At 60.0% G+C, this 55,420-nt stretch carries 54 protein-coding genes, 1 rRNA gene and 1 other RNA gene (2 of these 56 running past the window's edge); 37 read left to right on the top strand and 19 right to left on the bottom strand.

Annotation, left to right across the window (positions count from 1 at the left end):
- Window positions 1-40, top strand: partial view of a YtoQ family protein gene (locus ACXYMO_RS15730; RefSeq protein WP_458879680.1) — the final stretch only. Its footprint begins 410 nt before the window's first position; only the last 40 of its 450 coding nucleotides appear in the window; its start codon lies off the left edge, out of view; it ends in the stop codon at window positions 38-40.
- Between the two features lie 24 nt (window positions 41-64).
- Here the strand turns inward: ACXYMO_RS15730 and ACXYMO_RS15725 are convergent, their stop codons facing one another.
- Window positions 65-763 carry a glutathione S-transferase family protein gene (locus ACXYMO_RS15725; protein ID WP_458879679.1) on the bottom strand — a complete coding sequence of 233 codons (699 nt, stop codon included), beginning with the start codon at window positions 761-763 and terminating at the stop codon, window positions 65-67.
- Between the two features lie 137 nt (window positions 764-900).
- Between ACXYMO_RS15725 and mscL the strand changes: the two genes are divergently transcribed.
- Window positions 901-1,329, top strand: coding sequence for a large conductance mechanosensitive channel protein MscL (mscL, locus tag ACXYMO_RS15720; protein ID WP_458879678.1), 429 nt, complete (start codon window positions 901-903; stop codon window positions 1,327-1,329).
- A 93-nt stretch (window positions 1,330-1,422) separates the two neighbouring features.
- Window positions 1,423-2,229 (top strand): mechanosensitive ion channel family protein, encoded by an 807-nt coding sequence (locus ACXYMO_RS15715; RefSeq protein ID WP_458879677.1) that lies wholly within the window; start codon window positions 1,423-1,425, stop codon window positions 2,227-2,229.
- Between the two features lie 15 nt (window positions 2,230-2,244).
- On the opposite strand, the gene ald is transcribed toward ACXYMO_RS15715, so the two are convergent.
- Window positions 2,245-3,363: an alanine dehydrogenase gene (ald, locus tag ACXYMO_RS15710; RefSeq protein WP_458879676.1), complete on the bottom strand. Its 1,119-nt coding sequence runs from the start codon at window positions 3,361-3,363 to the stop codon at window positions 2,245-2,247.
- 136 nt (window positions 3,364-3,499) lie between these two features.
- Here ald and ACXYMO_RS15705 point away from each other — a divergent pair, with 136 nt between their 5' ends.
- The 3 genes from ACXYMO_RS15705 (at window position 3,500) to ACXYMO_RS15695 (ending at window position 6,751) form a co-directional block, all read left to right on the top strand.
- Window positions 3,500-3,958: an Lrp/AsnC family transcriptional regulator gene (locus ACXYMO_RS15705; protein WP_458879675.1), complete on the top strand. Its 459-nt coding sequence runs from the start codon at window positions 3,500-3,502 to the stop codon at window positions 3,956-3,958.
- 88 nt (window positions 3,959-4,046) lie between these two features.
- Complete coding sequence (locus ACXYMO_RS15700; protein WP_458879674.1) at window positions 4,047-5,075, top strand: Hint domain-containing protein; 1,029 nt, start codon at window positions 4,047-4,049, stop codon at window positions 5,073-5,075.
- Window positions 5,076-5,161: 86 nt separating this feature from the next.
- The gene (locus ACXYMO_RS15695) at window positions 5,162-6,751 is read left to right on the top strand and encodes a GMC family oxidoreductase (RefSeq protein ID WP_458879673.1); all 1,590 of its coding nucleotides are present in this window, start codon (window positions 5,162-5,164) and stop codon (window positions 6,749-6,751) included.
- Between the two features lie 133 nt (window positions 6,752-6,884).
- Here ACXYMO_RS15695 and rpsU read toward each other — a convergent pair whose 3' ends face one another.
- Window positions 6,885-7,091: a 30S ribosomal protein S21 gene (gene rpsU, locus ACXYMO_RS15690; RefSeq protein WP_008207378.1), complete on the bottom strand. Its 207-nt coding sequence runs from the start codon at window positions 7,089-7,091 to the stop codon at window positions 6,885-6,887.
- A 111-nt stretch (window positions 7,092-7,202) separates the two neighbouring features.
- On the opposite strand from rpsU, the gene ACXYMO_RS15685 reads away from it, so the two are divergent.
- The 3 genes from ACXYMO_RS15685 (at window position 7,203) to ACXYMO_RS15675 (ending at window position 9,979) form a co-directional block, all read left to right on the top strand.
- Window positions 7,203-7,901, top strand: a complete 699-nt coding sequence (locus ACXYMO_RS15685) for a COQ9 family protein (protein WP_458879672.1) — start codon at window positions 7,203-7,205, stop codon at window positions 7,899-7,901.
- A 76-nt stretch (window positions 7,902-7,977) separates the two neighbouring features.
- Window positions 7,978-8,964 carry an NAD(P)H-quinone oxidoreductase gene (locus ACXYMO_RS15680; protein ID WP_458879671.1) on the top strand — a complete coding sequence of 329 codons (987 nt, stop codon included), beginning with the start codon at window positions 7,978-7,980 and terminating at the stop codon, window positions 8,962-8,964.
- Window positions 8,965-9,004: 40 nt separating this feature from the next.
- Window positions 9,005-9,979, top strand: coding sequence for a quinone oxidoreductase family protein (locus ACXYMO_RS15675; RefSeq protein ID WP_458879670.1), 975 nt, complete (start codon window positions 9,005-9,007; stop codon window positions 9,977-9,979).
- A gap of 25 nt (window positions 9,980-10,004) precedes the next feature.
- On the opposite strand, the gene ACXYMO_RS15670 is transcribed toward ACXYMO_RS15675, so the two are convergent.
- Window positions 10,005-10,634, bottom strand: coding sequence for a ribonuclease T2 family protein (locus ACXYMO_RS15670; protein WP_458879669.1), 630 nt, complete (start codon window positions 10,632-10,634; stop codon window positions 10,005-10,007).
- 131 nt (window positions 10,635-10,765) lie between these two features.
- Between ACXYMO_RS15670 and ACXYMO_RS15665 the strand changes: the two genes are divergently transcribed.
- Together ACXYMO_RS15665 and ACXYMO_RS15660 are read left to right on the top strand one after the other, a co-directional pair.
- Window positions 10,766-11,533 (top strand): DUF1013 domain-containing protein, encoded by a 768-nt coding sequence (locus ACXYMO_RS15665; protein WP_458879667.1) that lies wholly within the window; start codon window positions 10,766-10,768, stop codon window positions 11,531-11,533.
- A 268-nt stretch (window positions 11,534-11,801) separates the two neighbouring features.
- Window positions 11,802-12,980, top strand: coding sequence for a type III PLP-dependent enzyme (locus tag ACXYMO_RS15660; protein ID WP_458879666.1), 1,179 nt, complete (start codon window positions 11,802-11,804; stop codon window positions 12,978-12,980).
- 50 nt (window positions 12,981-13,030) lie between these two features.
- On the opposite strand, the gene recR is transcribed toward ACXYMO_RS15660, so the two are convergent.
- The 3 genes from recR to ACXYMO_RS15645 form a co-directional block, all read right to left on the bottom strand.
- Window positions 13,031-13,624, bottom strand: a complete 594-nt coding sequence (gene recR / locus ACXYMO_RS15655) for a recombination mediator RecR (RefSeq protein WP_458879665.1) — start codon at window positions 13,622-13,624, stop codon at window positions 13,031-13,033.
- A gap of 52 nt (window positions 13,625-13,676) precedes the next feature.
- Window positions 13,677-14,021 (bottom strand): YbaB/EbfC family nucleoid-associated protein, encoded by a 345-nt coding sequence (locus ACXYMO_RS15650; protein WP_458879664.1) that lies wholly within the window; start codon window positions 14,019-14,021, stop codon window positions 13,677-13,679.
- Window positions 14,022-14,199: 178 nt separating this feature from the next.
- Window positions 14,200-15,942 (bottom strand): DNA polymerase III subunit gamma/tau, encoded by a 1,743-nt coding sequence (locus tag ACXYMO_RS15645; protein WP_458879663.1) that lies wholly within the window; start codon window positions 15,940-15,942, stop codon window positions 14,200-14,202.
- Window positions 15,943-16,137: 195 nt separating this feature from the next.
- Here ACXYMO_RS15645 and ypfJ point away from each other — a divergent pair, with 195 nt between their 5' ends.
- The gene (ypfJ, locus tag ACXYMO_RS15640; RefSeq protein WP_458879662.1) at window positions 16,138-16,974 is read left to right on the top strand and encodes a KPN_02809 family neutral zinc metallopeptidase; all 837 of its coding nucleotides are present in this window, start codon (window positions 16,138-16,140) and stop codon (window positions 16,972-16,974) included.
- Between the two features lie 90 nt (window positions 16,975-17,064).
- On the opposite strand, the gene ACXYMO_RS15635 is transcribed toward ypfJ, so the two are convergent.
- Window positions 17,065-17,616, bottom strand: a complete 552-nt coding sequence (locus ACXYMO_RS15635) for a TetR/AcrR family transcriptional regulator (protein ID WP_458879661.1) — start codon at window positions 17,614-17,616, stop codon at window positions 17,065-17,067.
- 96 nt (window positions 17,617-17,712) lie between these two features.
- Here ACXYMO_RS15635 and ACXYMO_RS15630 point away from each other — a divergent pair, with 96 nt between their 5' ends.
- Window positions 17,713-18,576 carry an alpha/beta hydrolase family protein gene (locus ACXYMO_RS15630; RefSeq protein WP_458879660.1) on the top strand — a complete coding sequence of 288 codons (864 nt, stop codon included), beginning with the start codon at window positions 17,713-17,715 and terminating at the stop codon, window positions 18,574-18,576.
- Between the two features lie 436 nt (window positions 18,577-19,012).
- Here ACXYMO_RS15630 and ffs read toward each other — a convergent pair.
- Window positions 19,013-19,111, bottom strand: an RNA gene (gene ffs, locus ACXYMO_RS15625) — signal recognition particle sRNA small type.
- Between the two features lie 41 nt (window positions 19,112-19,152).
- Entirely contained in the window at window positions 19,153-21,048 is a 1,896-nt protein-coding gene (locus tag ACXYMO_RS15620) for a bifunctional 2',3'-cyclic-nucleotide 2'-phosphodiesterase/3'-nucleotidase (protein ID WP_458879659.1), read from the bottom strand.
- 251 nt (window positions 21,049-21,299) lie between these two features.
- On the opposite strand from ACXYMO_RS15620, the gene nudC reads away from it, so the two are divergent.
- Together nudC and ACXYMO_RS15610 are read left to right on the top strand one after the other, a co-directional pair.
- The gene (gene nudC / locus ACXYMO_RS15615; protein WP_458879658.1) at window positions 21,300-22,274 is read left to right on the top strand and encodes an NAD(+) diphosphatase; all 975 of its coding nucleotides are present in this window, start codon (window positions 21,300-21,302) and stop codon (window positions 22,272-22,274) included.
- Window positions 22,275-22,311: 37 nt separating this feature from the next.
- A complete protein-coding gene (locus ACXYMO_RS15610) occupies window positions 22,312-22,779 on the top strand; it encodes an SRPBCC family protein (RefSeq protein WP_458879657.1) in 468 nt (155 codons plus the stop codon).
- A 24-nt stretch (window positions 22,780-22,803) separates the two neighbouring features.
- Here the strand turns inward: ACXYMO_RS15610 and ACXYMO_RS15605 are convergent, their stop codons facing one another.
- Window positions 22,804-23,640 carry a prephenate dehydratase gene (locus ACXYMO_RS15605; protein ID WP_458879656.1) on the bottom strand — a complete coding sequence of 279 codons (837 nt, stop codon included), beginning with the start codon at window positions 23,638-23,640 and terminating at the stop codon, window positions 22,804-22,806.
- A gap of 119 nt (window positions 23,641-23,759) precedes the next feature.
- Between ACXYMO_RS15605 and ACXYMO_RS15600 the strand changes: the two genes are divergently transcribed.
- The 5 genes from ACXYMO_RS15600 (at window position 23,760) to ACXYMO_RS15580 (ending at window position 30,142) form a co-directional block, all read left to right on the top strand.
- Entirely contained in the window at window positions 23,760-24,263 is a 504-nt protein-coding gene (locus ACXYMO_RS15600) for a c-type cytochrome (protein ID WP_458879655.1), read from the top strand.
- Between the two features lie 186 nt (window positions 24,264-24,449).
- Window positions 24,450-26,360 (top strand): extracellular solute-binding protein, encoded by a 1,911-nt coding sequence (locus tag ACXYMO_RS15595; protein ID WP_458879654.1) that lies wholly within the window; start codon window positions 24,450-24,452, stop codon window positions 26,358-26,360.
- 7 nt (window positions 26,361-26,367) lie between these two features.
- Window positions 26,368-27,456 (top strand): microcin C ABC transporter permease YejB, encoded by a 1,089-nt coding sequence (locus ACXYMO_RS15590; protein ID WP_458879653.1) that lies wholly within the window; start codon window positions 26,368-26,370, stop codon window positions 27,454-27,456.
- Window positions 27,456-28,568, top strand: a complete 1,113-nt coding sequence (locus ACXYMO_RS15585) for an ABC transporter permease (protein ID WP_458879652.1) — start codon at window positions 27,456-27,458, stop codon at window positions 28,566-28,568. The genes ACXYMO_RS15590 and ACXYMO_RS15585 overlap by 1 nt, the downstream gene beginning before the upstream one ends.
- A complete protein-coding gene (locus tag ACXYMO_RS15580; RefSeq protein WP_458879651.1) occupies window positions 28,565-30,142 on the top strand; it encodes an ABC transporter ATP-binding protein in 1,578 nt (525 codons plus the stop codon). The genes ACXYMO_RS15585 and ACXYMO_RS15580 overlap by 4 nt, the downstream gene beginning before the upstream one ends.
- A 6-nt stretch (window positions 30,143-30,148) precedes the next feature.
- On the opposite strand, the gene ACXYMO_RS15575 is transcribed toward ACXYMO_RS15580, so the two are convergent.
- Together ACXYMO_RS15575 and hemN are read right to left on the bottom strand one after the other, a co-directional pair.
- Window positions 30,149-30,553: a GFA family protein gene (locus tag ACXYMO_RS15575; RefSeq protein WP_458879650.1), complete on the bottom strand. Its 405-nt coding sequence runs from the start codon at window positions 30,551-30,553 to the stop codon at window positions 30,149-30,151.
- Between the two features lie 89 nt (window positions 30,554-30,642).
- Window positions 30,643-31,998: an oxygen-independent coproporphyrinogen III oxidase gene (gene hemN, locus ACXYMO_RS15570; protein ID WP_458879649.1), complete on the bottom strand. Its 1,356-nt coding sequence runs from the start codon at window positions 31,996-31,998 to the stop codon at window positions 30,643-30,645.
- A gap of 61 nt (window positions 31,999-32,059) precedes the next feature.
- On the opposite strand from hemN, the gene fnrL reads away from it, so the two are divergent.
- Window positions 32,060-32,803 (top strand): transcriptional regulator FnrL, encoded by a 744-nt coding sequence (gene fnrL, locus ACXYMO_RS15565; RefSeq protein WP_458879648.1) that lies wholly within the window; start codon window positions 32,060-32,062, stop codon window positions 32,801-32,803.
- Window positions 32,804-32,865: 62 nt separating this feature from the next.
- Here the strand turns inward: fnrL and ACXYMO_RS15560 are convergent, their stop codons facing one another.
- On the bottom strand, window positions 32,866-33,705 hold the full coding sequence (locus tag ACXYMO_RS15560; protein WP_458879647.1) for a universal stress protein: 840 nt from the start codon (window positions 33,703-33,705) through the stop codon (window positions 32,866-32,868).
- A 196-nt stretch (window positions 33,706-33,901) separates the two neighbouring features.
- Between ACXYMO_RS15560 and ccoN the strand changes: the two genes are divergently transcribed.
- The 4 genes from ccoN to ccoP are packed head-to-tail and all read left to right on the top strand — an operon-like array spanning window position 33,902 to window position 37,304.
- Window positions 33,902-35,506, top strand: a complete 1,605-nt coding sequence (ccoN, locus tag ACXYMO_RS15555; RefSeq protein WP_458879646.1) for a cytochrome-c oxidase, cbb3-type subunit I — start codon at window positions 33,902-33,904, stop codon at window positions 35,504-35,506.
- Between the two features lie 12 nt (window positions 35,507-35,518).
- Window positions 35,519-36,244, top strand: a complete 726-nt coding sequence (gene ccoO, locus ACXYMO_RS15550; protein WP_458879645.1) for a cytochrome-c oxidase, cbb3-type subunit II — start codon at window positions 35,519-35,521, stop codon at window positions 36,242-36,244.
- 11 nt (window positions 36,245-36,255) lie between these two features.
- Window positions 36,256-36,441, top strand: coding sequence for a cbb3-type cytochrome c oxidase subunit 3 (locus tag ACXYMO_RS15545; RefSeq protein WP_458879644.1), 186 nt, complete (start codon window positions 36,256-36,258; stop codon window positions 36,439-36,441).
- Window positions 36,438-37,304: a cytochrome-c oxidase, cbb3-type subunit III gene (gene ccoP / locus ACXYMO_RS15540; protein WP_458879643.1), complete on the top strand. Its 867-nt coding sequence runs from the start codon at window positions 36,438-36,440 to the stop codon at window positions 37,302-37,304. The genes ACXYMO_RS15545 and ccoP overlap by 4 nt, the downstream gene beginning before the upstream one ends.
- 142 nt (window positions 37,305-37,446) lie before the next feature.
- Here the strand turns inward: ccoP and ACXYMO_RS15535 are convergent, their stop codons facing one another.
- Entirely contained in the window at window positions 37,447-37,590 is a 144-nt protein-coding gene (locus tag ACXYMO_RS15535; protein ID WP_458879642.1) for a hypothetical protein, read from the bottom strand.
- Window positions 37,591-37,687: 97 nt separating this feature from the next.
- Between ACXYMO_RS15535 and ACXYMO_RS15530 the strand changes: the two genes are divergently transcribed.
- Complete coding sequence (locus ACXYMO_RS15530; protein WP_458879641.1) at window positions 37,688-38,563, top strand: LysR family transcriptional regulator; 876 nt, start codon at window positions 37,688-37,690, stop codon at window positions 38,561-38,563.
- A 6-nt stretch (window positions 38,564-38,569) separates the two neighbouring features.
- Here ACXYMO_RS15530 and ACXYMO_RS15525 read toward each other — a convergent pair whose 3' ends face one another.
- A complete protein-coding gene (locus ACXYMO_RS15525; RefSeq protein ID WP_458879640.1) occupies window positions 38,570-40,654 on the bottom strand; it encodes a hypothetical protein in 2,085 nt (694 codons plus the stop codon).
- Window positions 40,655-40,914: 260 nt separating this feature from the next.
- Between ACXYMO_RS15525 and ccoG the strand changes: the two genes are divergently transcribed.
- From ccoG to ccoS, 4 genes are read left to right on the top strand one after another with little or no spacing between them, the layout of a single operon-like run.
- Window positions 40,915-42,345, top strand: a complete 1,431-nt coding sequence (gene ccoG / locus ACXYMO_RS15520; RefSeq protein WP_458879639.1) for a cytochrome c oxidase accessory protein CcoG — start codon at window positions 40,915-40,917, stop codon at window positions 42,343-42,345.
- Between the two features lie 3 nt (window positions 42,346-42,348).
- Complete coding sequence (locus tag ACXYMO_RS15515) at window positions 42,349-42,807, top strand: FixH family protein (RefSeq protein WP_458879638.1); 459 nt, start codon at window positions 42,349-42,351, stop codon at window positions 42,805-42,807.
- Window positions 42,808-42,811: 4 nt separating this feature from the next.
- Window positions 42,812-45,001: a heavy metal translocating P-type ATPase gene (locus ACXYMO_RS15510; RefSeq protein ID WP_458879637.1), complete on the top strand. Its 2,190-nt coding sequence runs from the start codon at window positions 42,812-42,814 to the stop codon at window positions 44,999-45,001.
- Window positions 44,998-45,156, top strand: coding sequence for a cbb3-type cytochrome oxidase assembly protein CcoS (ccoS, locus tag ACXYMO_RS15505; protein ID WP_458879636.1), 159 nt, complete (start codon window positions 44,998-45,000; stop codon window positions 45,154-45,156). The genes ACXYMO_RS15510 and ccoS overlap by 4 nt, the downstream gene beginning before the upstream one ends.
- A gap of 61 nt (window positions 45,157-45,217) precedes the next feature.
- On the opposite strand, the gene ACXYMO_RS15500 is transcribed toward ccoS, so the two are convergent.
- Both ACXYMO_RS15500 and ACXYMO_RS15495 read right to left on the bottom strand, forming a co-directional pair.
- The gene (locus tag ACXYMO_RS15500) at window positions 45,218-46,663 is read right to left on the bottom strand and encodes a D-alanyl-D-alanine carboxypeptidase family protein (RefSeq protein WP_458879840.1); all 1,446 of its coding nucleotides are present in this window, start codon (window positions 46,661-46,663) and stop codon (window positions 45,218-45,220) included.
- Window positions 46,664-46,909: 246 nt separating this feature from the next.
- A complete protein-coding gene (locus ACXYMO_RS15495; RefSeq protein WP_458879635.1) occupies window positions 46,910-47,611 on the bottom strand; it encodes an HAD family hydrolase in 702 nt (233 codons plus the stop codon).
- Between the two features lie 95 nt (window positions 47,612-47,706).
- Here ACXYMO_RS15495 and clpS point away from each other — a divergent pair, with 95 nt between their 5' ends.
- The 4 genes from clpS to hemF all read left to right on the top strand — a co-directional run bounded on the left by clpS (window position 47,707) and on the right by hemF (window position 50,864).
- Window positions 47,707-48,048, top strand: a complete 342-nt coding sequence (gene clpS, locus ACXYMO_RS15490; protein WP_458879634.1) for an ATP-dependent Clp protease adapter ClpS — start codon at window positions 47,707-47,709, stop codon at window positions 48,046-48,048.
- Between the two features lie 7 nt (window positions 48,049-48,055).
- Entirely contained in the window at window positions 48,056-49,051 is a 996-nt protein-coding gene (locus ACXYMO_RS15485) for a class I SAM-dependent methyltransferase (protein ID WP_458879633.1), read from the top strand.
- A gap of 44 nt (window positions 49,052-49,095) precedes the next feature.
- Window positions 49,096-49,902 (top strand): SDR family NAD(P)-dependent oxidoreductase, encoded by an 807-nt coding sequence (locus ACXYMO_RS15480; protein ID WP_458879632.1) that lies wholly within the window; start codon window positions 49,096-49,098, stop codon window positions 49,900-49,902.
- Between the two features lie 68 nt (window positions 49,903-49,970).
- A complete protein-coding gene (gene hemF / locus ACXYMO_RS15475; RefSeq protein ID WP_458879631.1) occupies window positions 49,971-50,864 on the top strand; it encodes an oxygen-dependent coproporphyrinogen oxidase in 894 nt (297 codons plus the stop codon).
- Window positions 50,865-50,909: 45 nt separating this feature from the next.
- On the opposite strand, the gene ACXYMO_RS15470 is transcribed toward hemF, so the two are convergent.
- Window positions 50,910-51,353, bottom strand: coding sequence for a DUF302 domain-containing protein (locus tag ACXYMO_RS15470; RefSeq protein WP_458879630.1), 444 nt, complete (start codon window positions 51,351-51,353; stop codon window positions 50,910-50,912).
- A 280-nt stretch (window positions 51,354-51,633) separates the two neighbouring features.
- On the opposite strand from ACXYMO_RS15470, the gene msrP reads away from it, so the two are divergent.
- The 3 genes from msrP to ACXYMO_RS15455 all read left to right on the top strand — a co-directional run.
- On the top strand, window positions 51,634-52,539 hold the full coding sequence (gene msrP, locus ACXYMO_RS15465; protein ID WP_458879629.1) for a protein-methionine-sulfoxide reductase catalytic subunit MsrP: 906 nt from the start codon (window positions 51,634-51,636) through the stop codon (window positions 52,537-52,539).
- A gap of 83 nt (window positions 52,540-52,622) precedes the next feature.
- Entirely contained in the window at window positions 52,623-53,234 is a 612-nt protein-coding gene (msrQ, locus tag ACXYMO_RS15460; RefSeq protein WP_458879628.1) for a protein-methionine-sulfoxide reductase heme-binding subunit MsrQ, read from the top strand.
- Between the two features lie 921 nt (window positions 53,235-54,155).
- Window positions 54,156-55,420: ribosomal RNA gene (locus ACXYMO_RS15455) — 16S ribosomal RNA — on the top strand; it runs 197 nt beyond the window's last position.

The following is a 55,420-nucleotide window of genomic DNA, read 5'->3' as shown; positions in this document are numbered from 1 at the left end:
GATCCTGCGCTATGTTCTGACCGGCGCCCTGCCCGGATAGACCGGGCGCCGTCCGCCCCTGCGATCAGTCGCGCGGGGGGGTGACCAGACCGATTTGAACGGCCGGCCGCGCCTCGAACCGTTTGACGTAGCTCACCAGGTTCGGATGGTCGGACCACCCGACCGTGTCACGCGCGCCGTAGAAATCCAGCGCCCGCAGCCAGGGCGCAATGGCGATATCCGCGATTGAATAGTCCCCGACGATCCACTCCTTGCCCTCAAGCGCCTGTTCCAGAACGTTCATCAGACGCTTTGATTCCGTTACGTAACGTTCCTGCGGACGCGGGTCGTCGATTTCGCTTCCGGCGAATTTGTAGAAATACCCCAGCTGGCCAAACATCGGCCCAACGCCCCCCATCTGGAACATCAGCCACTGGATGATTTTGAGTTTGTCCGTCGCGGTCTGGCCAATCAGCTTGCCGGTCTTTTCGGCTAGGTAAATCAGGATCGCGCCGCTTTCGAACAATCCGATGGGCTGACCATCAGGCCCGTTGGGGTCGATGATGGCGGGGATTTTATTGTTTGGATTCAAAGACAAAAACGCGGGACTTTTGACGTCACTGTCCGACAGGGTGACTTTGTGCACCTCGTAAGGCAGCCCAAGTTCCTCAAGCGCAATAGAAACTTTTACACCATTGGGTGTGGGAAATGAGTAGAGTTGAATAAGCTCGTCATTCTTGGCGGGCCATTTTTGGGTGATGGGGAACTGGGTGAGAGTGGTCATCTGGATCTCCGTTGTGGTGATGGGGGTAAACTACGTTTTTTTCCCCATGAAAACAGAAATGGTTGCGTGCATCTCTGCTGCATCAAATGTGTCGGAGCGAACAAACGCACGGGCCAGTAGAAACGAGGGACGACTAGATGATTCAAGAGTTCAAAGATTTCATTGCCAAGGGCAATGTCATGGACATGGCAGTCGGTATCATTATCGGCGCTGCCTTTACAGCAATTGTGACGTCGTTGGTGGGTGACCTGATCAACCCGATCATCGGCCTGTTCATGGGCGGTGTCGACTTTACCAACAACTACGCCGTTCTGTCCGGCGACGTACCGGAAGGCGCCAGCCTGGATGCGGCCCGCGAAACCGGCGCAGCAGTCTTTGCTTACGGTTCATTCATCATGGCGCTGATCAATTTCCTGATCATCGCATGGGTTGTGTTCATGCTGGTCAAGGCCGTGAACAAAGCCAAGGACGCCGCGGAAAAAGAAGAAGAAGCGGCCGAAGAGGCACCCGCAGGTCCGTCGGAAGTCGATCTTCTGATGGAAATCCGGGATGCACTGAAAAAATAAAAACTCCACTCACGAAGCGAACTAAGGGCTTGCCATTGGCAGGCCCTTTCTTTTTTCAGTGTTTGAAACAGCGCGAAAAAAGGAACGAAAAAGATGGAAGACATTTTGGCGGAACTGGGGGCTTATGCGCCCGTGGTCATCAATGGCGTCAAGGCGTTGATCGTCCTGATCGTGGGGTGGTTGGTGGCGGGGCTGGTATCCCGTTTTGTGCGACGGCGCGTGAACGCGCATCCCAACATCGACCAGACGCTGGGCAATTTTGCGGCCAGCATCGTGCGGTGGCTGATCCTGATCATCGTGCTTGTGGCGGTTCTGGGCCTGTTCGGGATCGAGGCAACCAGTCTGGTTGCCATGCTGGGCGCGGCAACGCTGGCCATTGGTCTGGCCCTGCAGGGAACGCTCAGCGACCTGGCGGCAGGCTTCATGCTGATCCTGTTTCGTCCTTTCAAGCTGGGCCAGTTTGTCGATATCGGCGGGACATCGGGCAAGGTGAAGGATCTGAACCTGTTTTTCACCGAACTTGCCACGCCGGACAACGTTCAGATCATTGTGCCCAACGGTCAGGCCTGGGGCGCGATCATCAAGAACTTTTCGCATCACGATACGCGCCGCGTCGATCTGGTGTTTGGCATCGACTATGGCGATGACGCCAACACGGCGATGCAGACCATTCTGGACCTCGCCCAAGCCGACAGCCGCGTGCTGGATGATCCGGAGCCCTGGGTGCGTGTGACCAACCTTGGCGACAGTTCGGTCGATCTGACCGCGCGGGTCTGGTGTGCGGCCGCCGATTACTGGGACGTCAAATTCGAATTGACCAAGATCATCAAGGAAACCTTCGACACCACCGGCATTTCCATTCCCTATCCGCACCAGGTGCAGATCCGCAAAGATGGCTGATTTCGCCTCGCGACGTCAGCCCCTGATGGCCACCGTGGGCGAGGTCACGTCGATTCCCAACGCCTTGCCCACGGCATAATACGTCAGCTTGCCCGCATGCACGTTCAACCCGTCCAGAAGATGGGGATTGTCGGTGCAGGCCTGACGCCAGCCTTTGTTGGCAAGTTCGATCATGAAGGGCATCGTCGCATTTCCAAGGGCGATGGTTGCGGTGCGCGCCACGGCGCCGGGCATGTTGGCCACGCAGTAGTGCATGATCCCGTCCACATCATAAATCGGGTTCTCGTGCGTGGTGGGGCGCGATGTTTCGAAACATCCGCCCTGATCAATCGCAACATCCACGATCGCCGCGCCGGGTTTCATGGTCGACAGTTGATCGCGCGTCACCAGCTTGGGCGCGGCGGCGCCGGGAACCAGAACCGCGCCGATGACCAAATCCGCAGCGGCAACCAGTTCGGCGGTGTTGCCCTTGCTTGCGTAGGAGGTCTTGAACAGGCCCGAGAACGCATCGTCCAGATAGCGCATCCGGTGCAGTGACCTGTCCAGAACAGTCACATCCGCGCCCATGCCAGCAGCAACCCGCGCGGCATGGGTGCCGACGTGCCCCCCGCCGATGATGGCAACCCGCGCTGGCCCGACTCCCGGCACGCCGCCCAGCAAAACACCGCGCCCGCCGTTTGCCTTTTGCAACGTCCATGCGCCCACTTGCGGGGCCAGTTTTCCGGCCACCTCGGACATCGGGGCCAGCAGGGGCAGGCCGCCATCGGCATCGGTGACGGTCTCATAGGCAATCGCGGTACAGCCCGAGTCCAACAGATCACGCGTTTGCTCGGGGTCCGGGGCAAGGTGCAGGTAGGTGAACAACACCTGCCCTTCGCGCAGCATTTTGCGTTCGCTTTTCTGCGGTTCCTTGACCTTCACGATCATGTCGGCGCTGGCAAAGATTTCCTCGGCGCTGTCGACGATCCGCGCGCCTGCGGTCACATAGGCGTCGTCATCGAACCCTGCGCCGACGCCGGCCTGGGTTTCGATCAGAACGTCGTGCCCGTGTACAACCGCCTCATGCGCGGCATTTGGTGTCACGCCGACGCGAAATTCCTGTGCTTTGATTTCCCTGGGGCATCCGATTTTCATTCTGTCCCTCCCTGACTGAACACGTTCAGTATGAGACGTGTTGACTGCAATTTCTGTGAAAATATAACTCGTGTTAGTGTCATTTGTTCGAATAGTCTTCGAATATTGTCATACCCACCGCGAAAGATGTGCGCCAATGTCCCTTGATACGATTGACCGCAAGATTCTGGCCGCCCTTCAGGCGCAGGGCCGCATGTCGAACGCCGAATTGTCGGAAAAGGTGAATTTGTCGCCGTCGGCCTGTCACCGCCGGGTGCAACGGCTTGAGTCCGATGGATACATTCGCGACTATGTCGCGCTGGTCGATGCGCGTAAACTGGGCGTGTCCACGACCGTCTTTGTGGAAATCACCCTGCGCGGCCAAACTGATGATGTTCTGGACGCCTTTGAAAAGGCCGTGGCCCTCATTCCCGACGTTCTGGAATGCCATCTTATGGCGGGAACGGCGGATTACATTCTAAAAGTGGTCGCCGAAAACACCGAGGATTTTGCCCGCATTCACAGGCAGCATCTGGCCCGCTTGCCGGGCGTGGCCCAGATGCAAAGCAGCTTTGCCTTGCGCACGGTATTCAAAACGACGGCCCTGCCTGTTTGATTTGAATAAATTGCGATGAATTTCGAAAGCGGAAATTCACTTTAGGTTATTTTGAATTTGCAACGATCGCGTGCCCAAGGAGCCCGCGATGTCATTGTCATTTTACGGAGTGGATGAAGAATTTGCCGCCTCGACCGGCGATAATGTCCGTGTCACGCCCACGGCGTCAAAATTCGATTATCCGCCAAATTCCTTTACACATCTAATCATTACATCAAACCCTGACGATCCCGATCCCCGATTGTTCGAGATTGGCGATGCCTATGATCTGCAATGGACAGGCAACGGGGGCGCCCGTTCCATCGAAGATGCGGTTGTCGTGCGCTCGGACATGGCGCCGGGCGATGGCGGGATCATCGTTTTTGAAGGGCTCGACCAGAACGGGGTAACGACCCAGATCATCTGGACCCCCGATTTCGATCTTCAGCAGTGGTATTGGGACAATTACAACCCGTCGGCCGAGCCGCAGTTTTACACCTCGGATCAGAACGCAAGCTATAACCATCAATTCATTTGTTTCGCCGGCCAGACACTGATCGAAGGGCCGCACGGACCCATCCGGTGCAATGATTTGAGCGTAGGTGACCTCGTGGATACGCTGGACAGGTCCGTTCAGACGGTGCGCTGGGTCGGGCGGATGACGGTGCCCGGATATGGGGCCGCCGCGCCGGTCCGGTTCGCGCAAGGCAGCGTCGGAAACACGAAGCCATTGTTGCTGTCGCAGAACCACAGGGTTCTGTTGCGGTCGGCCCGCGCAGAATTGCTTTTTGGTTCGGGCGAGGTTTTGGTACCGGCCAAGGCATTGGTCAACGGGCGCGAAATTCGTCTCGCGCCGCGCCCCAGAATTGAATACGTCCATCTGTTGCTGGATGATCATGGCGTTCTTACCGCCAATGGCGCCCTCTGTGAGAGCTTGTTCCTGGGGGATACGGCCTTTGACATCTTGCAGCGAAATGCCGAGGCCGATCCAGATTTCCAGGTGGTTCAGGCAATGAAAGAGTCCACCACATCGCATGCGCAGACCGCGCGCCAGGTTCTGACCCTGCATGAGACAGAGGTGCTGATGGGGCAACCGGCCCTGCATCGGCAGGAGCAGTTAAGCCTCGTCGCGGTCTGACCGCGCAATCAGGTCGCGGTCTAACCGCGCAATCAGATTGTCATTCCCCGCCCGATTGCTAGTTTGGCCTCATTGGGAGGTCGGTCATGAACTGGGATTATATCGTCGTCGGCGGCGGAAGCGCGGGCTGCGTCGTTGCCAGCAGGCTTTCGCGCGCGGGCCACAAGGTTCTGCTGCTTGAGGCGGGCAGGCGCGATAATTACCACTGGATCCACATCCCCATGGGCTATCTCTATTGCATCGGGAACCCGCGCACCGACTGGATGTTCCGAACCGCCAAGGATGACGGGCTGAACGGGCGCTCGCTGATGTATCCACGTGGCAAGGTTCTGGGCGGATGTTCGTCGATCAACGGAATGCTGTACCTGCGGGGGCAGGCGGCCGACTACGATGGCTGGCGGCAGATGGGCAATGTCGGATGGGGCTGGAACGATGTTCTGCCGCTGTTCAAACGGGTCGAAGACTACGCTGACGGCCCGTCCGACATGCACGGCACCGGCGGGCCATGGCGCGTCGACAATCAGCGGCTGCACTGGGATGTGCTGGACGACTGGATGGCCGCCGCGCAGGCCGAAGGGCTGCCGCATACGGACGATTTCAACACAGGCAACAACGAAGGTGTCGGGTATTTCAAGGTCAACCAGCGCAAAGGCTGGCGGCTGAACACGGCGCGCGCCTTTCTGGCCCCGGCCAGGGGCGATACTCTGAAGATTGAAACCCGCGCGCATACGACCCGCCTGCTGATCGAAGAGGGTCGCGTTGTGGGCGTCGAATACCGTCAGAACGGAGCGCTCAAGACAGCCCGCGCCAAGGGGGAGGTGGTCCTGTCCGCCGGGGCCATCGGGTCTCCGCAAATCCTGCAACTGTCCGGTATCGGCCCCGGTGCGTTGTTGCAGAAACATGGTATCGAGGTTCACCATGAGATGCCTGCAATTGGCCGCAACCTGCAGGATCATCTGCAACTGCGCTGTGCCTGGCGACTGACCGGGGCAAAGACGCTGAACACCATTGCCAATTCCCTGCTAGGCAAGGCGCGGATAGGGATGGAATATCTGCTGACCCGGTCGGGGCCCATGTCGATGTCGCCCAGTCAGTTGGGCGCGTTTTCCAAATCCCGGCCTGATCTTGAGACACCGGATCTTGAATATCATGTGCAACCGCTGTCGCTTGAGGCGTTTGGCCAGCCGCTCCACGATTTCCCGGCCATGACGGCCAGCGTCTGCAACCTGCGCCCGCAAAGCCGCGGCCATGTTCAGATCACATCCCCCAATCCCGAGGATGCGCCGGAGATTGCCCCAAACTACCTGTCGACCGAAGGGGACCGTGCCGTTGCCGTTGCCGCCCTGCGGCAGGCGCGCCGGATCATGGCGCAGGGCCCGATGCGCAAATATGACCCGCAAGAGATGAAACCGGGCCTGACCTTTGAGAGTGACGCAGACCTTGCCCGCGCCGCCGGCGATATCGGAACGACGATTTTCCATCCCGTGGGCACCGTTCGCATGGGGGCGGATGACGCGGCGCCGCTGGACCCGCAATTGCGCCTGCGCGGCCTGGGTGGGCTGCGGGTGGTCGATGCAAGTGTGATGCCGACGATCACCAGCGGGAACACAAACTCGCCCACCATCATGATCGCGGAAAAAGCCAGTGACATGATCCTGGCGGATGCGCGCGGCTGACGGATCAGAAGTATCCGGGACAGGTGCGGGCCACGCGGCGGCGTACAAATATACCCCATAAAAACGACAAACCCCCGAAGCGGAAGCCCGGGGGTCGTCAAATACCGTGTCAGCAAAAGCTGAGAAAAGGTGCTTAGAGCATCCCTTCGCGCTGAGCTTTCTTCCGTGCCAGTTTCCGGGCGCGGCGGATCGCTTCGGCTTTCTCGCGTGCTTTTTTCTCGGACGGCTTCTCGAAATGTTGCTTGAGCTTCATTTCGCGGAATACGCCTTCACGCTGCAGCTTTTTCTTCAGGGCACGAAGCGCCTGATCGACATTGTTGTCGCGAACACTAACCTGCATGTGGTTTTCACCACCTTTCTAAGTTACGAGTTGCAAGGATTTGCAGGAAGTGGCCGTATAGCAAGGGAATCCTATCTTGTCCAGTACTGCCCGCTGATCAAGGACACCGCCATGACACCGCCCAACACGGACATTATCGACACACTGCTGGACGCGGCTTTGCCGCATGTTCCCTTTGACGGATGGAGCGAGGCGACGTTCTCGGCCGCTGTTTCGGATGCGGGACTGGACCCTGCGCTGGCCCGCGCCGCCTGTCCGCGCGGTGCGGTCGATCTGGCGGTGGCCTATCACGCGCGCGGCGACGCGGCCATGCTCGCACGAATCGAAACCGAGGACCTGTCGAACCTGCGGTTCCGGGACAAGATCGCCGCCGCCGTGCGGTTCCGGATCGAGGCGGTCGAGGACAAGGAAATCGTGCGCCGGGGCACGACCCTGTTTGCGTTGCCGCAATATGCCCCCCTCGGGGCCAAGGCGATCTGGGGCACCTGCGATCTGATCTGGAATGCGCTGGGCGATACGTCGGACGATTTCAACTGGTACTCGAAACGGGCTACATTGTCGGCGGTCTATTCATCGACGGTCTTATTTTGGCTTGGGGATGACAGCGCCGGCAATACGGCGACCTGGGATTTCCTGGATCGGCGCATCGACAATGTGATGCAGATCGAAAAGCTGAAGGCCGAGGTCAACAAGAACCCGCTTCTCAAGCCATTTCTGGCCGGGCCGAACTGGCTGATGACCCAGATCAAGGCACCCTCGCAAAACACGCCCTCGGATTTGCCGGGCCGTTGGCGATCGTCCAAGGGCTGATGCGGGACTGGTTGTGTTCGACGCAAATCTCACGGAGAGTGCCGCCAACCGAGACTTAGGGAAAAGGGTGGAGACTATGTCTGAAACGATGCGCGCCGTGGAAATTTCCGAACCGGGCGGACCGGATGTGTTGAAGCTGACCGAACGGCCTGTGCCCGTTCCCGCCCATGGCCAAGTCGTTCTGAAAGTCGCCTATGCAGGTGTAAACCGGCCCGATGCGCTGCAACGGGCAGGGGCCTATGACCCGCCGCCGGATGCCAGCGATTTGCCCGGGCTTGAGGCGTCGGGCGAGGTTGTCGCTCTGGGCGATGGGGTCAGCGAGCTGTCGGTGGGGGACAAGGTTTGCGCCCTGCTGCCGGGCGGTGGATATGCGGAATATGTGGCCACCCCTGCGGCCCATTGCCTGCCGATCCCGGATGGCATGGGCATGAAAGAGGCCGCCTGCCTGCCGGAAACCTATTTCACCGTGTGGACCAACGTGTTCATGCGCGGCGGGCTTCAGGCAGGAGAGCGGTTCCTCGTTCACGGCGGATCCTCTGGGATCGGGACCACGGCCATTCAATTGGCCAACGCCTTTGGCGCGCGTGTTTTTGCGACCGCCGGATCGGATGACAAATGCAGGGCCTGTACCGATCTGGGGGCCGAGCGCGCGATAAACTACAAGACCGAGGATTTCGTCGAAGTAATGAAGGCCGAGGGCGGCGCCGATCTGATCCTCGACATGGTGGGGGGCGATTACATTCCCCGCAACGTCAAGACGCTGGCCAATGATGGGCGGCTTGTTCAGATCGCGTTCCTGCAAGGGCCCGTGGCCGAACTGAACTTTGCCCAGCTGATGGTGCGCCGCCTGACAATCACCGGCAGCACCCTGCGCCCGCAAAGCAACCTGGCCAAGGCCCGGATTGCGCAGGACCTGCGCGAGGCGGTCTGGCCCCTGCTGGATGCCAAACGGATCGCCCCGGTGATGGACAGCGAATTCGATCTTGCCGATGCCGCAAAGGCGCATGCACGGCTGGAAAGCAGCGGCCATATTGGCAAGATCGTGATGAAGGTGGCCGGGTAAGACGCCCGGCAACTTCATTGCGTCATTTGGGGGGAGAACAATGGCAAAAACGGCAATCATCGAAGAATTCGGCGGACCGGAAAACCTGAAACTGGTGGATCGTCCGGTTGGCGACCCGGGCCCGGGCAAGGTGCGCATCGCCCACAAGGTCTGTGGTCTGAATTTCATCGACGTCTATCAGCGCACCGGTCTTTATCCGCTTGAATTGCCGCATGCGCTGGGCATGGAAGCGGCGGGGGTGATCGACGCCGTGGGCGAGGGTGTGACCCACCTGAAAGCCGGTGATCGTGCCGCCTATGCCGCCGCCCCTCCGGGGGCCTATTGCGAGGCGCGGGTGATGCCCGCCGCGCAAGTCTGTCCGCTGCCGGGCGATTTGTCATTCGAACAGGGCGCGGCGATGATGCTCAAGGGGATGACGGTTGAATACCTGTTCCACCGCACGACCCCGATCAGCAAGGGTGACACGGTCCTGTTTCACGCTGCCGCCGGGGGCGTCGGGCTGATCGCCTGCCAATGGGCCCGCTCGGAAGGGATCACGCTGATCGGCACCGCCGGAACGGATGAAAAATGTCAGCTCGCGCTGGATCACGGGGCCAACCATTGCATCAATTACCGAACCGAGGATTTCGCCGCACGGGTCCGCGATCTGACCGATGGAAAAGGTGTCGATGTGGTCATGGACGCGGTTGGCAATGACACGTTCGAGGGGTCTCTGGATTCCCTGAAACCGCTGGGCATGCTGATCTCGTTCGGCAATGCCTCGGGGCCGGTTCCGCCATTCAACCTCGGGATTTTGGGGCAAAAGGGGTCGCTCAAGGTGACGCGCCCGACGCTGTTCACCCATATCGCGGATCACGACTCCTGCCAGGCGATGGCAATGCATCTGTTTGGCAAGGTACAGTCGGGGGACATCGCAATTCGCATCGATCAGGAATTCGCGCTGGACGATGTGGCCGAGGCGCATCGCGCCCTTGAGGCCCGCAAGACCACCGGCAGCACGATTCTGCGCGTCTGAACAGGCGGAATGGGTCGCCCCGGTCTTACCGGATCGGGGCGAACACCGCGTCCTTCATCCGGCAATCCTGAATTACGTCGCGCCCGCAGGGCACCGGTTTCAGATCCCGCGACAGGCACAGGCGGGCCTCCTGGATGTGACCCTGTTTGCAGGTGATCGTCAGCATGCTTTTGGTCCAGGTTGGATTGGCCTCAAGGAAAGCCTGCTCAACCACGGTCGCGGGCAGTTTCACGGGGCGATCCAGTTTGCGGAAAACGGCGGGGCGGTTCACCTGCTCATAGGCACGGCGCGAGAGCGCGAAATAGTCGCTGGCCGATAACCCACTGCACGTGCCGTGTTTTTTCCATTGATGCCAGGCCAGACCGCCGTTGCCCATGATGTCGGACATGGCCGCCGTCATGCCGCGCGACGGGGGGCGTTCACCCGTGCGGCAGAACGACGGATATCCGCGGTGATACTGCGGCCAAAGACCATGCAGGATCCACCCGTGGTCATGTCGGTCGTCACATTGATCGGACTTGCGCGCATCCCCTTCGATCGCACACCAGTTGGGCGACCAGCTGAGGCTCAGGACGTAATAATCGAATTTCCCGGCTGCTTCGCCATCGGCGAAAACCGGAGTAACGGACAAAAGCCAGATCAAAAGCCAGCGCATTCGCCTCTTCCCTTATTGTGTTGGCCTGACTATATAGGCCCCAAGTTCCCCGACAACGGAAACCGCCCCACAAAATCCCGGGGCAGCCTGCAAAGCCAGGCAACGGGGAAGATTTGAGTAAGGAGAAACCCATGGCAAAACCGATCATGGCCAAAGCAACCGCCGTTTGGCTGGTGGATAACACGACGATCAGCTTTAAGCAGATTGCTGATTTCGTCGGCATGCACGAACTGGAAGTGCAGGGCATCGCCGACGGTGATGTTGCCGCAGGGGTCAAAGGATTTGACCCGATCGCCAACAACCAGCTGACGCAGGAAGAAATCGACGCGGCCGAGGCCAGCCCGCTGCATAAGCTGACGCTGAAATTCAACGCCGCCGCCGTGGGCGAGGAAAAACGCCGTGGCCCGCGCTATACGCCGCTGTCCAAACGTCAGGACCGTCCGGCCTCGATCCTGTGGCTGGTCAAGTTCCACCCGGAACTGAGCGACGGGCAGATTTCCAAGCTGGTCGGCACGACCAAGCCGACGATCCAGGCGATCCGCGAACGGACGCATTGGAACATCTCGAACATTCAGCCGATCGACCCGGTTGCGCTGGGCCTGTGCAAACAGTCCGAACTGGACGCCGCCGTGCAAAAGGCCGCTGCGAAAAAGGCCGCCGCCGGCGAAGTGATGACCGACGACGAACGTCGCAAACTGGTCAGCACCGAACAGTCACTGGGCATGGAGGCCGAACCGCGCATTCCGACAGCCATCGAAGGTCTTGAAACCTTCTCGCTGTCCGGGTCGGGCGATGATGAAGAAGAGAAAAAGGAAAAAGAGGTCGTCGATGCCGACAGCTTCTTTAACCTGCCGAATGCGTCGGATGACGACGAAGACGAAGAAAACCTGATCCCCTGATCACGCAGTTTATCGGCTGGCCACCGGGCCAGCCGACAACCCGATTTTCCGACCTCTGCGCACGACCGGAAAATCGCCAATCAGAAAAATTTTGGCTTACCCGCACTTTTTTCTTGATCGAATCCAGAAAGGATTTATGTGCGCCTCTACAGACGCCAACGCACGCGCCTCTGGCCGGTCAGCCAACCCTGACTGACCCGCGTTTATGTAGCGACGGTAACGTCTCCTTTTGCGACCCCTGCCCTTAGATGGGCGTGTACTTCTGGAGATGACGATGAACGCTACTACCCAAAGCGCATTTCGCGCCGACTATCACTTTGCTTCGGACGCTGCTGCGGAATTCATTGCGCAAAACCGGTTTGACCGGCCCACACTCGTGGTCGACAGCGCCCAGGTTGCCCGGCAGTACGATGCACTGGCCGATGGTCTGAAAGGCGCGCGTATCCACTATGCGGTCAAGGCGAATCCGGCTCCGGAAATCCTGCGCCTGCTGGTTGAGAAAGGCTCGCGCTTTGATGCGGCCAGCCGTGCCGAAATCGAACAGTGCCTCGCGCAGGGTGCGCGCGGTTGCGACATTTCTTTCGGCAACACGGTCAAACGCCCTTCGGACATCGCATTCGCCCGCTCGGTCGGGGTTGAGCTTTTCTCGGTCGATGCCGAGGCGGAACTGGCCAAAATCGCCCAGAACGCCCCCGGCGCATCGGTTTACCTGCGTGTCATCGTCGAAAACTCCTCGGCCGACTGGCCGCTGACCCGCAAATTCGGCTGCGCCCCGGCCGCTGTTCCCGGCATGCTGACACTGGCGCGTGAACTGGGCCTGAACCCGGTTGGCCTGTCGTTCCACGTCGGCAGCCAGACCCGCAAAGCCGAATACTGGTACCCGGTTCTCGACCAGGTCGCTGCCCTGTGGCACCAGGCCATTGCCGACGGTCACGACTTTACCGTTCTGAACATCGGCGGCGGGTTCCCGGCGTTTTACGGCGAGCACATTGATGCGCCCCGCGCATATGGTGCGCAGGTCATGCAGGCCGTCCGCGATCGTTTTGGCGCCGTGGATTACATCATGGCCGAACCGGGCCGCGGCCTCGTCGCCGAAGCCGGGCATATCGCGTCCGAGGTTCTGCTGGTGTCGCGCAAATCGCCCGAAGATCTGCACCGCTGGGTCTATCTGGACATTGGCCGTTTCTCGGGCCTGGCCGAAACCGAGGGCGAGGCGATCCGCTATCAGTTCGTAACTGACCACGACGGCGGCGAAACCGGTCCCTGCATTCTGGCCGGCCCGTCCTGTGACAGTGCCGATATCCTGTACGAAAAGCGACCTGTGCAATTGCCGATGGCATTGCGTGACGGGGACAAGGTGATGATCCGCAACTGCGGTGCCTATACCTCGTCCTATTCGTCGGTCGGGTTCAACGGGTTCCCGCCGCTGGATGTTATCGTCCTCTAAGCTGGTAGAACTCGGAAAGGCCGCCCAGTCTGGGAGGAGCGGGCGGCCTTTTAAATCTCTTTGCGCGCATTCAGCGCGGCCGTAATCGTCCCGTCGTCGAGATAATCCAGTTCGCCGCCAATGGGCACGCCCTGCGCCAAGGACGTCAGTTTGACGCGATTGCCCAACTGATCCGCGATGTAATGGGCCGTGGTCAGCCCATCCACAGTGGCGTTCAAGGCAAGGATCACCTCGCTCACACCTTCGGTTTCGACCCGGTCGATCAGGCGCGGAATGCGCAATTCATCGGGTCCGATGGCATCCAGCGCCGACAGCGTGCCGCCCAGAACGTGATAGCGTCCCTTGAACACGCCCGACCGTTCCATCGCCCACAGGTCCGACACGTCCTCGACCACGCATAATTCGCCCGTGGCCCGTTTGTCCGAGGCGCAGATATCGCAGATATCCGCCGTGCCCACGTTGCCGCAATTGAGACATTCCCGCGCGGTCGCGGCCACCGTCTGCATCGTGTCCGCCAGCGGGGTCAGCAACAAGGCGCGCTTGCGGATCAGGTGCAGCACCGCCCGCCGCGCTGAACGCGGGCCGAGGCCCGGCAGTTTGGCCATCAGCTCGATCAGGTTGTCGATGTCGCGGGTGCTGCTCAATACGGGTGCCTTGAATAGGGGCGGCGCAGGCGCGCCGCTCTGTCCGACTGCCTCAGAACGGCAGTTTCATGTCCTTGGGCAGGCCCATGCCTTCGGTCAGCTTGGCCATTTCTTCCTGGGCCTTGTCGCTGGCCTTGTGCTGGGCGTCCTTGATCGCGGCCAGGATCAGGTCTTCGACCACTTCCTTGTCGTCGCCGTTAAAGATCGACGGATCGATATCCAGCGCCTTCAACTCGCCCTTGGCACTGCAGGTCGCCTTGACCAGACCGGCGCCGGATTCACCAGTGACCATCATGTTGTGCATGTCTTCCTGCAGCTGGGTCATCTTGCCCTGCAGTTCCTGCGCCGACTTCATCATCTTGGCCATATCGCCAAGCCCGCCGAGACCTTTCAGCATATCATTCTCCTGTTAAGTGACCCGCGCAGCGCGGGACCAGATCATTTTCAGATTGAAAATACATATCGCAGTGCACGGCGCGATGAACAAGTGGGGCGGCCTGAAAACTCCTGGGATGCGGGTCTTTGCCAAAAGCTGCGCTTTTCGCTCTGCCTCGCCCGGTTGCTCTAGGGGCCGATCAACCGTCTTCAAACGGATCCCATTCATCTTCGACTTCGGGCAATGCCTCTTGGACGGCTGCCGCGGCCAGTTGCTCGGGCGTGCGGATTTCGGTGATCCTGGCCTTGGGGAACCGCGCCAGAACCGCCTGGACCAGCGGATGCGCCTCGGCCTCGGATCTCAGGGCGTTTTCCTTTTCGTCGCGGATGTCCGCAATGGTCGGCGCGCCGCCGTCTGACACGACGCTGACCGCCCAGCGGTTGCCGGTCCAGCCCTGCAATTTGGAGCCAAGCCGCTGGGCCAGATCGCCCGGGGCATTCGGGGCCGGTACGAATTCGATCCGTCCGGGTTGATAGCTGACCAGCTTCAGTCCGGTTTCAACCTCGACCAGCAGTTTGACGTCCCGGTGCGCGCGGATCAGTTCGACCACGTGATCGAAGGTCGGAAAGCGGGCCAATGCCGTATCCGGGGCATGTGCGGGGGCTGCCTGTGCGCCCGATTGGCCGCCGGGTCGTGCCACGGCTGAGGTTGTACCTGCCGGCCCGGACCCTGCGCCCGAGGGCAAGGGTTGCCCGCCACCGGGCATCGGCGGGGGCGGCGTGGATTGCAGCTTGCGCACCAGTTCCTCGGGGCTGGGCAGGTCGGCCACATGGGTCAGGCGGATCACGGCCATTTCGGCGGCCATCATCGCGTTGGGAGCGGCGGAAACCTCTTCCAGCGCCTTGAGCAGCATCTGCCACATCCGGGTCAGCACCCGCATCGGCAACTGTTCGGCCATGGCCGAGCCGCGGGCGCGCTCATCCGGGGAAATCGTCGGGTCCTCGGCCGCATCGGGCGTGATTTTCACCACGGACACCCAATGGGTGATCTCGGCCAGATCGCGCAGCACCGCCAGCGGATCGGCCCCTTCGGCATATTGCGAGCTGAGTTCGGTCAGCGCGCCCGCCGCGTCTCCGCGCAGGATCATGTCCATCAGGTCCAGAACGCGGCCCCGGTCGGCAAGGCCGAGCATCGCGCGGACCTGATCGGCCGTGGTCTCGCCCGCCCCATGCGAAATCGCCTGATCCAGAAGCGAGGTCGCATCGCGCGCCGACCCTTCGGCGGCGCGCGTGATCAGGGCAAGCGCATCTTCGGTGATCTGCGCACCTTCGGAGGTGGCGATCCTTTGCAACATGGCGATCATGTCCTCGGGTTCGATCCGGCGCAGGTCGAACCGCTGACAGCGGGACAGAACTGTTACCGGCACCTTGCGGATTTCGGTCGTGGCAAAGATGAACTTCACATGCTCGGGCGGTTCCTCAAGCGTCTTGAGCAGCGCGTTGAATGCACTGGTCGACAGCATGTGAACTTCGTCGATGATGTAAATCTTGTAGCGGGCCGAGGCCGCGCGATATCGAACGGAATCAATGATTTCGCGGATGTCGCCTACGCCCGTGCGGCTGGCGGCGTCCATCTCCATCACGTCCACATGGCGCCCTTCCATGATGGCAACGCAATGTTCGCATTGCCCGCAGGGTTCGGTCGTCGGCGTGCCATTTCCATCGGGCCCGATGCAGTTCATGCCCTTGGCGATGATCCGCGCCGTCGTGGTTTTACCGGTGCCGCGAATGCCGGTCATGATGAACGCCTGCGCGATGCGATCCGCGGCAAACGCGTTTTTCAGGGTGCGCACCATCGCGTCCTGACCGACCAGATCGGCAAAGGTTTCAGGACGGTATTTGCGGGCGAGAACCTTGTACTCGGACGGGGCGGATTCGGACATTGGGACCAATCGAATGAGGATTCGCGAAGTTCGCGTCAGGTTAGAACGGCTGGCCGGTGGCGTCCACCGAACCCGACCTTACAAACGCAATGGACAGGGAACCTGACGTCGAAAGTAATGGTTTGTACATGGCGGACCCGTCGCCAAGTTCATTTTGTTCATTTATAAACGGGTCAACGAGACAGGAGATGTGCAATGCGTTTGCGAGGGATCCGGGGTAGCCGGAATGTCGAGGATAGAAGGGGCGCCCGCCGCGCCGGCGCTGCGGGTGGTATCGGGGGTGTCGGGCTTTTGGTGGTTCTGGCCATCGGATATTTTGCGGGCATCGATGTCACGCCGCTGTTGAACCAGCAAGCCGCGCCCGCCGGCGAGGCACGCGGGCCCAGCGCCGAGGAGCAGCGCGCCGCCGAATTCTCATCCCGGGTTCTCGCCACGACCGAGGAAGTCTGGGCCCAGGTGTTCCGCAACCAGATGAACGCCACCTACACGGCGCCGGTCCTGGTGCTGTTTTCTGACGTCACGCAAAGCCCCTGTGGCGGGGCCTCGGGGGCGACGGGGCCGTTTTATTGCCCGGCTGACCGCAAGGCATATCTGGATTTGGCGTTTTTCAACACGCTGTCCAACCGTTTGGGCGCGCGGGGCGATTTCGCGGCCGCCTATGTGATCGCCCATGAGGTTGCACACCACGTGCAGAACGAAATGGGCATTCTTGGGCAGGTCGATCAGGTGCGCCGCCAGTCGTCACAGGCAGATGCCAACGCCCTGACGGTGCGGTTGGAATTGCAGGCCGATTGCCTGTCGGGTCTGTGGGCCCGCGCGGTCGAAGGCGTGATGGAGCGCGGCGATCTGGAAGAGGCGCTGAACGCGGCGCGCATGATCGGCGATGATCACCTGCAACGCCAGTCCGGGCGCGTGCCACAGCCCCACACCTTTACCCATGGGACGTCGGAACAGCGCTCGCGCTGGTTTCAGCGCGGCTTTGACACGGGCGATGTGAACGCCTGTGACACCTTCGGCGCGCGGCGTCTGTAAGGCGGCCGAACGACAGTCGACCAAAAGGCCGGGGTCCGCCCGGCCTTTTTCTTTTCGAAACGCGCAGGGTGACCTCCTGTCCGACCCGGGTCAGCCCGGTATGGGTAATTTGCGCAGAACGTCCGAATCCTTGCGCGCGCGGGCAAGGTTCCAGCCTCCTTGCAGCAAAATGAAGAAATGTTCGGCGACGCGATGTGCGTCCTCGGGGGGTGTGCCCAGCCGGGTAGCATGGTGTTCCAGTTCCGCGATCCAGCCCTCAAAAAGATGCTGGGACAGGGTGCGAAACGTCTCGTTTCCGGGACCATCGAACAGGGCGTTCGACACTGGGCAGCCATCCCAGCTGTCGGACTTGTCAAAAAGCTTGGCCAGTTTGTGACACAACGTCACCGCGCCGTCATGAAAGCTGTCTGCCGGTTCGAACGCCGCCGCGATCAGGCGCAGTATTCCGTCCGAGGCCCAGGTGGCCGACGCAATGGCCAGATCGGCCTTACCATTTGGAAAATGGTGATAAAGCGAGCCCTTGGGCGCATGTGCGGCAGATAGAATTTCACTGACGCCAACCCCGTTGTAACCCTTTTTTCGAAACAGGTCAGCTGCTGAGCGGATCAAACGCTCTTTGGTTGAGAGGGGGCGATCTGTCATGAACCGTTCTTGACACACCTAGACCGATTGGTCCAGTGATAGAGAGTGGACCAATCGGTCTAGGGCGCAGCGGAGACTGAAATGCTTGATATGCAAATGACGAGCAGTCGCGCGACAAAGGCGATTACCTTCCCCGCCGGAGACGCGCATTTGCAGGGAACTCTGTTTCTGCCATCTGCTGCGCCCAGGGCCGCCTTGGTCTTGAACGGTGCAACCGGAGTTCCGCAGGGATATTACCGTGCCTTTGCCCAGTGGTTGGCCGGTCAGCAGAACATCGCGTGCCTGACCTATGATTACAGTGATTTCGGCCTGTCGGCACGGGGCCATATGCGTGCATCAAGGGTGACCATGGCTGATTGGGCTTTGCGCGATCAACCGGCCGCCCGTGCCGCTTTGCGCGCGGCGCTTCCCGGAGTGCCCTTGTGGGTGATGGGCCATTCCCTGGGGGCGATGCTGATGCCGTTGCAGGAAGGGATCGAAGACGTGGAGCGCATGATCGGTGTGTCCAGCGGGATGGTGCACCACCACGACCATCCCTGGCCCTATCAGGCGCTGGCGCGTCTGTTCTGGTTCGGTCATGTGCCGCTGGTCGTGAAAATGGCCGGGTACCTACCGGGGCGGATCAGCGGATTTGGGGTGGATCTCCCGGCCTCGGTCTATTGGCAGTGGCGGCGGTGGTGCATCTCACCGGCATTTTGTTACGGTGAGTTCGGCGCGACCCTGCCGCATCCGGATTGGTCGCGCAGTGGCGCGCCAGTGGATTTGATTGCTTTCGAGGACGATCAGACCAGCCCGCCGTTTTCGGTATCAAAGCTGGTGGGGCTCTATGGGGTCAACCGCGCAAAAATGCGGGTACTGAACCACGCAGATTTCGGTTTGAATTCGGTCGGTCACATGGGGGCATTCGCCCGTCGAAACGCGGCCCTTTGGCCCGAGTTGATCGCGGATCACCGCTCTTGAGGGGCATAATCAGATAATTTTCACCTGCGCGGCAAAGGTCGGGAAAGGGCCAGAGTGACAGAAAGAACTTTGTGCGCAAGCGCGGAACAAGGCCGAAGGCCGCCGCGCATCGCTGGGCCGCCCCCCGGCACGGCGATTTGGCTACGCTGCCGAAAGCCAAGACCTTGTCAGGCAAATACGACGATAAAGCACACCGCTCCGGCGTCTGTTCGCCGCACCGCGGCTTATGACTTGAATTGCAAGAGTCTCCTTCGTCCGCACGGCCAACCTTCAGTCATGGAAGTCGAATGGCGGGTTCAGGTTAGAACCGCCTCATGATTGGGCAGAGCGGCTGCGGTTGAAGGAGCATATTCGCGACATCAAGGGAATGGTCCCAAAGGTTCGGCAAGAAAATGGAATGTGGTGCGGTATTCACCGCAGGCACCCGACGGTGACAAAGTGAGAGGCTGGACATCGACCCAAGCGGGGCTCGTTGTGGCTGCTTCCTTCCGGACCTGACCAGGTTGGCGAGGCGCTTGCCCGCGCCAACCTCTCAACGAGGGATATAGGTGGCGCGGCGCGGATTCGCAAGCGGCGTCACAGGGGAACGCTGAGCCTGAGAAAACCCTCGTCGTCGCGTCCCTCGCAATTGATCCCCCGGCCTGAAAGTTCGGACAGGTATTTCTGCGCCCCGGGGCCGGTCCGGATGCTGACGCATGTGTCCGGCATCGGGACAAAGCGCCACGGGTCGGGGGCATTTTCCAGAGGATCCGGCGGCAGGGTGCCAGTCAGGTAATCACGCAGAACATCGCGGATTGAGATCGGCGGCAGGCAGAGCCGCTGAGCGGTTTCAAGGGCGGCGACATGGCCTCCGCCGCTGGCGCGGTAGCTGTTGAGAGCCACGGCAAACATTTGATCCGGCGACGGCGGCAGTCCGGCATGGCGCACGTTGCATATGCGCCGGTTTTCGGGGGCGGTCAGGGTCCCGTCGGCAGTATATCGGGCCGGGCGCGAAAGATCGATTTCGTAGGTCAGCCCATGCAGAACATCAAAGTGATAGCAGGGCAGGGCCGGGTTCAGGAGCGTGGCCCCCTGAGACCCGGGCGTGATCTGGTGGAACAGGCTGGCGGACATTTCAAGCCAGTCGATCAGTTGTGCGCCCGACAGAAGGACCGCGTGTAGGTCGTTGGGAAAGACTTGCAGATCGGCGACATTGCGCAGCAGGACGGGACCGGCGGGAACATCGGTGAACCAGGTCGGGCCCGCGCGGCCGCCGAATTTGCCCGGAGATACGGCCGAGAGAAGCGGACAATCACCCGCCTTGGTCCCTGACAGGAACGGGCGCAGGGCCGCCGCTTGGGCGGCCGCGACAACGCAAAGCGACCGGTCCGGGACGATGAAGGTGAAATAGCTGTGCAGGTTGTGGCGGGTGCGTCCCACCGGCTGCCTGATCCGGGTGAGGGTGTCGGCGTGATCGTCCGCCAGAAGGCTGCTGAGCGCGGGGTCCTGCGGGGCCAGAGCGATCACAGCGCCCTGATGGGCGCGACTGGCAATGGGGCGCAGTTCGGTGCGTGCCCCCGATACCGACCACCGCCCCGAGTCCGCACCTGTCAGGTCAAGGTCGATGATGCCCAGATGCGACCCGGCGGCCCCGGGCATGATCATCGGTTTTCCATGCACCAACCCGGCCTGCGCATCGACATGGCCGAACCCGGCGTGATCCGGCCCGGGCAGCCGCAAATGCGTATGCCCGGCGATGATCGCGTCGATTCCTTCGATCCCGGCCAGCGGGATCGCGGCGTTTTCCATGTTCGCGCGTTCCGTCGCCTCGCCCAGCCCCGTGTGGGCCAGCGCAACGATCAGATCGCATTCGGCGTGTTGCAGTTCGGGCACCAGACGCCGGGCGCACTCAAGGATATCGTCGGTACTGACCTGCCCGCCGAGCAGATGCGCGTCCCATGTGAGGGTCTGCGGGGGAAGGACCGAGATGACCCCGATGCGAATGGGCCACTCGGCCCCGTTTGATTGCACGATCCGGTCGAGAATGGCGTAGGGCGAGAACCCGGGCGGGTTGGACAGGGACAGTTTGTGAATGTTCGAACTGATGACCGGGCAGGGCGCCTGCCGCAGGACGGTTCCCAGCACCGAAAGCCCATAATTGAAGTCATGGTTGCCAAGGCCCATGGCGTCATAGCGCAAGTGCCGAAAGGCCCGCATCAGGGGATGGCTGCGGGTGTTGTTTTCGCGGGCCGTATCCCCCAGAGGGGTTCCTTGCAGGGCATCGCCGTTATCAAACAGCAGGCTCAGCGCGCGCATGTCCGCCGCCTCGGCACGCGCTTGGGTGATCAGGCTTGCGGTGCGCGTCAGGCCAACGGTCAAATCAGGACGATCTGCGAAATAGTCGTAATCCGTCAGATTCATATGCAGATCGGATGTCGCCATCAGGCGCAGCCGGGCTGTTATGCCATGGGGAATGGGGCGCGCGGTTGTCACGAAATTGCGCGCAAACAAATGGATCGGGCAAACATTTAACGAATTCTTACTGTGAGAGTTGATTGAAATTGGGTCAAACCGTTGAAAACACATTATTGTCGCGTCGGAACAGCGGATAGAATGGTCCAATTTGTGTCAGCGGTGGCGCGATTTGGCGTCTCCCGGGTGGAATTGAATTGCGCACGCAGCTATGCAATGGCTCGGCGCGGCGGCATGACAAACGTGCCCGGGGCGAACAGGCAGGGTCGGCAATGAAAAACGCAGAGCAGGTTACATTCGGCGGATCCGGCCTGAATCGGGCGGCCCATATCCGCAACGACCCGCAGGCGATGAATGACGCGTCACACCATTCACATGCGGCCTGTGTGCTGACATGGCGCGGCAAGGTTCTGATGCAGGGCGACAAATTGGCGATGGTGCCGATGAACCATCCGATCCTGAAAGCCGGCTACAAGGGCGAAATCGAAAACCCCGTTCTGTTGGGGTTGGAAGAAAGCGGCGCGCCGGATTTTGCCTGTGACATTTCCGGGTGGGAGCCTGACGGGCTCGATGCCGGATCGCTGGGATTGTTCCTGGACCCGTCCGAGCAGCATCACCCGGATTTTCCGCCGGACTACGTTTTTATTGAACTGCGCCGCGTCATGTCCCGGCTGAGCCCGCGGGACGCCGAACTGGCGGCCACGGCCAAGGCGATCATCAACTGGCACGGCACCCATCGGTTCTGCGCCAAATGTGGTGCGGCCAGTGCCGTTTCGCACGCTGGTTGGCAGCGGACTTGCCCGGACTGTGGCGCACATCATTTTCCGCGCACCGATCCGGTTGTCATCATGCTGATCACGCATGGCAACTCGGTCCTGATGGGGCGGTCGCCCGGCTGGCCCGAGGGGATGTATTCGCTTTTGGCCGGTTTCGTCGAACCCGGCGAAACACTTGAGGCGGCCGTGCGGCGCGAGGTGGCCGAAGAATCCGGTGTGCAGGTCGGGCGGGTCGACTATCTCGCCAGCCAGCCCTGGCCATTTCCGGCCTCACTGATGTTCGGGTGCCGGGGCGAGGCGCTGTCAAAAGAGATCGAGATCGATCCGGTAGAGATCGAAGATGCGATCTGGGTCACCCGCGACGATATGATGACTGTGTTTGCCGGAGACCATCCGGTTATCAAGCCAGCGCGCCGCGGCGCTATCGCGCATTTTCTTTTGCAAAACTGGCTTGCGGATACTTTGGACTGAGGCAAGACTCGCGCCACTCATTCAAATCAGGACCGTCATGAAATTCTCCACCAAAGAAGACATCGAAGCCCCGATTGATGAGGTGTTCTCGATTCTGTCCGAATTCGAGGCCTTCGAACGCTCGGCGATCCGGCGCGGTGTGGAGGTTCAACGCGAAGACGAATATGGCGAACCGCGTGCGGGCATGGCGTGGAAAACCCATTTCCTGCTGCGCGGCAAACCGCGCGACATGCGGTTGGTTCTGGCCGAGTATGATCGCCCCAACGCGATGCGTTTCGATGCGAAGTCCCAGGGTTTGGACGGGGTCATGTCAGTTGATCTTGTTCCGCTGTCACAACGCCGCACGCGCATGGCCGTGTCGCTGGAACTGATGCCGAAAACGTTGTCGGCCCGTCTTTTGGTGCAGTCTCTGAAACTGGCCAAGACCAGCCTGACCAAGCGTTTCAAGATCAAGGTCGCCAGCTATGCCAAGAATATGGAAGACCGTCACAAGCGCATGGCGTGACGGCCCGATTCTGACCAGACCCGGTCAGTGACGCCCGGCTGCGGCGGGATAGACCCCCAGAATTTCCACGTTGGTCGTGAAATACTGCAACTCATCCAGCGCGAGCTGCACGTTGGCATCATCCGGGTGACCTTCGATGTCGGCGTAAAACTGGGTCGCGGTGAAGGAACTGCCGACCATATAGCTTTCCAGCTTGGTCATGTTGACGCCGTTGGTGGCGAAACCGCCCATCGCCTTGTAGAGAGCGGCCGGGATGTTTCGTACCTGGAACACGAAGCTGGTGATCATGCCGTGGTCGCCGCGGCGCTTGTAATCGGCCTTGGGCGACATGATCAGGAAGCGGGTCGTGTTGTCGTGGTTGTCCTCGATATGGCGCGCCAGCACGTTCAGGCCATAGATTTCGCCCGCCAGTTCACTGGCCAGCGCGGCGACTGACGCATCGCCGTCCTGTGCGACATGCTGGGCCGATCCAGCGGTATCGGCACCGGTAATGCGGTGGATGCCGTGTTTTTGCAGAAATTCCTTGCACTGACCCAACAGCACCGTGTGGCTCATCGCATGGGTGATATTGTCCAGCTTAGCACCGGGAAGGGCCAGCAGGTTGATGTGAACCCGCACAAAGGCCTCGTCGATGATATGCAGGCCCGACTGGGGCAAAAGCGAGTGAATATCGGCCACGCGCCCATATGTCGAATTTTCAACCGGCAGCATGGCAAGGTCGGCCGCACCTGTTTTGACAGCATCAATCGCATCCTCAAACGTGCGGCAGGGCAGGGCCTCCATGTCGGGACGCGCGGCGCGGCAGGCCTCGTGGCTGTATGCTCCTGGTTCGCCCTGAAAGGCGATGCGATGGGTGGCCATGGTCGAACTTTCTTTACAGAAGTGCAAATTGGGCGTTTGGTCGCGGTGTCTATACCTTGCTTCGGCGAAGGGGAAGGCTTAGACAACCGCCCAAACAGATCAAATGGACTCGCGACCAAATGGATACCATGACCTCAACCAAGGCGGTGGCAGCTGTATGCGGCACCCTTCTGATTCTCCTCTTGGCAAAATGGGCGGCTGAAGGCCTGTACCATGTGGGCGGACACGGTGAGCCGTCTTATGTCGTTGAAACCGGTGGCGAAGAAGCCGGCGAAGAAGTTGCCGAAGTCAGCTTTGACGAGATGATGGCCTCGGCCGATATCGGCAAGGGTGCAAAGGTGTTTAAGAAATGCGCCGCCTGTCACAAGCTGGAAGCTGGCGAAAACGGCACTGGCCCGTACCTTTACGGTGTCGTCGGGCGTGAAGTTGCTGCTGCGGACGGGTTCACCGCCTATTCCGGCAACTTGGCGGCACTGGGCGGGGAATGGACGGCTGAGCGCCTGAACGAATTCCTGATCAAGCCGAGTTCGTATGTCAGCGGCACCACGATGAGCTTTGCCGGCCTGAAAAAGGCCGAAGACCGCGTTAACGTGATCGCCTATCTCGACAGCATCGACGAGTAAGTATTGTCACAACCGACATGAACGAAGCCGTTGCAGATTGCAGCGGCTTTTTTCTTGTGACGGGATGTGTGCGCACTCACCAAAACCTTACAATTTCTCAACTTGAATGTTGTCCGCCCACGCCATTAGCTTAGGTCACCAAAGATCGAGGCCAAAAATCGTGCCCGCCAACAGAGGATGAGCCAGATGATCAGATTGTTTTCCGCGGCGCCATTTCGCACGCCCGTTGCCGGCGCCTGGCGCAGATTGGCCGGGATTGTCCTTGCTGCGGCCCTTGCCGTCGGATCGCCGGTTCAGGCGCAGGAGGAAATGATCGTCAGTCACGGATATTCGTTTTATGGCGATCTGAAATACCCTGCGGATTTCAAACACTATGATTTCGTGAACCCGAATGCGCCCAAGGGCGGCGAAATCGCGTTCGCCGCGCTGGGCACGTTTGATTCCATGAACCCCTATTCGGTCAAAGGGCGCGGCGGTGTTCTGAGCACGATCATGTACGAAAGCCTGCTGGATGAAGGCGCGGCGGACGTTTACGGCGAAGGGTACGGGTTGCTGGCCGAGCGGGTGGAATACCCGGCCACCAAGGATTGGGTGATCTTCCACATGCGCCCCGAGGCGCGGTTTTCCGACGGCACACCGGTCACGGCGCATGACGTCCTGTTTTCACACAACCTGTTGCTGGAGCAGGGTCTGCCGTCCTATGCGGCGGCGGTGAAAAAACGAATCCCCAAGGCCGAGGTTCTGGATGATTACCGGATCAAGTTCTATTTCACGCCCGGCATTTCGCGGCGCAGCCTAATCGACCAGGTCGGCGGCGTGCCCGTCTGGTCAAAGAAATGGTTCGACGAAACCGGCGCGCGGCTGGATGAAAGCCGGATGGAAACATCGCCCGGATCGGGGCCCTACATGATCGACTCGATCGATGTGAACCGCCGCATCGTATACAAGCGGAACCCCGACTACTGGGGCGCGCATCTGCCGGTGAACCAGGGACGGCACAATTTCGACCGCATCCGCGTGGAATATTTCGGCGATGACACCGCCGCGTTCGAGGCGTTCAAGGCCGGGGAATACACCATCCGCGTTGAGGGCGATTCCAAGAAATGGGCCAAGCTGTATGATTTCCCGAAAGTGCAGGACGGCTATGTGCGCAAGGTCGAAATCCCGGATGGCAGCCCGCCCACACCCACCGGGTTCGTGTTCAACCTGGGCAGTCAGGTGCTGAAGGACAAGCGCGTGCGCGAGGCGATTGCGCTGGGCTATAATTTCGAGTGGACCAACGAAAGCCTGCAATACGGGTTGTTCCAGCAGCGGGCCTCGTTCTCGCAAGGGACGCCGGTGATGGCCCAAGGCGCGCCCGAAGGGGCCGAGTTGGAGTTTCTGAAATCCCTGGGCGATCTGGTTCCGCCCGAGATGCTGAGCGAACCGGCGCGCATGCCGCATAGCTCGAACCCCGCCCGCCTGACCGACCGGCGCAACCTGCGTCAGGCGATGAAGCTGCTGGACGAGGCCGGATGGGCCGTCGGCAGCGATGGCAAGCGGCGCAATGACAAGGGGGAGCTGCTGGAGATAAATTTCCTGTTCAATTCGTCCAGCGACGGAACATTGGGCGGGGTGATCCAGAATTTCATTTCCACCCTGCAATCCATGGGCATCGCGGCAAGTCTGGAAAAGGTTGATGCCGCCCAGTACACGCAGCGTGAACGCGCCCGCGATTACGACCTGATCTTTGACTTTTACCGCCCCTTCCTGGGCACGGGTACCGGCCTCTCGCAGATGTTCGGGTCCGAGGACGCGGCGTTTTCCCTGTTCAACCCGGCCGGGCTGGCCAGCCCGCTGGTCGACAAGATCATCGCCGAATCCCTGCTGGCCGAAACTTCCGAGCAGGAACGCGCCATGATCCGGGCGCTGGACCGGGCGCTGCGGTACGAATTCTTCATCATTCCCGTCTGGTACAAGGCGAACCACTGGGTCGGGTTTTACGATCAATATGAATATCCCGATCCGATCCCGCCCTATGATCTGGGGTATCTGGATTTCTGGTGGTACAACGCCGACAAAGCGGCGGCCCTGAAGGCCGCCGGTGCACTGAGGTAACCGCCATATGGGCGCATATATCCTGCGGCGGTTGTTGCTGATCATTCCCACCCTTCTGGGGATCATGATCGTCAACTTCACCCTGGCACAGTTCGTGCCGGGCGGTCCCATCGAACAGATCATCGCGCGGTCCGAAGGTCAGGGCGACGTGTTCGGCGGTTTTGCCGGAGGCAAGGGGGATGCCGCGGTCGAAGAGGTTGGCGCGATCAACGACAAATATGTCGGCGGGCGTGGATTGCCGCCCGAGTTCATCGAACAGCTGGAAAAGGAATTCGGGTTCGACAAGCCGCCGTTGCAGCGGTTCCTTAACATGATGTGGAACTATATGCGGTTCGATTTCGGCGAAAGCTATTTCCGGTCCGTCAGCGTTATCGACCTAGTTCTGGAAAAGATGCCGGTGTCGATCACTTTGGGTCTGTGGTCGACGGTTATCGCCTATCTGGTGTCGATCCCGCTGGGCATTCGCAAGGCGGTGCGCGACGGGACCAGTTTTGACACCTGGACCAGCGGCGCGATCATCGTGGCCTATGCGATCCCCGGTTTCCTGTTTGCGATCCTGTTGCTGGTTCTGTTCGCGGGTGGATCATATTGGCAGATTTTCCCGCTACGCGGGCTGACGTCGGACAACTGGGATCAGCTGAGCTGGCTGGGCAAGATCGGTGATTACTTCTGGCACATTGCCCTGCCGGTCATCGCCAGCACGATTTCGGCCTTTGCCACGCTGACCCTTTTGACCAAAAACAGTTTCCTGGACGAAATCAAGAAACACTATGTCATGACCGCCCGCGCCAAAGGCCTGACCGAAAGCCGGGTTCTCTATGGCCATGTGTTCCGCAACGCGATGCTGATCGTAATTGCGGGGTTTCCGGCGGTATTCATCGGGGTGTTCTTTGGCGGTTCCTTGATCATCGAAACCATATTCTCGCTCGATGGACTGGGCCGTCTGGGGTTCGAGGCCGCCGTGGCGCGCGACTATCCGATCGTTTTTGGCACGCTGTTCATTTTTGGCCTGATGGGGCTGGTTGTCGGGATCATCTCGGACCTGATGTATGTGCTGGTCGATCCGCGGATCGACTTTGAGCGGAGGGAAGGCTGATGGCACTGTCCCCGCTGAACCAGCGCCGCTGGACCAACTTCAAACGCAACCGCCGGGCGTTCTGGTCGTTGTGGATTTTTGCCGTGTTGTTCGGGCTGAGCCTGTTTGCCGAGTTTCTGGCCTATGACAAGCCCATCCTCATCCAGTATCGGGGCAGCTTTTACACGCCGATCTGGAATTTCTATCCCGAAACGGAATTCGGCGGCGATTTCCAGACCGAGGCCGTGTACCGCGACCCCGAGGTGCGATGCCTGATCGCCACGGGCGGCATGGTCGAATGTTTCGACGATCCCGAAGGCATTGTCGAAGCCGTCGAAAACGGCAGTTTTGGCGAAGGCGTTGAAGAGTTTCACAAGGGCTGGATGATCTGGCCGCTGATCCCCTATTCCTTTGACACGGCGGTGGACCGGCCCGGCGCGGCGCCTCTGCCGCCCAACAGCGAAAACTGGCTGGGCACGGATGACACCAAGCGGGATGTTCTGGCGCGGGTCATTCACGGGTTCAGGTTGTCGATCCTGTTCACGCTTATCGTAACCGGCGCTTCGACCGTGATCGGGATTGTCGCCGGGGCGGTGCAGGGGTTCTTTGGCGGCTGGGTCGATCTGATCTTTCAGCGGATCATCGAAATCTGGTCATCCACCCCGTCGCTTTACGTCATCATCATCATGTTCGCGATTCTGGGGCGCGGGTTCTGGTTGCTGGCCGGATTGCTGATCTTGTTCAGTTGGACGGGATTGGTCGGCGTGGTTCGGGCCGAGTTTTTGCGCGCGCGCAACCTTGAATACGTGCGCGCGGCACGGGCGCTGGGCGTGGGGAACATGACCATCATGTTCCGCCATATGCTGCCCAATGCGATGGTGGCGACGCTGACCATGCTGCCGTTCATCATCACCGCGACGATTTCATCGCTGGCGGCGCTGGATTTCCTTGGCTTCGGCCTGCCGTCCTCGGCCCCGTCGCTGGGCGAGTTGACGTTGCAGGCGAAACAGAACCTTCAGGCGCCCTGGATTGCGTTCACTGCCTTCACCACGTTCGCCGTGATGCTGTCGCTGCTGGTCTTCATTTTCGAGGGCGTGCGCGATGCGTTTGACCCCAGAAAGACGTTTTCATGAGCCTTCTGGAAGTGCGTGATCTGAAAGTGTCCTTTCGCCAGGACGCGGAAACGACGCTGGCGGTGCGCGGTGTGTCTTTTACCGTGGATCGCGGGGAAACCGTGGCGCTGGTCGGTGAAAGCGGGTCGGGTAAATCGGTGACAGCCCTGTCCACCGTTTCCCTGTTGGGGGACAGTGCGACCGTCGAAGGGTCGGTGACCTATGACGGTCAGCAGATGATCGGCGCGGGGCAGAGGCTGCTGCACAAGGTGCGCGGCAATGACATCAGCTTCATCTTTCAGGAACCGATGACATCGCTGAACCCGCTGCACACGATTGAAAAGCAATTGGCTGAATCGCTGGCCCTGCATCAGGGCCTGGGCGCGAAAGAGGCGCGCGAGCGCATCATTGATCTGCTGACCAAGGTTGGCATTCGTGACCCGGAAACGCGGCTTAACGCCTATCCCCACCAGCTGAGCGGGGGGCAGCGCCAGCGGGTGATGATCGCCATGGCGCTGGCCAACAAGCCCGACATCCTGATCGCCGATGAGCCGACAACGGCGCTGGACGTGACCATTCAGGCGCAGATCCTGGATCTGCTCGCGGACCTCAAGGCGCAGGAAAACATGGGGTTGTTGTTTATCACCCATGATCTGGGCATCGTGCGCAAGGTGGCCGACAAGGTCTGTGTGATGAAAAGCGGTGAGATCGTCGAAAGCGGCCCCACGGCCGAAATTTTTGCCAATCCGCAGCACCCCTATACCCGCAAGCTTTTGGCGGCCGAACCGACGGGAACCCCCGATCCGGTGGCTGGGGACGCGCCCGAGATCGTGCACACCGATCATCTGAAGGTGTGGTTCCCCATTCAGCAGGGTTTGCTGCGCAAAACGGTCGGATACGTGAAGGCGGTCAACGACGCGACCCTGTCGGTGCGCGCAGGCGAAACCGTGGGCATCGTGGGCGAATCCGGATCAGGCAAGACGACACTGGCGCTGGGCATCATGCGGCTGATCGCGTCCGAGGGGGACATCGCCTTTCTGGGGCAGGACATTCGCAAGTGGTCGACGCGCGAACTGCGCCGATTGCGCAAGGACATGCAGATCGTGTTCCAGGACCCGTTCGGCAGTCTCAGTCCGCGCATGACCTGTGCCGAGATCATCGCCGAGGGGCTGGGTATCCACAACGTGGACCCCAACCGAAACAAACGGGAACTGGTGGCCGAGGCGATGATGGAAACCGGGTTGGACCCGGCCACGATGGACCGCTATCCGCACGAATTTTCAGGTGGCCAGCGCCAGCGCATCGCCATTGCTCGCGCCATGGTACTGCGCCCCAAGTTGCTGGTTCTGGACGAACCGACCAGCGCGCTGGACATGACGGTGCAGGTGCAAATCGTCGATTTGCTGCGCGCCTTGCAGCAGAAATATGGCATGGCATATCTGTTCATTTCGCATGATCTGCGCGTGGTGCGGGCGATGTCGCACCATGTGATCGTGATGAAACAGGGCGATGTGGTCGAACAGGGCCGCGCCGAAGACGTGTTCGAAAACGCCAGCACGGAATATACCCGCACCCTGATCGCCGCGGCCATGTAGTCCGCGTCAGCGCGGCGGCAGACGCTCGAAGCTGGGCAGGCCCTCGGCGATCTGGTGAAAGGGCTGCCGATCCATCGTGTAGATGGCGATACTGGGGGCAAATTGGGATGGGTCGTCCAATGTACCGACCTTGACCACCACCTGATCGCGACCGGGCAGCCGGGTCAGCATATGGGTTCCGCAATCGGGACAGAATTCGCGGGTTACGGCCGTGTCCAGATCGCTGCGCGAAAACTGTTTCGGCGTGCCGCTGGTATAGGCAAAGCCGTCTTCGGGGATCAGCATGAAAAAGTTCGCACCGCCCCCGGAAATGTACTGGCACTCGCGGCAATGGCATTGCGCCTTGAGCATCGGCTCCCCGGTAATCCGATAGCGGACCGCTCCGCAGTAACATCCACCCGTCGCATCCATTTCTGATCCTCTCCTGACATGCAGGGCAAGGATGCGGTGCGCCGTAGGGCGTTGTCACCCAAAAATTGCCTGAGCCTGTTGCGGCGCTGTCAGATCGCGGAACTGTGGCCGGCCTTGCTCAGCTCATAAGCATCGAAATGGCGGGCAATCAGACGCGCAAGCGGCCGGGCCTTCTGTGGAATGAACAACCCATCCGGGCTGTGCACGAGATTGCCTTCGAATGCGGCGTCGGCGTCGCGGAACATCTGATCCAACTGCGCCTGACCGATGCCAAAGCGGTCGCGGATTTCCTTTGCGTCGATGCGAAAATCGCACATCAGCGCCTCGATCATGCGGGCACGCATCGCGTCTTCGCCGCGATATGTGTGCCCCCGCTCGGTCGAGAAATTGCCATCCCGTATCCTGGCGGTATGGGCGGAGGTCGATGGCGCGTTCTGGGCATAACCCTGCGGGAATCGCGAGATGGACGATGCGCCGACCCCGATCAGAACGTCGGAGTCATCGTCAGTGTAACCCTGGAAATTGCGGCGCAGGCGGCCAGCCTTTTGCGCGCGGCTCAGCCCGTCCTCGGGCGTCGCGAAATGGTCGATACCGATTTCGTTGTAGTTGTCCCAGACGAACAGGTGGCGCGCGGTTTCGAAAAGCTCCAGACGTTCCTGCGGGGTTGGCAGGGCATCGGACGGGATCAGCGATTGCCGACGCGCCATCCATGGCACATGCGCATAGCCATAAAGCGCAACGCGGTCCGGGTTCAGCGACAGCAGTTTTTGCACGCTGTCGGTCATACGCGTGCGGGTCTGGTGCGGCAAACCGAACAGGATATCGGCGTTCAGACTCTTGATTCCCCGCGCTCGAATCATGTCGACCGCTTTGGCGGTCACGTCGTAACTTTGGATGCGACCGATGATCTTCTGAATCTCTTCGTCGAAATCCTGAACCCCGATCGACGCGCGGTTCATGCCGGCAGCGGCAAGCGCATCAAGCCGCTCTTCGTCAACTTCGTTGGGGTCAATTTCGACCGAGAATTCGGCATCCTTGGCCAATGGCGCAACGCGCGCGATGGTTTGCGCCAGATCGGTCATCATTTCCGCCGACATCAGCGTCGGCGTGCCGCCGCCCCAGTGCAGGCGCGACAGGGTGACCCCTTCGGGCAACTGCTTGGCCAGCAACGCCAATTCGGCCTTGAGCGTTTCGAGATAGGCGGCCACCGGCTCGGTCTTCTGGGTGCCCTGGGTGCGACAGGCGCAGAACCAGCACAGGCGCCGACAAAAAGGGACATGGATGTACATCGAAACCGAGCGACCCGGTTCGATCTGGGATATCCAGTCGCGATACTCCGCCGCCCCGACATCATTATTGAAATGGGGGGCTGTCGGGTAACTCGTGTACCGTGGTACCCTCGTGTCAAATAGTCCCAGTCGGGCGAGATTAGTTTTGGTTATCATGTTCTGGAATTAACTAGTATCATTCCTACATTGCCTTGATGCAGATCAACTGGATAAAAACATGAACGTTCCCAGCACGAAGATGTCTCCAAACTGTGGCGATTGTCCTATTCGGCATCGTGCGGTCTGTGCCCGGTGCGAGTCAGACGAATTGAACCGTCTCGAAGAGATGAAGTATTACCGCAGCTATGAAGCAGGACAGACGATCATCTGGTCCAACGACAACATGGATTTTGTCGGATCGGTTGTGTCGGGAATCGCGACTTTGACACAGACGATGGAGGACGGGCGCACCCAGATGGTCGGCCTGTTGTTGCCGTCGGATTTCGTGGGCCGCCCGGGGCGCGAGGGTTCTGCCTATGACGTTGTTGCCACCACGGATCTGGTGATGTGCTGTTTCCGCAAGAAACCGTTCGAAAGCATGATGCGGGACACGCCCCACATCGCCCAGCGTCTTTTGGAAATGACGCTGGATGAACTGGACGCCGCGCGCGAATGGATGCTGGTGCTGGGGCGCAAGACCGCGCGCGAAAAGATTGCCAGCCTGCTGAGCATCATCGCCCGCCGGGATCCGTCGCAAGAAAGCGATCAGGACTCGTCTTCGGTTGCGTTCGAACTGCCGCTCACGCGCGAGGCGATGGCCGATTATCTGGGTCTGACCCTTGAAACCGTCAGTCGGCAGGTGTCGGCGCTGAAACGCGACGGTGTCATCGAACTGGAAGGCAAACGGCGCGTGACAGTGCCTGACATGCGCCGCCTGATGGATGAGGCCGGTGACGACAGTGATGGCGGATATGTCGACTGATCCGCGGCAGACCTGATTTATTGTGAAACGCCCCGCCATGTGCGGGGCGTTTTCCGTTTCGCTCAGTGCGCCATGAGGACCGGAACAGTTGCTTTCTCCAGCATGTTGCGCGTGGCGCCACCCAGAATTGCCTCGCGAAAGCGGGAGTGACCATAGGCGCCCATGACGACCATGTCCGACGCCGTATCCGTCACATGGCGGTTCAGAATGTCCGACACGCGGGACATCGATTTGGACAGAACGTCGATTTCACAATTCACACCGTGGCGCGCCAGCATCTGGCTGAGCAGGCCGCCGGGGTCCGAGCGTTCCGGGCCGTGGGTCGGCGGGTCGATCACAACGATACGCACCGTATCGGCCGCTTGCAGGAATGGCAGGGCCTTGCGGATGGCGATCATCGACTCAACGCTTTCGTTCCAGGCCACGATGACCTGTTTGGGGTTACTGACGGGTTTGGCGTCATCGGGCACGACCATGACCGGCGCATGCCCTTCGAACAGGGCCGCCTCGACAACGGCCTCGACCTCGGCGCCACGCCCTTCGCCATAGGGGCGGGGCAGGATCACGAGATCCGAGAAGCGGGAGTGATGCGCGACGTGGCGCCCCAGATCTGCGATCTGCGCGACCCCTTCGTCGGCAGACCAGCGCACACCCGACCGGCCCAGCACGGTTTTCGCATATTCCAGAATTTCGGCGGCCTCGGCATGGGCACGGGCCAGTGTTTCCTGCAACACCAGGGCATTCGCGCCGGCATAGTAATATCCTGTCTGCGTGCGATCCACGCCCAGACAAAGAGCTTCGGCATGCGCGTCCTGCGCCTCGGCCAAGGCAATCACCTGTGACAGGGCCGCATCGGCGATTTTCGGGTCGGTAAGTACCGTCAACAGAGATTTGTAAGCCATTTCTACCTCGTCGGTCTGACTGTTGTGCCGCGGGTCGGGCGGCTGGAGTGTGATTAATGAATGCCTCTCACAGAAATGGCGCACGCGTCTTGATACAGATCAAGGCAGCAAAGCCTACTGTTTTGCACTAAGCAATCAGTCTAAATCCGTCTGGGGCGGCGACAGAATCGCCCGGGACATGGCAAAGGGACGCAAAATGTCTAATTATATCAAGCTGATCGTGCTTGGTTTGATCACTCTGTTTGCGATGATCGGAATCAACTACGCACGTGACGCGGCTTACATGGTGCACGCTATTATCGTGATGGTCGTGGCCTTTGGCCTCTTCATCCATACTCTGCGACGCACAGGAGACCCTGTCGCGGCTGTTCCCACGAACGAGTATTTCGACTCGGTGGTGCGAGCAGGCGTGATCGCAACTGCTTTTTGGGGCGTTGTCGGCTTTCTCGTTGGCGTGGTCATCGCGTTTCAACTCGCGTTTCCGCAGCTCAATTTCGATTGGGCGCAGGGATATGCCAATTTCGGGCGGTTGCGCCCGCTGCACACCTCGGCGGTGATTTTCGCATTTGGGGGCAACGCCCTGATCGCGACATCGTTCTATGTCGTACAGCGCACCAGCGCCGCACGGCTTTGGGGCGGTAACCTCGGGTGGTTCGTTTTCTGGGGGTACCAGCTCTTTATCGTGCTGGCGGCCACCGGCTATTTGCTGGGGTCGACCCAGTCCAAAGAATACGCTGAGCCGGAATGGCATGTGGACCTGTGGCTGACGGTCGTCTGGCTGGCCTATCTGGCCGTGTTCCTGGGAACGATCATCAAGCGCAAAGAGCGTCACATTTACGTGGCGAACTGGTTCTACCTGTCGTTCATCGTCACGGTGGCGATGCTGCATGTGTTCAACAACCTGTCGATCCCTGTTTCGATCTGGGGCAGCCGGTCGGTGCAGGTGTTCTCGGGCGTGCAGGATGCCATGACGCAATGGTGGTACGGCCACAATGCGGTGGGCTTTTTCCTGACAGCCGGTTTCCTGGGCATGATGTACTATTTCGTGCCGAAACAGGCCGAGCGTCCGGTTTACAGCTATAAACTGTCGATCATCCACTTCTGGGCGCTGATCTTCCTTTATATCTGGGCGGGCCCGCACCATTTGCATTACACGGCTCTGCCTGACTGGGCCTCGACCCTTGGCATGGTGTTCTCGATCGTTCTGTGGATGCCCAGCTGGGGCGGCATGATCAACGGCCTGATGACCCTGTCGGGTGCATGGGACAAGCTGCGCACCGACCCGGTGATCCGGATGATGGTGATCTCGATCGGGTTTTACGGCATGTCGACCTTTGAAGGTCCGATGATGTCGATCCGCGCGGTCAACTCGCTCAGCCACTATACCGACTGGACCATTGGCCACGTGCATTCCGGTGCATTGGGCTGGAACGGCATGATCTCCTTTGGTGCTCTGTATTTCCTGGTTCCGGTGCTGTGGAAGCGCGAGGCGCTCTATTCGCTGCGCCTGGTGTCCTGGCACTTCTGGCTGGCCACGATCGGGATTGTTCTCTACGCGGCATCCATGTGGGTGACCGGTATCATGGAAGGCCTGATGTGGCGCGAAGTGGACCCCAACGGCTTCCTCGTGAACTCGTTCGCGGAAACCGTGTCGGCCAAGTTCCCGATGTATGTCGTGCGTGGTCTGGGTGGTGTGATGTATCTCACCGGTGCGCTGATCATGTGCTATAATTTGTGGATGACTGTGCGTGCGGCGCCGGCCCGAGAGGCCAACCTCGCAGCAGCCATTCCGGCCGAATAAGGAGGCCAGACAATGGCAATTCTCGACAAACACAAGATACTTGAGACCAACGCGACCCTGCTGCTGATCTTCAGCTTTCTGGTCGTGACCATCGGCGGGCTCGTGCAGATCGTACCGTTGTTCTACCTCGAGAACACAATCGAAAAGGTCGAGGGGATGCGTCCCTACTCTCCCCTCGAACTGACCGGTCGTGAAATCTATATCCGAGAAGGGTGCTATGTCTGTCACAGCCAGATGATCCGCCCGATGCGGGACGAGGTCGAACGCTATGGCCACTACAGCCTGGCCGCCGAGTCGATGTATGACCACCCGTTCCAGTGGGGGTCAAAACGGACCGGGCCGGATTTGGCCCGGGTTGGCGGACGGTATTCGGATGAATGGCACGTGGACCACCTGCGCGACCCGCAGTCGGTCGTGCCGGAATCGGTCATGCCGAAATACGGCTTCCTCGAGCGCAAGATGATCGACGGCAAGTACATTCAGGACCTGATGGAAACCCATCAGTTCGTGGGTGTCCCGTATGACGAGGCGATGATCGAAAACGCGGCGGCGGATTTTGCCGCACAAGCCGATCCGGACGCCGATTACGATGCGATGCTGGAACGCTATCCGGGGGCACAGGTGCGCAACTTTGACGGCGCGCCCGGTGTGTCCGAGGCGGATGCGCTGATCGCTTATTTGCAGATGTTGGGCACGCTGGTCGATTTCTCGACCTTCACGCCTGACGCAAGCCGCTGAGGGAGGGAAACATGGAAATCTATTCCTTCCTGCGCGAATTTGCAGACAGCTGGATGCTTCTTGCCCTGTTCGTGTTCTTTGTTGGCGTCATTGCCTGGGTGTTCCGCCCGGGCGCCAGTAAGACCTATGATGACACGGCAAACATCCCGTTCCGTCACGAAGACAAACCCGCCAATCCCGAGGAGGCGCGGCAATGAGTAAAGTACCCCCAAAACAGAAGGGTGATCCGGAAACCACCGGTCACAGCTGGGACGGCATCGAAGAATTCAACAACCCATTGCCGCGCTGGTGGCTGTGGACCTTTTATGCCTGTATCGTCTGGGCCATCGGGTACACCATTGCCTACCCGGCCTGGCCGATGATCAACAGCGCAACGGCAGGTGTTCTGGGATATTCAACCCGCGCCGAGGTGGCCGAGGAGATCGCCAAGGCCGAGGCGGCGAACGCGGCCATCAACGAACGCCTCGCGTCGGCCGAACTGGACGCGATTTCCGGCGATGCCGACTTGAACGATTATGCGGTATCTTCCGGCAGCGCCGTTTTCCGCACATGGTGCGCACAGTGCCACGGGTCGGGCGCGGGCGGGGCCAAGGGCTATCCCAACCTGCTGGACGACGACTGGCTGTGGGGCGGTGATATCGAAGCAATTCATACCACCATTCTGCACGGCATCCGCAACGAAGAGGATGACGATGCGCGGTATTCCGAAATGCCCGCCTTCGGTGAAATCCTTGAAGCTGAGGAAATCACCCAGGTCGTCAACTATGTGCAGACCCTGTCGGGTGGCACCGCGAATGATCCGGCCCTGGTCGAGGCTGGTGCGGTCGTGTTCGAGGACAACTGTGCGGCCTGCCACATGGAAGACGGCATAGGCGATCGTGAACAGGGTGCTCCGAACCTTAGCGATGCGATCTGGCTCTACGGTGGGGACTACGACACGCTGATGCAGACTGTTACCAACAGTCGCTATGGTGTGATGCCGCCTTGGTCCGAGCGTCTGACGCCGGCGCAGGTGCGCGCCGTTGCGGTCTATGTTCACCAGTTGGGAGGCGGCGAATAACCGTCTGACCGGACACTTCCGGACCGGAGTCCCGGACCGGAAGCGCGGTGTCGGCTTTTCGATCTGTTCGCGCGTTTCCTGAAAAGCCGACACCTGTTTACCACCAAACGCCCCGGAAATCATCCGGGGCGTTTTTTATTGTTCAAAGGTGGTTTGGGTCGATCCAGCGGCTGGGCGCATTCCAGCGGCGCTTGCGGCGCGCTGTTGTTTTGGGCGGTACGTCGTGGACGCGCACCTGGCCGGTCCGGGTTGCGGTCATGAAACTGCTTGCAAGAATGTTCAGCATCTTGGGCTCCTGTGGTTGGGTAACTGCAAGCATGGTTGCCCGAATGGCCGAATAATGCGAGAAAACGAATTATGATACATGTTAGATCAGCTAACATATGATGTGGCGGGACATGCCTCCGCTGGCCGCGCTGCGCGCCTTTTCTGCCTTTGTCGAGGCGGGAAACGTGGTGCAGGCGGGTGAAGCGTTGAATGTGAGCCATGCTGCCATAAGTCAGCAATTACGCGCCCTTGAGGAGCATATGGGTGTGACCCTGTTGGACCGGTCCGGGCGGGCGCTGAGGCTGACGGACGCAGGCGCGCAACTGGCACAGGCACTACAGGTTGGGTTCGGGGCAATTTCATCGGTTGTGAACGAATTGACCGGGGCCGATGCAGCAAGGGCGGTTCACATTTCGTCGACGCCCAGTTTCGCCGCGAACTGGCTGATGCCGCGTCTGTCGGACTTCCGAGCGGCGCATCCGGCAGTGAACCTGATGCTTGATCCGTCGCCGATTCTCGTCGATCTGAAACCGGGCGGCTTTGATATTGCGCTCAGATACGGGTCCGGGGATTGGACGGGACTCGATGCGGAAATGCTTGTGCAATCGCCCCTGGTCGTCATCGCCGCACCGGCCCTGTTGAAAGGGCGCAAGACGACGCAATTGGCTGACCTGTCAGAATTGCCGTGGCTTGAGGAGTTGGGCACGACCGAAGGATCAAATTGGCTGCGCAGCAAAGGGTTTGAGCAGGGTATCATCGGCCCGACGGTTCAGGTGCCCGGCAATCTGGTGCTGGACGGGGTGCGCAACGGGCAAGGGGTCGCCGTGACCGTGCGCACCTTCGTCGAGGCGGATATCGAGGTCGGGCGGGTCGTGGCCCTGCACGAAGAGCCGGGCGACAAAGGCTATCATATTGTCACCCGGCCCGGTGTCTTGCGGCCGGCGGCGCGCACCTTTCAGGCGTGGTTGCGCCGCGCGGCAAAAGCGGCCTGAGCGGCCTCAGAAGACCGACAACAACGGGTCGAGGCCCGCGATGTCGGTGTACCCTTCGAGTGTCAGGGTATTGCCGCCGCCAAAATCAAAAACCGTATCGCTGCCCACCACGGCGGCAAAGTCCAGGATTTCGGCCTTGGTCAGCGTAACGTTGCCCCACAGGGAATCGTCGAGCCGCAGCCGGTCGTTGTCAAAGTCGGCGATCACGTCAGCGCCAGATTTGAACTCAAAGGTATCAATGCCTTTGCCGCCGATCATGTAGTCATCGCCGCCGCCGCCGTTGATCGTATCGCGGCCATTGCCGCCCCGCAGATCGTCATTGCCGCCGCGCCCGTTCAGCACGTCATTGCCGCGCCCGCCCTGAATGCGGTTGCCGCCGCCATTGCCAGAAAGGGTATCGGCATAGTCGCTGCCAACCAGATTTTCGACCTGTGAATAGGTGTCGCCTGCCGCATAGCCCGTGTTGTTCGCCGAATTGACAAAGTCCGCAACCACACCCGAGGCCGCCGACGCGTATGAGGCCGTATCCTTACCCTTGCCGCCCAACAGGGTATCGGCGCCCTGATCACCCGACAAAAGATCGTTCCCGCCGCCGCCTTTCAGGATGTCATCGCCAATTCCGCCTTCAAGTTCATCGGCCAGAGCCCCACCGTTCAGGGTATCGTCACCCGACAGTCCTAAGAGAAGGTCCGAGCCTTTGCCGCCCTGAATGATATTGGCTTTGGCCGATCCCGTGAGGGTGTCGTCGTAGTTGCTACCCGTAATGTTTTCGATCGCGGTAAAGGTATCGCCCGCCGCCTCGCCAGTGTTCAAAAGAGCATCGGTGAGGTCGACTGTTACGGCCGCTTTGGCCTTGGCATAACTGGCCGTGTCGATGCCGCTGCCGCCGTTCAGGGTATCGGCCCCCAGACCGCCAAGCAGGACATCATCGCCGGCTTCGCCCCTGAGAACGTCATCGCCACCGCGTCCGTGCAGGGTGTCATTGCCGGCGTTGGCCCAGATCGCGTTGTTCGCGTTGTTGCCGCGCAGATCATCACGATTTGTGCTGCCTTCCAAGTCTTCGATCGAGAAATAGGTGTCGCCTGCGGCCTCGCCCTTGTTGTTGGCCGAGGCCCCGAGGTCGGCAGTGACCCCTGCCGCCGCATCGGCATAAACGGCGCGGTCCGTGCCCAGCCCGCCTTTCAGGATGTCGGCCCCGCCGCGTCCATTCAAGTGATCCTTGCCATCGCCCCCGTCGAGCGTGTTATCCGCATCGTCACCGCGCAGATCGTCGTCGAAATCTCCGCCAAGGAGGATTTCGACGTCGGTGAAAGTGTCGCCAAAGGCCTCGCCGCTGTTGGAGGCACCGTTCTCAAAATCCACGATCAGACCCGAAAACGCATCCGAGTAATCCATCGTGTCGATGCCAGTGCCGCCGTTCATGTGGTCCGAACCAAAGCCGTTGCGGAAAATGTCGTTGCCCGACCCACCGTTCAATGTGTCGTTGCCCGATCCGCCGTCAATGTCGTCATTTCCGGCGCCGCCATTCAGGGTCTCATCAAGGAAGCTGCCAATGATCGTGTCGTTTTCCGTCACTGTCCCGTTCAGGCTGGACAGGGAAATGTTTGTGTAAGGGCCGTAGGACCCGGTGAGAGGACCGACAGACGTGAAACTGTTCAGGAATGCAGAAAATTGCGCTTGGGTGGTCATGACCGGAAACGGATCGCCATTCATCGAAAAGAAATATTCGACGTCGACAACGCCAAGGCCGGGAACCGAAACGTTGCTGAAATACATATCCAGCAAGGCCGCACTGTTCGCGCCAGCGTAGGTCCAGTCGAGATCAACAAATAGGTTATAGTCCGAATTATATCCGTTTTGCTTGGAGTCGTCGCCGCCGACCCAGAAATTGTACCCGAAAAAATTGATCTGGGCGTTTTCTATACCCAAAGCCGTCTGTCCGGGAAGGACCGACTCGTATTGAAAACTGAATGTCGTGAGGTTGTCAGGCGCGACAAAATCGAGAGTTATGCCGGACCCATCGATATCCAGAAAGGCGCCTGTGAAACTGTCGTAATAAACTGCGTACCCGCTCACTGAATAAGTTGTCATATATCTTGATCCTCAAAAACTCGATTTCCGTTGCGAGACAGTATTTCGCGAAACTGAAACATGCAAATAACGATATTATTCCGGTATCCGTCCGGAGCGATGGAAATCGCCACCTCCCAAAGCACGGGGGGCAACGCGTCAAGCCCCTGCAATTGGTGAAAACGTGACTATAGGATGCCCTTTTTGACCCATGTCAAAGTTGTCTGGTTCGCGTTCTGAGAGAAGGGGCACATCAAACACTCCGAATCCCGAGAGATCCCTTGAGCGATACAAACCCAGCCCCCAGCCTTTATGCCGCGCGTGAGCCGATTTTTCCCAAGCGGGTTTCCGGCAAATTCCGCAACCTGAAATGGTTCATCCTGGCTGTAACGCTGGGCATTTATTATATCACCCCGTGGATCCGGTGGGACAGGGGGCCAAGCCTTCCGGATCAGGCGGTTCTGCTGGATCTGGCGAACCGGCGGTTCTATTTCTTCTGGATCGAAATCTGGCCGCACGAGTTCTATTTCGTGGCCGGGTTGCTGATCATGGCCGGGTTGGGGCTGTTCCTGTTTACCTCGGCCCTTGGTCGGGTCTGGTGTGGCTATGCCTGTCCGCAAACGGTTTGGACCGACCTTTTCATTCTTGTGGAGCGTTGGATCGAAGGCGATCGCAACGCGCGTTTGCGCCTGCACAGGCAGAAAAAAATGGATTTCCGTAAGGCCCGGTTGCGATTGACCAAATGGGTTGTCTGGTTGCTGATCGGCCTCGCCACCGGCGGGGCTTGGGTGTTTTATTTCTCGGATGCGCCGACGCTGCTGCGTGATCTGGTGACGGGCAACGCCCATCCGGTGGCCTATACGACCATGGCCATCCTGACCCTGACGACCTTCTTGTTTGGCGGGTTCGCGCGCGAACAGATTTGCATTTATGCCTGCCCCTGGCCGCGCATCCAAGCCGCGATGATGGACGAGGATACGTTGGTTGTCGGGTATCGCGAATGGCGCGGGGAACCGCGGAAACATTCCGAGGAGGTCAAGGCAGGCGCGCCGCAGGGCGATTGCATCGACTGCATGGCCTGCGTCAACGTTTGTCCCGTGGGCATAGACATTCGCGATGGTCAGCAGTTGGAGTGTATCACCTGCGCCCTGTGCATCGACGCCTGTGACGAGATCATGGAAAAGACGGGCAAGCCGCGCGGCTTGATCGATTACATGGCCCTGTCGGACGAGCCGCGGGAACGTGCAGGCGAAGAGCCGCGCAATATCTGGCTGCACATTTTGCGCCCGCGGACCATTATGTACACGGTTCTGTGGTCGCTCGTGGGGATCGGGCTGGTATTTGCTCTGTTCATCCGCTCGGATATTGAATTGACCGTCGCGCCGATCCGCAACCCGACCTATGTGACCCTGTCTGACGGATCGATCCGAAACACCTATGACGTTCGGCTGCGCAACAAGAACGGTGAACCGCGCCAGTTCAAAATGGCGGTCGAGGGCGACCCGACCCTGCGCATCCAACTGGAAGGCACGCCCTATGAATCGGTGCAGGTTCCGGCAGACACGGCGATGCTCCAGCGGGTTTATGTTGTCTCGCCCGGCAGTTCTGCCCCATCCTTGGCCGAAAGCACGCCGGTCCGATTCTGGGTCGAGGACCTGAGTAACGGTGACCGGGCCCATAAGGACACCACTTTCAACGGCAAGGGAAACTGACCCATGGCACAACGCGAATTCACCGGCAAACATGCCGCCGCCCTGTTTATTGGTGCGTTTGGCGTCATCATCGCTGTCAATATCGCCCTCGCTTACAGTGCAGTGAAAACTTTTCCTGGGCTTGAGGCCAAGAACTCATTCGTTGCCAGCCAGCAGTTCGATGTGCGCCGCAAGGCACAGGAGGCGCTGGGCTGGACTGTGCGGGCCGACGCGCAGGACGGCCAGGTGCGGTTGGAGATCACCGATGCACAGGGTGCCCCGGTCGAGGTTGCCAAGCTGAAGGCGACGCTGGGCCGCGCAACCCATGTGAAGGAAGACGTCGAACCCGACTTCGTCTTTGACGGATCGGCCTATGTCGCACCTGTCGACCTGGGCGCGGGCAACTGGAATATCCGCATGGTCGCGCGCGCGTCGAATGGCACCGAATTTACGCAGCGTGTCATCCTGCACGTGCGGGGGTAATGCGATGACGGCCCTGGCACGTCCCCCTTCGGCGGCAGCCTGTCCGGGGTGCCTGGCCGTCCCGGCCAAGCCGGTCGAGGTTCCGCTCAAGGATGCGCGGATTGCGCTGTCGCTGCCCACGATCCACTGTCAGGCTTGTATTTCTGCGGTTGAGCGGGGGTTGTCGGATTATCCGGGTGTGAACAGCGCGCGGGTGAACCTGACCCTGAAGCGCGCAATGATCGAGGCCGACCCGGACGTGTCGGCGCCTGAACTTGTCACGCTGCTTGGGCAGCTTGGATACGAGGCGCATGAACTGGACGCCGGCGCGCTGTCGGCGACGCAGACCGATACTGCGGGGCGGGCCTTGTTGATCCGGCTGGCGGTAGCCGGGTTTGCCTCGATGAACGTGATGCTTCTTTCGGTTTCCGTGTGGTCGGGTGCGTCGGATGCGACGCGCGACATGTTCCACTGGATTTCCGCCGCGATCACCCTGCCGGCAATTGCCTATGCGGCGCAGCCGTTTTTCCGCAATGCGTGGTCGGCCCTGTCGGTCGGACGGCTGAACATGGATGTGCCGATCGTTCTGGCCATCGTTCTGGCGCTGGTCACGTCGCTGTGGGAAACTTCGTTGTCGGGCGCGCATGCCTATTTCGATGCGGCGCTGACGTTGACCTTTTTCCTTCTGGCGGGGCGTTATCTTGATTATCGCACCCGCGCCGTTGCCCGATCCGCCGCCGAGGAGCTGAGCGCGCTCGAGGTTCCGCGCGCCATCCGCATTGTCGATGGGATTGAAGTCGAAGTGCCGGTCGGCGAACTGGCGGTCGGTGATCTGGTGTTGGTGCGCCCCGGCGGGCGCATGCCGGTGGATGGCGAAATTGTTACGGGACAGTCTGAACTTGACCGGTCCTTGTTGACTGGCGAGACCGTGCCGGTCTTTGCCGCGCCGGGCCTTGTGGTCAGCGCGGGCGAGGTGAATCTGACCGGGCCGCTGACGGTGCGTGCCACTGCCGTGGGCCAGGACAGTTCCCTGCATCGCATGGCCGATCTGGTGGCCATCGCTGAATCGGGGCGGTCGCGCTACACATCGCTCGCGGATGCGGCGGCGAAACTTTATGCGCCGGGGGTGCATATCCTGTCGGCGCTCAGCTTTTTGGGTTGGTACCTGTGGTCGGGCGATGTGCGCGTGGCGCTGAATATCGCGGCCGCCGTTCTGATCATCACCTGCCCCTGTGCGCTGGGCCTTGCCGTGCCTGCGGTGACAACGGCGGCGTCGGGGCGGTTGTTCCGCAAGGGGATGCTGATCAAACATGCCACCGCGCTGGAGCGATTGGCGCAGGTGGACACGGTGGTTTTTGACAAGACCGGAACGCTGACCGCTGGGACCCCGGTTTTGACCAATCTCGCTGACCATGCTGCGGCCGATGTTGCCGTTGCCGCAGCGCTGGCCAACGCGTCGTCGCACCCATTGGCGCAGGCCGTGAGCAGCGCCGCCGAGGAGGCCGGGATCACGCCGGCCGAGGTGGACGACATTTCCGAAGTTCCGGGCTATGGCACGGAAGGTTTCAGGAGCGGACGGCGTGTGCGTCTTGGCCGGGCCAGTTGGGTCGGCGCGCCCGAGGCGGAAAACACCACGGCCTGGTTGTCGATCGAGGGGGACATGCCGCGCGCCTTCCGGTTCGAGGACGCCCTGCGCCCCGGCGCGTCCGAGGCCGTTCGCGCCCTGCGCGACGCGGGCAAGCAGGTGATCATGATCTCGGGCGATACAACCGGGGCGGTGTCAGCCTTGGCCAGACGTCTGGACATTGCCGATTGGGTCGCGGGCGCCCTGCCCACGGACAAGGCGGCCCGCGTGCAAGAGCTTGCCGCACAGGGGCACAAGGTACTGATGGTCGGCGATGGTTTGAACGATACCGCCGCGCTGGCCGCGGCACATGTGTCGATATCCCCGGCGTCGGCTCTGGATGCGGCACGCGTGGCATCGGACATCGTTCTTCTGGGCCAGGATCTGGAACCGATCGCCGATGCCTGTGACACGGCGGGCCGTGCGACCCGGCGCATCCGCGAAAATTTCCGCATTGCGACGCTTTATAACATCGTTGCCGTGCCGCTGGCCGTGGCCGGACTGGCCACGCCGCTGATTGCCGCATTGGCGATGTCGGCCTCTTCCATTACCGTGTCGCTGAATGCGCTGCGGCTGAGGGGGGCGAAATGAGTGTTCTGACCTATTTGATCCCGATATCGCTGACGTTGGGGGCCGTGGGGCTGCTGGCCTTTATCTACACGGTCAAATCTGACCAGTATGACGATCCCGAGGGCGACAGCCGCCGCATCCTGTCGGATGAATGGGACGATCACCCCAAACCCTGAAAATGAAAACGCCACCCGTTTGAAAGGGTGGCGTTTTGCGTTTGGGTGTTTGGTGCGGTGATCAGGACGGGCCGATCATAAAGCACGAGACATTGCGCGCCTGCAGACGGCGGCAGGCCAGGTCGGCGGTTTCGCGGGTCATGCCGAGAAAGTTCGCATCAAACCCGCGTGACGATTGCACGACTTTGCGCAGGGTGCCGTCCAGCGTGGACATCTCCGACAGGGCCGTGCGTAACAAGACCTTTTCGGCCTGATAGCGGCTGGTGTAGCGGCCCACGTTGATGCCCCAGTGACGTCCCCCCGATGTCGAGAGCCGGGTGACGATTTCCTGTTCGGGCTCGATTGTCGGAGCCGTCGAGGCCAGGATCAAGTCCTTGGGGCGTGCCGCAGGGCGGGGGACGGCCACAGGGGCCTTGTCTGATGCGGTTTTGGTGGTGGCGACCGGCGCTGGCGTGGGGGCTTTGACCTCGGCCACGGCCGCGTTGATTTGCGCCTGCAACAGACTGCCGGCCTCGTTCGCGGTTTCCACCACGGCCTCCGCGACGAGAACCGGTGCTACATCACGCGCCTTTGGCCGAAGGCTTTTCTGCACGGCGCCGACAAGGCGGATGGTCTTGCCCGCCGGACCTCTTTTGCCGCCGCCGCCAGTGCCCTGAATGACCTTGCCCTGTGCGACGTATTCGGGTCGGCTGGGTTTGCGGACCGGGGCACGCGACGGCGCGCGCCGAAACCCTAGGTCAAGCAATTCGGCCACCTTGGCGTTGCGCGCGCTGGAAGATTTCCCGCCGAAAACGGTTGCGATTACCCGCTCGTTGCCTCGTTCGGCCGACGCAACGAGATTGAACCCAGCGGCGCGGGTATAGCCGGTCTTGATCCCGTCCGCACCGCGGTAGGCTGCCAGCAGGCGACGGTTCGTGTTGGCGACGGATTTTCCGCCTGCGACGGTCGTGCGACGCGAGAACAGATTGTAGTATTGCGGGAAATCATAAAGCAGATGACGGCCCAGCAGGGTCATATCGCGGGCGGTAGACAGGTGCCCGGACTCGGTCAGGCCATGGGCGTTCTTGAATGTCGTGCGAGTCATGCCCAGCGCCTTGGCGGTGCGCGTCATGCGACGGGCAAAGGCGGCTTCGCTGCCACTGATCGCCTCACCGATCGCTGTTGCGGCATCGTTGGCCGATTTCACGGCTGCGGCCCGGATCAGGTGGCGGAACTGAATGCGCTGGCCCGCCTGAAGGCCGAGTTTGGAGGGCGGTTCGGAGGCGGCGTGTTTGGAAATGCGCACCTGCGTGTCGAGACTGATTTCCTTGTTCCGCACCGCCTCGAAGGCGATGTAGAGCGTCATCATCTTGGTCAGCGATGCCGGGTGAAGCCGGGAATCCGCGTTGCGTGAATGCAGCACCTCGCCTGTGCGCGCGTCGATCACATGCGCCGCATAGGGTGCGGCGACGACGCTTAGTGGCAGAACCACTAAAAACCAGAATGCGGTGAATAAATACACGCCCACACGGGACGGGCTGCTAAGCCGTACCTGCACGATAATTGCCTCTGTCTGCCTCACGCCGCCGGTTATCCGACTGGCTTTTGATTTTATGGAATAAAGACTAACACAGGAAAAACTTAAAATAAACCCGGTGCTTGCACGGCGTTCTTGATTTGTGGCGCCTCGGATTCACAACATCTAGCGGATCAGGATCGGCTATCCGCTAGACCGGCGATTTTGGCCAAATTGGCGACTTTTCTAACTGCGCCGTCAGTCAATTTTCTGGATCAGATCGGATAACCCTCCCAGATCATCCAGGGCATGATAGCGGTCTGATGCGATGGGTGGTTCGGCATGTTCCAGATCCCACATCAGATCGTGCGGGACGAAGACGCCCCAGCCCCCGGCGGATACGACCGGAACCACATCCGATTTCATCGAGTTGCCCACCATCATTGCCCGTTCCACGCCGTCGCCAAGACGCGTGAAGATTTCGACATAGCGATCGGGTGTTTTGTCCGAAACGATTTCGACGCCATCAAACATATCGCCCAGCCCCGATTGCGCCAGCTTGCGTTCCTGATCAAGCAGATCGCCCTTGGTAATCAGAACCACGCGATGGGTTTCGGCGACGGCCGCAACCGCCGCCTGCGCGTGCGGCAGCAATTCGATCGGATGGGCGAGCATATCGCGCCCCGCCTCAAGCAGTTCCTTGATCACGCTGGCCGGAACCCGGTGCTCGGTCACCTCGATCGCGGTTTCGATCATGGACAGAACAAAGCCCTTAATCCCGAACCCATACTGACCGATGTTGCGCTTTTCCGCGGCCAGAAGCCGGTTGCCAAGATGATCCGGTTCCGCATAATCGGCCAGCAGATCGGCAAAGCGTTGCTGGGTCAGTTTAAAGAACATTTCATTGTGCCAGAGCGTGTCATCGGCATCAAATCCGACGGTCGTAAGATGTTTGGGCATATATCACCTGTGCTCTTGGTCTTTTCGAATCTGGCAATAGGGTTATATAAGCAAAAACGCTCACTCGAAATTTCGAAACCGGACAAACCTGCGTCATGCTGCTCATGCCTTTGATCATGTCGAACAACTCGGATGACGAGAATGACACCTCGATCCTTGTGGAAACGCGGACAAAGACCAAGCGCCCGCCGTTGTACAAGGTTCTGTTGTTGAACGACGACTATACGCCGATGGAATTTGTCGTGCTGGTGCTGGAGCGGTTTTTCGGGCTGACCCACGCCCAGTCGTTCGAGATCATGTTGACGGTGCACAAGAAAGGTGTCGCGGTCGTAGGCGTTTTCAGTCACGAGATTGCAGAAACCAAGGTCGGGCAGGTCATGGATTTCGCCCGCCGCCATCAGCACCCTTTGCAGTGCACGATGGAAAAGGAAGACTGAGCATTTCATGTCCCAGCGTTTGAGCCTTGCCTGTTCTCAGGGCGGTCTTGTTTTGCCTGATGACGGGCCGATTGGCGTCTTCCACCCGCGTGGCGACATCGATCTGTCGCCGTTGCCGCGCGACCGTTGTGTGATCATTCAACCGGTCTTTCCCGATTTCAAAGCGTTCGAGGCGGGTGGATACACCTGTGTCGCGGAACCGGGCGCGCATGCGGGCCGGTTTGCCGCATCGGTCGTTTTCATTCCACGCGCCAAGGCCCAGGCCCGCGCACTGGTGGCCGAGGCGATGGCGCTGACCGACGGGCCGGTGATCGTGGATGGTGCAAAGACTGACGGCATCGACAGCCTGTGGAAAGAGGCGCGCAAGCTGGGTGAGGCGCACGGCCCCATTTCCAAGGCTCATGGCAAATTGTTCTGGCTCGATGGCGATGCAGAAACGGTCTCGGCCTGGCGCGCGCCCGCCACGCAAGAGGTTGATGGGTTCGTCACCGCGCCGGGGGTCTTTTCCGCCGACGGGATTGACCCGGCCTCGCGCCAACTGGCGGCGGCCCTGCCTGCGAAACTGGGGCGGCATGTCGTCGATCTGGGTGCGGGATGGGGATATCTGGCGGCGCATGTTCTGGCCGATCCGCAGATCGAACAGGTCGATCTGGTCGAGGCCAACAAAATCGCGCTGAACTGTGCCCGTCAGAACGTGACCGACCCGCGCGCCACGTTTCACTGGGCCGATGCGCTGGACTGGCGGCCCGAAGGCCGGGTCGACAGCGTGATCATGAATCCGCCGTTCCATACCGGGCGCTCCAGCGATCCGGAATTGGGCCGGGCCTTCATCCGGGCCGCCGCGCGCATTCTGGCGCCGTCGGGACATCTTTGGATGGTGGCGAACCGGCATCTTGGGTATGAGTCCACTCTGAACGACTGTTTCGCGCAGGTGGAAGAGGTGGCCGGCGACAATCGTTTCAAAATCCTGCATGCGGCGCGGCCCTCTCGCCCGCGGCGCTGAACACCGCTAGACTGAACCCGCTCGGCACAGCCAAGGAGACCAGCATGTCCTTTTCCATTGCGGGAAAAACCGCCATCGTCACGGGCGCGGCCAACGGTATCGGGCTGGCGATCGGTCGCCAATTTGCCGAAAAAGGCGCCAACGTGATGTTCGTCGATTCCGACGAAAAGGCGCTGATCGAGGAACTGGGCGAACAACCCGAAGAAGGCAACATCCGGTATTTTGCCGGCGATCTGCGCGAAAAGTTGACCATTGCGAACCTTTTGTCGGCCACGATCGATGCCTTTGATCAGATCGACATTCTGGTCAACGGTGCGCGTCAGGTTGAACTGAGCGATGCGTTGAACCCCGATGATAATACTGTTGAGACGTTGCTGGCGCAGAACGTCATGACATCCCTGCGGCTGAGCCAGCTGGTCGCCAAGCGGATGATCAAGCAAGCGGAAGGTCAGACCGAGGGGAGCGCGGGGGCTATCGTGAATCTCAGCTCGATTTCCGCGCGCCGCACCCATCCTGAATTGATGGCCTATTCGGTGGCATCGGCCGCGCTGGATCAGATGACCCGGTCACTGGCGGTTGCGCTGGCACCGCATCGCATTCGGGTCAATGCCGTGGCCATCGGATCGGTGATGAGTGCGTCGTTGAAATCCTTTCTCAAGGACAACCGCGAATACCGTCAGAAGATCGAGGAATTTACACCGCTGGGCCGGATCGCGGCCCCCAGCGAACTGGCCGAAGCGGCACAGTTTCTTGTGTCGGATGCTGCCGGATTTATGACCGGGCAAATCCTGACCTTTGACGGAGGCCGGAGCCTGATCGACCCGGCCCCGGCCCCGACGCCACCGTCCTGATCGGACTCCGGCGTGGGACTGTCCATAAATATCCAGATTCCAGCTCTTCAAGAAACAGGCCGACAGAAATGACAGTACCTTATGAGACAGAAAAAGCCAGTGCATCGGCGTGGTTCCGTACCCTGCGCGATCAGATCGTCGAGGCGTTCGAGGGGCTGGAAACCAGCCACGACAAGGGCCCGATGGCCGATGCCGAACCGGGCACGTTCGAAGTGAGCGAGACCAGGCGCGCCTCGGACGACGGATCGGACGCAGGCGGCGGGTTGATGAGCATGATGCGCGGCGGCCGGGTGTTCGAAAAGGTCGGGGTCAATGTGTCCACCGTTTACGGCACGCTGGGTGAGCGGGCGCAATCGGCCATGGCCGCGCGCAAGGGCATTCCGGGAATGAAGGACGATCCGCGGTTCTGGGCCTCGGGCATTTCGCTGGTGGCGCATATGCAGAACCCGCATTGCCCCGCGGTGCACATGAACACGCGGATGTTCTGGACCCCGCATGCCTGGTGGTTCGGGGGCGGGTCCGACCTGAACCCGTGCATCGAATATGATGAGGACACCGCGCATTTCCACGCAACGCAGAAAGAGCATCTCGACCCGCATGGGGCGGCGCATTATCCGCGGCTCAAGGAATGGGCCGATGAATATTTCTATATTCCGCACCGCCATCGGGCACGTGGGGTAGGGGGCATTTTCATGGATGACTATTGCACCGGTGACTGGGCTGCGGATTTTGCCCTGACGCAGGACATCGGCCGCGCGTTTCTGCCCGCCTTTGTTCCGCTGGTCGAAAAACGCCGGGTGCAGGATTGGGACGATGCCGACAAGGACACCCAGCTGATCCACCGGGGCCTCTATGCCGAATATAACCTTGTCTATGACCGGGGAACGAAATTCGGGCTGGAAACCGGGCATGACGCCAACGCGGTTTTGATGAGCCTGCCGCCACTGGCGAAATGGGTGTGATGCAAAACGGGTCTGCCGCCAAGGCAGCAGACCCGCACCGGTAAATTAGTCCAGACCGATGGCGGCCCGGGCGATTTCGTCCAGCAGCGACTGAACCTCTTGCATCGCGCCGTCCGGGTAGGTCCGGAACCCGACAATGGTCTCACCGGGATTGTCGGCCATCTGGGCCACAAAGATGTCATAGGGGCAGAACACGATATTCATCGGATTGGCCTCCATCACCTTGCGCGAGACGGTGGCCGAGCAAAAGCTGTAGACATCGGCATTTTCATACAGAATGACGTCTGATCCCACATCGCCGCGGGTGCGTTCCAGCATCGTGCCGACATGGCTGACGGCATCCACGACCAGCCCGCGATCCAGAATCGCGCTCTCCACACCAAATGCGATGTCGTCAAAGCTCTGGTCGGTTTTGTAGGTCACCATATCCTGAGCGGCGGCAGCGCACCCGAAAAGAGCCAGCGCCGTGGTCAGAAAAATCCGTTTCATTTGTTTTCTCCCAAATTAGGCAGCCGACCAAAGCCGGGTCTGCGATCACGGTGAGTGTGGTGCCTTTGCGCGGTGGCGGCCTTGCGCCATGTCAAACACACCCGTTTTCGGGCGCGAGAATTGCATCAGTTCATCCGCCTGATCGAGCCTAGCCGGTTTCCGTCGGGGGAGATGCGATTTCAGGCCAACGTTACAATGCAGTCGCTGAAACGTGAGGCGAATTAGTTTGGCTGGCGGTGCGCGACGGATTACCTCGTAATAAGATAAACCGGAGACACCCATGGCCAACCGCTGGAAACCAGACCTCACCTCTGCAGATGTCACGCCCTTTGGCACCTTTCTGAACCGCCGCCAGATACTGGCCGGGGCAGCGGGGGCCGGGCTTGCTTCGATTGCCGGGCCGCTGATGGCCAGCGAGGGGGAACTGGAGCCCAACAGCTGGGAAGATATCACCAGCTACAACAACTATTATGAATTTGGCACCGGCAAGGATGATCCGGCGCGGTATGCCTCCAGCCTGACCACCAGCCCGTGGAGCGTGACGATTGACGGTCTGGTCGAAAAGCCCGGCGAATACAGCTTGGACCAGATCATGTCCGAGATGACGATCGAAGAGCGCATCTATCGGTTCCGATGTGTCGAGGCGTGGTCGATGGTGGTGCCTTGGAACGGGTTCGAAATGGCCGATCTTCTCGCGCTCGCCGGGGTCCGGGACGAGGCGCGGTATGTCGCGTTCGAAACGGCGCTGCGCCCGGATGAAATGCCGGGCACGCGGTACCCTGTTCTGGACTGGCCCTATGTCGAGGGGTTGCGCCTGGACGAGGCGATGAACCCGCTGACCCTGATGGCCGCCGGAATTTACGGCAAGCCGCTGCCAAATCAGAACGGTGCGCCATTTCGGTTGGTGGTTCCGTGGAAATACGGGTTCAAATCGATCAAGTCGATTGTCCGCATCACCCTGACGGACAAGCAGCCGGCGACCAGCTGGAACAAGGCCAACGCCGGCGAATACGGGTTCTATAGTAATGTGAACCCGAATGTGGACCATCCGCGCTGGTCGCAGGCGAGCGAGCGGCGCATTGGCGGTGGGCTGTTTGCCAAACGCGAACCGACGCTGATGTTCAACGGGTATGAGAAAGAGGTCGCCGCCCTTTATGACGGTATGGATCTGGCCAAGTGGTTCTAGGGCCGGTTGGCGGATTTACTGTCTTATATAATAGAGAGCGGTTTTTGCGGTTTTCGACATGTATATAGTAACGCGTGAAAACCATGTCTGACCTGATCAACCGTATCGCCCGCAAAACCCCTCCCTGGCCGCTCTATATACTGGGGGCAGGATATGCCGGCTGGCTGTTCTATCTTGCGCTGGTCGGGCGCATGGGGGCTGAGCCGATCAAGGCGCTGGAACATGCGTACGGGGAGACCGGTCTGAAGCTGCTGATTCTGGGGCTGACCATCACGCCGCTGCGCCGTTTCTTTGGATTGAACCTGATCAAGTTTCGCAGGGCGGTGGGGCTGGTGACGTTTCTCTTCATCTCGGCCCATCTGTGCGTCTGGCTGTTTCTGGATGTCCAGGCGCTGGATCGGATTTGGGCCGACATCCTCAAACGCCCCTATATTACCATTGGGATGATCGGGTTTGTTCTGATGATCCCGCTGGCGATCACATCGAACAACTGGTCGATCCGCCATCTGGGCCCTAAATGGCGCAGCCTTCACAAGCTGGTCTATCCGGCCGCATTTCTGGGCGGGCTGCACTTTGTCATGTTGGCGAAGGGACTGCAGATCGAACCGCTGATCTATCTGGCTGTCATCTGCGGGCTGCTTGCCTTGCGGGTGCCACGGTTTTCCGGCGCATCGCGCCGCGCCAGCGCAAACTGAACCGGCGATTCCAGACGAACGTCGCTGCTACTGATGTGCGGGCCGAGCGATTCACCCGTTTTGGGGGCTGGAACACCGCCTGCGAGGCGCGCAGCACCCCGAATGAATCGCTGATTCCGGACCTGGAGCTGATTTGACTGCGAGTCATGCCGCTTTTTCGGGCAGGATTCTTGAAACGGGAACCGATTTTCACCCGATTCACCCCTTGGAGCCCGAAATATACGATTCATTTCCAGTGAATCGCCCCGCGAGTCGCGAGTCGAAGGGGTGATTCATGACAGAGTCGCGGGCAAAAACCCGTCTTCTTGGGGATAACACGGTGGATAACCCCATATTTGGTGTTAGCGGCCCAAATGAGTCGCGAGCGTCCGAGGGCCAAAACCCCAAAAACAGAATGGAATGCGATTTTTCACTGATATTAAGGTATTGAATAACAATGATAATTTATAAAAATTCAAAAAAAACGACGTTTCTTGAAAAAAGGGGTTGCGGGTATGTGCCACTAACCGTAGAACCCCCCTCACCGGCGGCGCAGAGATGCACCAACGGGGCGCCAGACGGGCGGGACACACCGGAAACGGAACGGACCGAAACGAGACGCAAGACTAAAAAAACCAGAGGTAATACAGGCGGGGCGCGCCAAGAAGTTAGGGCGCATCCTGTAGATTTTGTCTCTACGCTCTTTGAAATTGATAATATCTGAAGAGATATGTGGGCGGTTTGGTTCATTCGATGGATCAACGTCTGTATATCAACGCTGGTAGGGTTTCGGCCCGATGACCAGTGTCAGCTTCACTGTTTGGACGGTTTCTTGTTTTCTTATGAAAACCTGAAGCACAACAAACAGAGACTGCCCCGATCTTGCCGATCGGGGCGATGTGCAGAGGTTCGAACGTCAAGGATAAGCAAGCAATTGCTTTTCAACTTGAGAGTTTGATCCTGGCTCAGAACGAACGCTGGCGGCAGGCCTAACACATGCAAGTCGAGCGCACCTTCGGGTGAGCGGCGGACGGGTTAGTAACGCGTGGGAACGTACCCTTCTCTAAGGAATAGCCACTGGAAACGGTGAGTAATACCTTATACGCCCTTCGGGGGAAAGATTTATCGGAGAAGGATCGGCCCGCGTTAGATTAGATAGTTGGTGGGGTAATGGCCTACCAAGTCTACGATCTATAGCTGGTTTTAGAGGATGATCAGCAACACTGGGACTGAGACACGGCCCAGACTCCTACGGGAGGCAGCAGTGGGGAATCTTGGACAATGGGCGCAAGCCTGATCCAGCCATGCCGCGTGAGTGATGAAGGCCTTAGGGTCGTAAAGCTCTTTCGCCAGGGATGATAATGACAGTACCTGGTAAAGAAACCCCGGCTAACTCCGTGCCAGCAGCCGCGGTAATACGGAGGGGGTTAGCGTTGTTCGGAATTACTGGGCGTAAAGCGCACGTAGGCGGATCAGAAAGTTGGGGGTGAAATCCCAGGGCTCAACCCTGGAACTGCCTCCAAAACTCCTGGTCTTGAGTTCGAGAGAGGTGAGTGGAATTCCGAGTGTAGAGGTGAAATTCGTAGATATTCGGAGGAACACCAGTGGCGAAGGCGGCTCACTGGCTCGATACTGACGCTGAGGTGCGAAAGTGTGGGGAGCAAACAGGATTAGATACCCTGGTAGTCCACACCGTAAACGATGAATGCCAGTCGTCGGGTAGCATGCTATTCGGTGACACACCTAACGGATTAAGCATTCCGCCTGGGGAGTACGGTCGCAAGATTAAAACTCAAAGGAATTGACGGGGGCCCGCACAAGCGGTGGAGCATGTGGTTTAATTCGAAGCAACGCGCAGAACCTTACCAACCCTTGACATCCTGTGCTACATCCAGAGATGGATGGTTCCCTTCGGGGACGCAGTGACAGGTGCTGCATGGCTGTCGTCAGCTCGTGTCGTGAGATGTTCGGTTAAGTCCGGCAACGAGCGCAACCCACATCCTTAGTTGCCAGCAGTTCGGCTGGGCACTCTAGGGAAACTGCCCGTGATAAGCGGGAGGAAGGTGTGGATGACGTCAAGTCCTCATGGCCCTTACGGGTTGGGCTACACACGTGCTACAATGGCAGTGACAATGGGTTAATCCCAAAAAACTGTCTCAGTTCGGATTGGGGTCTGCAACTCGACCCCATGAAGTCGGAATCGCTAG

Source organism: Arenibacterium sp. CAU 1754 (genome assembly GCF_054482635.1).
This window is presented reverse-complemented; position numbering and strand designations above follow the sequence as displayed.

What these genes read in the sequence shown, in the direction of transcription:
- ACXYMO_RS15725 (WP_458879679.1), bottom strand. Translation starts at nt 763, where the DNA reads ATGACCACTCTCACCCAGTTCCCCATCACCCAAAAATGGCCCGCCAAG.
- mscL (WP_458879678.1), top strand. Translation starts at nt 901, where the DNA reads ATGATTCAAGAGTTCAAAGATTTCATTGCCAAGGGCAATGTCATGGAC.
- ACXYMO_RS15715 (WP_458879677.1), top strand. Translation starts at nt 1,423, where the DNA reads ATGGAAGACATTTTGGCGGAACTGGGGGCTTATGCGCCCGTGGTCATC.
- ald (WP_458879676.1), bottom strand. Translation starts at nt 3,363, where the DNA reads ATGAAAATCGGATGCCCCAGGGAAATCAAAGCACAGGAATTTCGCGTC.
- ACXYMO_RS15705 (WP_458879675.1), top strand. Translation starts at nt 3,500, where the DNA reads ATGTCCCTTGATACGATTGACCGCAAGATTCTGGCCGCCCTTCAGGCG.
- ACXYMO_RS15700 (WP_458879674.1), top strand. Translation starts at nt 4,047, where the DNA reads ATGTCATTGTCATTTTACGGAGTGGATGAAGAATTTGCCGCCTCGACC.
- ACXYMO_RS15695 (WP_458879673.1), top strand. Translation starts at nt 5,162, where the DNA reads ATGAACTGGGATTATATCGTCGTCGGCGGCGGAAGCGCGGGCTGCGTC.
- rpsU (WP_008207378.1), bottom strand. Translation starts at nt 7,091, where the DNA reads ATGCAGGTTAGTGTTCGCGACAACAATGTCGATCAGGCGCTTCGTGCC.
- ACXYMO_RS15685 (WP_458879672.1), top strand. Translation starts at nt 7,203, where the DNA reads ATGACACCGCCCAACACGGACATTATCGACACACTGCTGGACGCGGCT.
- ACXYMO_RS15680 (WP_458879671.1), top strand. Translation starts at nt 7,978, where the DNA reads ATGTCTGAAACGATGCGCGCCGTGGAAATTTCCGAACCGGGCGGACCG.
- ACXYMO_RS15675 (WP_458879670.1), top strand. Translation starts at nt 9,005, where the DNA reads ATGGCAAAAACGGCAATCATCGAAGAATTCGGCGGACCGGAAAACCTG.
- ACXYMO_RS15670 (WP_458879669.1), bottom strand. Translation starts at nt 10,634, where the DNA reads ATGCGCTGGCTTTTGATCTGGCTTTTGTCCGTTACTCCGGTTTTCGCC.
- ACXYMO_RS15665 (WP_458879667.1), top strand. Translation starts at nt 10,766, where the DNA reads ATGGCAAAACCGATCATGGCCAAAGCAACCGCCGTTTGGCTGGTGGAT.
- ACXYMO_RS15660 (WP_458879666.1), top strand. Translation starts at nt 11,802, where the DNA reads ATGACGATGAACGCTACTACCCAAAGCGCATTTCGCGCCGACTATCAC.
- ACXYMO_RS15650 (WP_458879664.1), bottom strand. Translation starts at nt 14,021, where the DNA reads ATGCTGAAAGGTCTCGGCGGGCTTGGCGATATGGCCAAGATGATGAAG.
- ACXYMO_RS15645 (WP_458879663.1), bottom strand. Translation starts at nt 15,942, where the DNA reads ATGTCCGAATCCGCCCCGTCCGAGTACAAGGTTCTCGCCCGCAAATAC.
- ypfJ (WP_458879662.1), top strand. Translation starts at nt 16,138, where the DNA reads ATGCGTTTGCGAGGGATCCGGGGTAGCCGGAATGTCGAGGATAGAAGG.
- ACXYMO_RS15635 (WP_458879661.1), bottom strand. Translation starts at nt 17,616, where the DNA reads ATGACAGATCGCCCCCTCTCAACCAAAGAGCGTTTGATCCGCTCAGCA.
- ACXYMO_RS15630 (WP_458879660.1), top strand. Translation starts at nt 17,713, where the DNA reads ATGACGAGCAGTCGCGCGACAAAGGCGATTACCTTCCCCGCCGGAGAC.
- nudC (WP_458879658.1), top strand. Translation starts at nt 21,300, where the DNA reads ATGAAAAACGCAGAGCAGGTTACATTCGGCGGATCCGGCCTGAATCGG.
- ACXYMO_RS15610 (WP_458879657.1), top strand. Translation starts at nt 22,312, where the DNA reads ATGAAATTCTCCACCAAAGAAGACATCGAAGCCCCGATTGATGAGGTG.
- ACXYMO_RS15605 (WP_458879656.1), bottom strand. Translation starts at nt 23,640, where the DNA reads ATGGCCACCCATCGCATCGCCTTTCAGGGCGAACCAGGAGCATACAGC.
- ACXYMO_RS15600 (WP_458879655.1), top strand. Translation starts at nt 23,760, where the DNA reads ATGGATACCATGACCTCAACCAAGGCGGTGGCAGCTGTATGCGGCACC.
- ACXYMO_RS15595 (WP_458879654.1), top strand. Translation starts at nt 24,450, where the DNA reads ATGATCAGATTGTTTTCCGCGGCGCCATTTCGCACGCCCGTTGCCGGC.
- ACXYMO_RS15590 (WP_458879653.1), top strand. Translation starts at nt 26,368, where the DNA reads ATGGGCGCATATATCCTGCGGCGGTTGTTGCTGATCATTCCCACCCTT.
- ACXYMO_RS15585 (WP_458879652.1), top strand. Translation starts at nt 27,456, where the DNA reads ATGGCACTGTCCCCGCTGAACCAGCGCCGCTGGACCAACTTCAAACGC.
- ACXYMO_RS15580 (WP_458879651.1), top strand. Translation starts at nt 28,565, where the DNA reads ATGAGCCTTCTGGAAGTGCGTGATCTGAAAGTGTCCTTTCGCCAGGAC.
- ACXYMO_RS15575 (WP_458879650.1), bottom strand. Translation starts at nt 30,553, where the DNA reads ATGGATGCGACGGGTGGATGTTACTGCGGAGCGGTCCGCTATCGGATT.
- hemN (WP_458879649.1), bottom strand. Translation starts at nt 31,998, where the DNA reads ATGATAACCAAAACTAATCTCGCCCGACTGGGACTATTTGACACGAGG.
- fnrL (WP_458879648.1), top strand. Translation starts at nt 32,060, where the DNA reads ATGAACGTTCCCAGCACGAAGATGTCTCCAAACTGTGGCGATTGTCCT.
- ACXYMO_RS15560 (WP_458879647.1), bottom strand. Translation starts at nt 33,705, where the DNA reads ATGGCTTACAAATCTCTGTTGACGGTACTTACCGACCCGAAAATCGCC.
- ccoN (WP_458879646.1), top strand. Translation starts at nt 33,902, where the DNA reads ATGTCTAATTATATCAAGCTGATCGTGCTTGGTTTGATCACTCTGTTT.
- ccoO (WP_458879645.1), top strand. Translation starts at nt 35,519, where the DNA reads ATGGCAATTCTCGACAAACACAAGATACTTGAGACCAACGCGACCCTG.
- ACXYMO_RS15545 (WP_458879644.1), top strand. Translation starts at nt 36,256, where the DNA reads ATGGAAATCTATTCCTTCCTGCGCGAATTTGCAGACAGCTGGATGCTT.
- ccoP (WP_458879643.1), top strand. Translation starts at nt 36,438, where the DNA reads ATGAGTAAAGTACCCCCAAAACAGAAGGGTGATCCGGAAACCACCGGT.
- ACXYMO_RS15535 (WP_458879642.1), bottom strand. Translation starts at nt 37,590, where the DNA reads ATGCTGAACATTCTTGCAAGCAGTTTCATGACCGCAACCCGGACCGGC.
- ACXYMO_RS15530 (WP_458879641.1), top strand. Translation starts at nt 37,688, where the DNA reads ATGATGTGGCGGGACATGCCTCCGCTGGCCGCGCTGCGCGCCTTTTCT.
- ACXYMO_RS15525 (WP_458879640.1), bottom strand. Translation starts at nt 40,654, where the DNA reads ATGACAACTTATTCAGTGAGCGGGTACGCAGTTTATTACGACAGTTTC.
- ACXYMO_RS15515 (WP_458879638.1), top strand. Translation starts at nt 42,349, where the DNA reads ATGGCACAACGCGAATTCACCGGCAAACATGCCGCCGCCCTGTTTATT.
- ACXYMO_RS15510 (WP_458879637.1), top strand. Translation starts at nt 42,812, where the DNA reads ATGACGGCCCTGGCACGTCCCCCTTCGGCGGCAGCCTGTCCGGGGTGC.
- ccoS (WP_458879636.1), top strand. Translation starts at nt 44,998, where the DNA reads ATGAGTGTTCTGACCTATTTGATCCCGATATCGCTGACGTTGGGGGCC.
- ACXYMO_RS15495 (WP_458879635.1), bottom strand. Translation starts at nt 47,611, where the DNA reads ATGCCCAAACATCTTACGACCGTCGGATTTGATGCCGATGACACGCTC.
- clpS (WP_458879634.1), top strand. Translation starts at nt 47,707, where the DNA reads ATGCTGCTCATGCCTTTGATCATGTCGAACAACTCGGATGACGAGAAT.
- ACXYMO_RS15485 (WP_458879633.1), top strand. Translation starts at nt 48,056, where the DNA reads ATGTCCCAGCGTTTGAGCCTTGCCTGTTCTCAGGGCGGTCTTGTTTTG.
- ACXYMO_RS15480 (WP_458879632.1), top strand. Translation starts at nt 49,096, where the DNA reads ATGTCCTTTTCCATTGCGGGAAAAACCGCCATCGTCACGGGCGCGGCC.
- hemF (WP_458879631.1), top strand. Translation starts at nt 49,971, where the DNA reads ATGACAGTACCTTATGAGACAGAAAAAGCCAGTGCATCGGCGTGGTTC.
- ACXYMO_RS15470 (WP_458879630.1), bottom strand. Translation starts at nt 51,353, where the DNA reads ATGAAACGGATTTTTCTGACCACGGCGCTGGCTCTTTTCGGGTGCGCT.
- msrP (WP_458879629.1), top strand. Translation starts at nt 51,634, where the DNA reads ATGGCCAACCGCTGGAAACCAGACCTCACCTCTGCAGATGTCACGCCC.
- msrQ (WP_458879628.1), top strand. Translation starts at nt 52,623, where the DNA reads ATGTCTGACCTGATCAACCGTATCGCCCGCAAAACCCCTCCCTGGCCG.